Here is a 57,671-nt window from a genome sequence, read left to right as displayed (position 1 = left end):
AGCAGGCGCATGCCGGTTCCGGCATTGCCGCAATCCAGAAACTTGCTGGAAGCCTTGAGGCCATCGACGCCCACACCATGCACGATCCTCTGCGAGGCCGACGGGGTTTCGATACGCACACCAAGCTGGCTGAAAATTGCAGCCGTGGCACGGGTGTCTTCGCCCTCCAAAAATCCATCAATCGTGGACACACCATCGGCTAACGCAGCAAACATCACCGAGCGATGCGACACCGATTTATCGCCAGGGATCGCCAATGTCCCTTGCAGCGATGCACGCGCTTTGGTGGCGCACCAATCCATCGAACTCATGCCCGTCCCTTCTCCAGAATCTCATCCAGCGCTGCCAGCAGGCGCGTATTTTCTGTTTCTGTTCCCACCGTGATGCGCAGACACTCACCCAAACCGTAGCCGCCCATCGGCCGCAGGATCACCCCGCGCGCCACCAGTGCTGCCTCAATTGCAGCGGTGCGCGCACCAAACTCAACCAGTAGAAAATTGGTTTGCGATGGAGAAACCGTCAAGCCGCGCGCGCGCAGCGCACTTGCCAAGACCTGTCGCTGTACCGCATTGGCCGCCACCGTCTGCGCGAGATAGGCCGTATCACCTAGCGCTGCTTCGGCAGCAGCCAGCCCAAGCGCGTTGACATTAAAGCTCTCGCGCACCCGCTCCATCACCGCGATGCACTCTGCATGCGCGATGGCATACCCCACCCGCAGGCCAGCGAGGGCATAGGCTTTGCTGAAGGTGTGGGTAACAATTAGATTGGGGTACTGCGACAGCAGGCCGAGCGCGCTGGCATAGTCCGGCGCATCCACAAATTCAGCATAGGCCTCGTCCACCACCACCAAAACATGGCTGGGTACTTGTGCAAGGAACGCCGCAAACGCCTCGCGACCATACCAAGTACCGGTGGGATTATTCGGGTTAGCCAGATACAGCAATTTGGTATGCGGCGTGATTGCCGCGAGCAGCGCGTCCAGATCATGCCCACGCGGCATCGCGTGATCTTTGGGCAATGCGGGCGCAAGTCGCAGTGTTGCACCCGCCGCCTGCGCGGCCAGTGCATAGACCGCAAACCCGTATTGCGACGCCACCACTTCATCGCCCGCACCCGCAAACACTTGCGCAAACTGCATCAGCAGTTCGTGCGAACCATTGCCCAGCAGAATCTGCGCTGTGTGCACACCATGCTGCTGCGCCAAGGCCCGTTTGAGGTCACCGCCCAACGGATCGGGATAGATATGGATACCGTCAAGCACAGCCGCAATGGCCTGCTTGGCCTTGGGGCTGGCCCCATACGGACTTTCGTTAGAGCCCAGCTCTACCAAGCCCCCCGGTGGCGCCATACGCCGCAGCGCCACCAGATCGTGGCCGGGGTCATACGCACGCAAGCCGCGAATGCCTACGCTGGCAAGTGCAACAAAATCGATCATGCAATCGCCACCGGGTAGGAGCCCAGCACGCGTACTTCGTCGCCCAGCCCGCCAATTTCTTCCAGCGCGTCTTTCAGGGGCGATTCGTCACAATGACCGGCCACGTCGATAAAGAAAGCGTACTGCCATTTGTGGCCGTGCTCGGGGCGCGACTCGATGCGGTTCATACTAATCCCACGCCGCGCTAGCGGCTCCAGCACACCGTACAGTGCGCCGGGACGGTCACGGATGAATACCAGCAGCGAAGTGCGGTCGTTACCCGACGGCGGGAACGGCTGTCGGCCAATTACAAGGAAGCGCGTGGTGTTATCGCTGCGGTCCTCGATCGGCCCAGCGACACGCTTAAGCCCATACACCAAGCCCGCCGCTTCACCGGCAATGGCGGCCGCGTCGTCAGAATTGCGCGCACGGCGCGCACCTTCGGCATTACTCGACACCGGAATTTTTTCAACACGCGGAAGATTGGTGCGCAGCCAGCCAGCCGTCTGTGCCAGCGACTGCGGATGGCCGAAGATGCGCTCCACGTCTTCCAAATGCCCACTGCGCGAAAGCAAGTATTGGTGCACACGCAACTCTACTTCACCGCAAATACGCAGCGGCGAGGTAAGGAACATATCCAAGGTCACTTGAATGGTGCCCTGCCCAGAATTTTCCACCGGCACCACACCAAAATCGGCGTTGCCACAGGCTACTTCTTGGAACACTTCTTCGATACTTGCCAGTGGAAGGCCGTGCGCCGAATGGCCGAAATGCTTGTGTACAGCCTGCTGACTAAAGGTGCCTTCCGGCCCTAAGAAGCCAATTTTCAGCGGTTCTTGCTGCGCTAAACAGGCCGACATCACCTCGCGAAACAGGCGCACCAGCACTTCATCGGCCAGCGGGCCGTCGTTGCGATCCACCACCCGACGCAGCACCTGCGCCTCGCGCTCGGGGCGGTAATAATCCACGGCTGCGGCCAGCTTGCCCTTGGCCTTGCCCACCTGATGCGCCCAGCGAGCACGCTCGGCGATCAGGTTCTGAATTTGTTGATCGATGCCGTCGATCTGCTCGCGCACTGCACTTAAATCAGGCTTTGCTGGCTCATGTGCCGCAGGCTTCGACACGGCCTTGGCCGCTGCTTTTTTGCTGGTTTCGTTTTTCTTAGCCATGGGCTTTTTGGAACTCCTGCATGAATGTCGTCAGCGTTTGCACACCCGCTTCCGGCATTGCGTTGTAAATAGAAACGCGCATTCCACCAAGTACGCGGTGGCCTTTTAATGCCACCAAACCGGCTTCTTTGGCTTCGCTTAAGAACAGGGCATCAAGTGCGGGGTCATGTAAAAAGAACGGCACGTTCATACGCGAACGTGTGCCCACCGCCACTTCATTGCGATAGAACCCGCCTGAATTGTCGATGGCGGAATACAGCAGCTTTGCCTTGGCCGCATTGCGCCGCGCAAATTCTTCCACCCCGCCTTCGTCCAACATCCACTTGACCGTCAGGCCCAGCACATACCAGTTCCAGCTTGGCGGAGTATTGAGCATCGACCCAGCGGCGGCGTGCGCGCGGTAGTCGAAAATTGGCGCGCGCGGCTGCCCTGCACGCTCAAGTAGATCGCGGCGCACGATGACAACGGTGATACCCACCGGTCCAAGGTTCTTCTGCGCCCCGGCATACACAATACCGAACTTCGAAATATCCAGTGGCTCGGAGGCAATCGACGAGCTAAAGTCGGCCACTAGCGGGGCGTTGCCTGCCTCGGGAATCGGCTGCCATTCCACACCGTGAATGGTTTCGTTCGCCGTCACGTGCACATACGCCGCATCGTTGGAAAGCTGCCACGTTTCGCGCGCTGGCACATCGCGAAAACCACCTGCTTCAGAGCTTGCCACCGTGCGCGCATCCACGCAGTGCGCCGCTTGTTTGATTGCGGTTTTGCCCCAGTGCCCGCTCACCACATAGTCGCAGGCCTGCCCCGGCGCGGCGAAATTCAGAGGCAACAGCGCCTGCACCGTGGTGGCGCCGCCCGAAGTGAACAGCACCGCGTAGTCATCGGGAATGCTCAGCAGCGTGCGCAGGTCGGCCTCGGCACGCTGGGCGACGGCGATAAAATCCGCACCCCGATGGCTGATCTCCAGAATCGATGCGCCTGTATTGCCGTACTCCAGCATCTCGGCCTGCGCGCGGCGCAGTACCGCTTCCGGCAATGTGGCGGGGCCGGGGCTAAAGTTGAAGGCGCGCGACATCGGGCAAACTCCAAGGAATGAATCCTCTCAGTATGCCGCAGCGCAGCAAGTTTGGAACGCCTGTTGCCAAAGAAACTTTCCATAACGCTTTGGCATTAGGAAAAAATCAAAGAACGCGCCTTAGAACTTCTCTTTCAGCACACGCTTGATCTCGGCTTCAATCGGGTCCTTGAACATCGCGGCAAGAAAACCCAATTTGGCGGACACGTGCAGGTCTTTTTCACCCAGCTCAATATGCCCGTCGATACCAGAACGCGAAAAATTCAATATATCACCGCTCCAGCCATAATCCATTTCGAATTTAGTCTTAAGCTTTTGCGCCACCTCTTCAATCGCACTGCGTGCATCAGCTTTCGAAAGAGTGTGCGGGTGACGGATGTCAATGCGAGACATGGGCAGGTGGCCAAAATGAAGTCTTGCGCATTTTGCCGCGTGAAAAGCATTACGACCAGTCTGGAATCTTTGCCGCAACGTGCTAGATTGCCCTGCAATGAGTGACCTGCGTCTGCATTTCCATAACCCTCAACAGCCCGATCTGCCGCTGGCCCTTGGCATGCTTTCGCTTGGCAGCCAAGCCGGTGCGTTGGTGCCTGTTGAAGCGGGCGCCCCGTGGCTAATTCAATTCTGCAATGACCGCCGTGGCGTCTGGATGGCCGTGGCCGAAGGCGTTGGCGTGCACGTCAATGGCAGGCCGGTGCAAAAGCTCGTCATGCTGCGCGCTGGCGATAATCTGCATATTGGCAGCCATCATGTGCTGCTTTATTCACCCACCGACAACCGTGCGCCTAACGGCGAACTTGCCCCCCCGTTTGCCGGTGTCTGCCCACGCCTTATTTTGCGCGGCGTCAGCGGCCCATACCACGGCCGCAGTTTTTGCCTACAGCGCCCCTGTGTCGTTGGAAGCGCGGCAGAAGCAACGCTGCGTATTGAAGGCGAGGCTATTGCACCGCGTCACGCCACAATCTCAATCCACAACGGGCAAGCACTCCTGCATAGCACCGCTGGCGGCGTGCAGCTCAATGGCCGCCCAGTGCGCGAAGCCATCTTGCACCCCGGCGACCAGTTGGTATTTTCACGTCTTCACCGGTTTGTATTAGAAGGCTCGTTGCCAAGCGCGGTACAAACGCCCCCCATATCGCCCGAAGCGGCCGCACAGTCCACAGCAAAAACAGCCGTAACGGCCAAGCAAACCGGCGCGCAGCGTGCTTCGTGGCTTTTGGCCACCGCCCTCTTGCTCGCCTCTGCCCTAGCCCTGCTGCTGGTATTTGGCGCGCATTAAGCGCCACTCTCCACAGCGCGCGCTGGTGTGAATGCTCTAGCGCAAACCACGATGCTTCCCCCACCGACCAAGGAGGGCGTCCACCTGACGCGAGAAGCGCACGCATGGCTAAGTTGAAAAAAACCAACAACAAGTCCATCACCGAAGCGGCGCAGCAGATTTGGCTCTCCAGCCTTGGGGCGTTTAGTCGCGCGCAGGCTGAGGGCAGCAAATTATTTGAGAAATTGGTGCGCGACGGGCGTTCGCTGAAACCCACCAGACGTAAAAAAGCCAAGCCCCCGGCCAAACCTGCAGGTGAATAATTTTCTGTGCCCCTCATCTCAATTTCAGCGCAAAGCGGTATGATTGCGCCTCGCATTCAGCGTTTTGAGATGTATGAGCCTGTCCTTAATCGCCTTCGTTATTTTCGCCCTTACCGGCATCGGTTTATCCGTTTGGTTGCGCCAAAAAGCAAGCACTGAGCTGGCTCCACAAGTGCCCCAGCGCAATGCCGAACAACTTGGCAAACTGCACTGGCGTGAATTTGCCAAACTGCTGTTGCAGGCGATGCACGCGCGTGGCTATAAGCCGGTGAACGAAGACGGCTTGCCCGCCGATGGCATCCCTACCGACGGCAGCGACATGCTGCTGGAGCGCCACGACGAACGCACCTTGCTTTCGTGCAAATACGGCACATTAGCCGTGGTGGATTCGTCGGCGCTATTGGTTCTTCCGCAGTCGGCCAAACTGCGTGGGGCCGAGCACATCCTTGTTGTAACACCCGGCCGCTTTGAAGATAGCGCTGTAAAGTTTGCGCGCGAGCAAAACATCGAGCTGATCGACGGTGAAACGCTGTGGCCGGAAGTGCGCCCCTATGTGCCGCAGCCCGACGCCCCCATCCCGCCACCGGTTGCACAAACGCCAGCCGTTCCCCATAAATCACTGGCTGTTGCCTGGCTGGGCGCAGCCGTTGCTGGCCTACTTGTATGGGGCATTGGCATGATGGGTACGCCCGCAGACTCAACCCCCAATGACATGCCACCGCCCGCACCCCAGGTTGCTCAGCAGCAGGTTGCTCAGAAGCAGGCTGCACAAAAGGTAGAAGTCGCTGCAGCCGCAGCCGCAGTCCCTAGCGACGCGGCTGAACTTGAGACCCGCCGCCGCGAAACGGCCAACGCAATTTCCACCTTGTTTGGTGTCAGCCGCGCGCTGTGGTCCACCCAGTCCACCTTGTTGGTGTACCTGTCTTCTGAGACCACAGACCCCATCAGCGATATCTGCCCGCTCTTGGAACGTTATCCAGAGCTTGCCTCTTCACGCATTCAACTGCAGCCCCCGGCAGGTAGCCAGAAGCCGGTGCGCTTTAAGCAGTGCCGCACTTACTAAGTCATCAGTCGATATAAGCGCGTGTTAACGTATTAAGGTGCACGCGCTCGGCGTCGCGTAGAAAGGGCGCCACCGACATCATCACCTGCACAATCCCCGCACGAATAGACACCTGCTCGTCTTTATCTCCGCGGGCCGCGGCATAGTTCATCCAAAATGTGGCGATCACCAGCACATTGGTTGCTGCGGCGTGCACTTCATCTGCCGAAGCGCGCATGATGCCCGCTTGCACAAGGCCGCGCATAACCGTATGCGCTCGCTCATCGGCACGCTTCAAGATACGCGCAAATCGCAGCCGAATACGGCGGTTTCGGCTCAAGATATTGACCAGATCGCGATATAAGAAGCGGTAGTCCCAGATGCATTCAAATACTTGATGCAACTGCAACCAAATATCTTCAAGCCCCGGCAAACGCCCCTCTGGGGCAGTGAGCGCAACATCCATCCGCGCCTCGTAGCCTGCAAATAGCTGCTCTATGATGTCGTCTTTATTGCGAAAGTGGTAATACAGATTGCCCGGGCTGATCTCCAGCTCATCGGCAATATGATTCGTTGTGACGTTCGGCTCGCCTTGGGCATTGAACATCACCAGTGATGCTTCCAATATCCGCTGCCGAGTTTGTCTTGCCATGCGTTAGCTCACTCAGGCCGTAAGTTTCTTAACAAGGTCGATCATCTTTAGTCCATCATCTCATCACGCTGCTGTCCGCGGGTCAATACGCTCACGTATTGTTTGCGCAATCGGAGCTAGCCCTATGCCGTGCGACCTTCGGCGGCAGGGATGCCGCCGAGGAGCCTACATGGATGTATTTACGGCGTGTCGCATGGCATAGGGCTAGCTTCGATATGCCCCCACAAACTCATCTTTTCTCTGCAGCTTTAGCCCGCTCCGCCATATCCTGCTGGTACGCCGCGATATACGGCAAATCACGTAGCACCTTGGAATGCGGGTCAAGCGTAAAGCTCTCGTTCGCTGCTATCGCCACTTGCCCCTGTCCGCCGCTCATGGGCACATCCACAACACGCTGACCAACACGTACCTGTACCGGCATGGGGAACGGTTTATTGCCTTCGGTGTTCCAGCGCAACTGCAACGTATTCCCACTGCGCGTTGCCTCAAGTGCTGGCAGCTTGATCGAGCGCAGATACACGTCAAAAAACCAGCGGTAGTCTTTTCCCGTGATCCGGTTCAATAGCGTGATAAAGTCATTGGTGGAAGCGTAGCGCGGCTTAAAATGCCCCGGCAATGGCTTATCTGTGCCATACACCAGCTCACGCGTTGTTTGAAAAAACGCGGCATCGCCCACTAAGCCACGCAGCGTATGCAGCATGAGCGCGCCTTTGTAATACACGTCGTTACCCGGCCCGCGCGACGCATCGGAGACGTCCTTTTCTACCATGCTATGCCCCGTTACGATGGGGTGGCGCAGCATCAGCACTTGGCGCATCTTCATTAGCGCCGCCATGTATTCCATATCACCGCGCAGCCACTGCAGATACAGCGGCTGCATATAGGTGCCAAACCCTTCATGCAGCCAGAAATCGTCCCAATCCACATTGGTGAGCTGGTTGCCAAACCATTCGTGGGCAAACTCATGCTGCAGCAGCCAGTCGTAGCCGGTTTCGGCTTTCTTGTAGCCATTTCCGTAGGCATTGATGGTCTGATGTTCCATGCCTAGATGCGGTGTTTCGACTACGCCCATTTTTTCGTCGGCAAACGGATAGGGGCCGATGACTTCCTCGAAGAAATCCAACATGGGCGAAAACTCAGCAAAGAGCCCCTCCGCCTTCTCTTTATTCCCCTGCAAATACCAAAACCGCAGTGGAATGGTATTGCCGTAGCGGCTTTTATAGTCGCCCTTCAAGACCTCGTACGGGCCGATATTCAGTGCAATGGCGTAGGTGTCGGGTTGCTTCGCACGCCAGCTGTAGGTACGCCAGCCATCTTTTTCCTGCACGCCCAACTCCACCCCATTACTAGCCGCCACTAATGGCGCTGGCACGGTGATGTGCTGCACCACTTCTAGCGGCTTACCCATTGGGTGATCGATGCAGGGCCACAGCAGATCGCAGCCTTCGCCCTGCACGGCCGTGGCGACCCATGGCAGGCGATCAGGCGTGTTTGCCCAGACTATGCCGCCATCCCAAGGCGCTTTTTTAGCCACATGCGGATGCCCCGCGTAGCGAATACGCAATATGGCCTGCGCGCCTGCGGGGAGCGGCTGTTTTAATGCGACACGCATGCGCCCTTCGGGGTTTTCCCAAGCAGCAGGCTGGCCATCAACGGTGACAGCTTCAATGGTGTAGTTGCGATCTAAATCAACCACCAGTGCGGCTACAGGCTGACTAAAGCGCAGCTTCAGCGTGGCATCACCCTGTAAACGCTGCACAGATGGGTCCACTTTGAACGACAAATCAGCCAGCGTGATGGTGGTTGCCAATTGCTCCGGGGCGCGCGGCAGGCCTGTGGCGGCGGTGGTTGCAGTAAGCTCTGGCTGCTCCGCGTAAGCGGCGCAGCTCAGCACCGCAAGCCCGGTTGCAAGTAGCGTTTTGCGAAAAAACATGGTGGCTCCTCAAATATCGGCAGCAGCTTTGCTAAGGTTGGCGTGAAGATTAACGCACGCACTTACCAATGACGCAGCCTTTTTTGCACATACTGTTTAGCCTCTTACTTTTCGCAGTTTCGGCTAGCGCTTCTGCGCAAACGTCTGCAGTGGGCCAACCCGTGCTTCCGCTCATCCCAATGCCGTCCCAGGTGCACTTAGAAACGGGGACGTTTGCCACCTCGCCGAAGACGCCGGTGATCTATCAAGATCAAGCCGCGCGATGGGCCGCCGACTACTTCACGGCCCTGCTGCAGCGCTCAAGCGGGATATCACTGCACACAACGGCCTTGCCTTCAGCAGCGCCGGCTATCCAGTTCAACCTTCTTTCCGCCGACTCTACGCTTCCAGCTGAAGGCTATCGCATTCACATCAGCAGCGACCGTGTTGAGGTGAGCGCCAGTCACGTACAGGGCTTGTTCTACGGTGCGGTATCGCTCTGGCAACTGGCTGCTGCGGGGCCGCGCCAAGGTTCCGTTATGCACCTCCCGCAACTGCAGATTGAAGATGCACCACGCTTTCGCTGGCGCGGCTACATGCTGGATTCGGCACGCAACTTTCAATCGGTAAGCGACATTAAGCGTCTGCTGGATGCGATGGCCATTCACAAGCTCAACGTCTTCCACTGGCACCTCACCGACGACCAAGGCTGGCGCGTCCAGATCCGTAAATACCCAAAACTCACCGCCGTTGGTGGCCTAGGCATGTTCTACAGCCAAGCGCAGATTCGCGAGATCGTGCACTACGCCGCGCAGCGAAACATTATGGTGGTTCCTGAGATCGACCTTCCCGGACACGCCACAGCGGCGATTGCCGCCTATCCTCAGTTAGGCATCGAAGGGCGCGCTATTCCGGTATCGAACCAGCGCGGCATTCACAATAATTTGTTCAATATTGAAGACAGCACATTTGCATTCCTAGCCGATGTCCTCACTGAAGTTGCCGAACTTTTCCCGGCGCCGTATATCCACATCGGTGGCGATGAGGCGGTGAAAACACAGTGGAAGGCATCGCCGCGCATACAGGCACAAATGCGCACACTTGGCATTCAAAACGAAGCGCAACTACAAAGCTGGTTTATCAAACGCCTTGAGACGATGCTTGAGCAGCACGGTAAACGTCTGATCGGTTGGGACGAAATTCTTGAAGGCGGCCTGCCTGCCAGCGCAACGGTTATGTCTTGGCGCGGCACCGAAGGCGGGTTTGAAGCCGCGCGGCAAGGCCACGACGTCATTATGTCGCCCACCTCGGCCATGTATCTGGACTACCTGCAAACCGCATCGCCTAATGAACCTGCTGGACGCCCGAAACTTGTCCCATTGGCTAGCGTTTACGCATTCGAACCTGTTCCAGAAGCGCTGGACACCTCTTTGCGCGGACATATCCTTGGCCTGCAGGCCAATATGTGGACGGGCGATACGCGCACGTTTGCAGGGGTCGAGCACAACAGCTTTCCACGACTTGCCGCAGTGGCTGAAGTGGGCTGGACACCGGCTTCTAATAAAAATTACGACGGTTTTCTACAGCGGCTGCCAACGCTGCTGCAACGCTATCGTGAGCTAGGCATTGGCTATGCCAAAACGCCGTTTGAAGTATTGACAGAAACCACGTTACTGCCGCAACAACGCGTACTTGTTACGTTACAAAACCCAACAGGCTATCCGGTTTACTACCGCGAAGGCCGCAGCAACGCATGGACAGCGTATCAATCACCATTAGACCTGCACTACCCCGCTGCACTTGAACTGGCGACGTTTGCCAACGGAACACCGCTCACCTCCCCACAAGTTCTTGAATTAACCCAAGCCTCCCTGCTTACACGCAGCAATGCACAGCTCTCGGTATGCAATGCGGAAGGCCCGGTTCTGCGTATGGAAGACGATGGCCCGCCGCAAGGCGCGCGCGCACTGTTTAATGTCGCTATTTTTGAGCCCTGCTGGCTTTGGAAACTCGCGCCGCTGCAGGGCATTACTTCAATCCAAGTGCGTGCTGGCCGTTTGCCTTATTTATTTCAGTTGGGAGATGAAGAAAGCAAGCGCGTGTTTCTGCCTGCAAAAACCGCATATGGTGAGCTGGATATTCGGCTAGATAGCTGCAGCGGCCCCATTCTCGCAACGGCCCCACTGCCAGCCGCAGCGGATGCCGATGGGTTTATCACTGTTAGCGCGCCGCTGACGCAAACACCGAGCCAAACAAGTGATTTGTGTATCCGGTTTAGCGGCGACACCCGGCCTGCTATGTGGGTTTTGGATCGAATTAGCCTGCATCCACACACACCGCCCGCACCAGAAAACTGAACAAATGCCAGCAACCGTCGCCCATACCCGATAATCTCAGCAACGATTCATTGACAAAGCGGCTTACTGCATACACGGGGCGCGAATGGGTTGCGCCACTTGGAGAGCAACGATGAACGGTTTTCCTGTCGTCCATACGCTGAGCACCGCTGTTTTCAGCGGCCTCGTGGCATTGAGCCTCGCGCTTCCCGCCGCGGCATCCCCCAGCCCTGCCCGCGGCGCAGAGCCACAAGATCAAGAGCTTCAGCAATTACGCGCAGAACGCCGTCGCAATAATGCTTCGGAAGAGCGCCCGCGGGTAGCCGCTGAGCGGCCATCCATCCGCGAACGCGAGCCGCGCAGCAGCGACGATCAACGCCGAGAAAACTGGGGCGAAATGGCGCGTCGCCAGCTCGACCGTCAACAGTCAGAAGAGCCGCGCCGTAATCCCGGCCAGTTCTCCAGCCAGAGGCCCTGGCAGCAGCCCGCATCGCCGCAGCCGCCCAGTGAGCAGCGTCACAATGACAACCGCCGCCCGGGTGCAACGGCCCCCAACCCGCCCCCCAGCAGTGCGGTGGGCAGCGTGATCTCGCAGGTTAGAGAACGGGAAGCGCAGCAGCACTGGCCCAATAGTCGCCCAGACCGCCCCAACTATCAGCGCCCAGATAATCAGCGCCCCGGCAACCAGCGCCCAGACCGTCCTGACAACCAACGCCCTGACCGACCACGCCCCGGCCAGCATGAAGACTGGCGCCCACAACAGCCCGGCGACCGAATTTCACAGCGTGACCAGCAGCGCCGCATCGATCAACAGCGCCACCAACACAACCAGTGGCAGCGTGATGAGTCGCGGCGTCATAACGATTGGAACCGCTATCAGCATCACGTTGAACAAGCACGTCGCCACGCGCAACACCGCTACCAGCAAGACTACTGGCGGCGTTGGCTTGCTTCGCAGCAGCGCTGGAATGCCTATCGCTACGACTACTACAACGATCCGTTCTTCTACACCCCGTACAACTACCGTTATAGCTACGGCGGGCGTTGGTATTCAACCAACAGCTACGGCGCACAAATGCTGCAGCAAGCCATTCAAGATGGTTATCGCGAAGGTTGGTACGCCGGGCGCGCCGACCGCGATGACCGCTGGCGCTTCGACTACCGCGGCAACTATGGTTACATCGACGGCACCTACGGGTACCCAGGCTATTACGTCAGCATGAGCGACTATCAGTACTACTTCCGTCAAGGCTTTGAACGCGGTTACCGTGATGGTTATTTTGGGCGCACACAGTACGGTCGCTATGATCGCGATGGTGCAGTGATCTTGCCCGCCATCGTCAGCATGATTTTGGCATTCACCATTCTGTAAAAAGGAGTTTCGCCATGCGTCGCTTGCTTGCTTCAGTACTCGCTCTGGCTTTTTCCACCAGCGCGTTCGCCGCAATTAAACCAGGCACGCCAGCACCCGCTTTCACAGCTCCGGCGTATTTGGCGGGTGAACCATTCACCTTTGACCTGCACGCGGCGCTGAAGCAAGGCCCGGTGGTGCTGTATTTCTTCCCTGCCGCCTTTACTCCCGGCTGCAATGCCGAGGCGGCTGCGTTTTCGCAGGCCATCGACCGTTTCAAAGCCAAAGGCGCGAGTGTGGTTGGCATCACCGCCGGCAATATCGACCGCCTCGCGGAGTTTTCTAAAGATACGGAAAAATGCGCCGGAAAGTTCCCGGTTGCCGCCGACCAAGGAGCCAAGATTGCGAAAACCTACGACGCTACGATGGCGCTGAAATCCGATCTCGCCAGCCGCACTTCGTTCGTGATCGGTCAAGACGGAAAAGTCTTGTTTGTATTCGACTCAATGGTTCCGTACCAACACGTCAAACAAACGCTGGATGCACTGCCTGAGCGCAGCAAAAAATAAAACGTACCGCCTTCCCCCAGTGCATGGAGGAAGGCGGCTCGTCTCGTATTACCAAATCCGCACGCGCTGTTCTGGTGCGATATACATCGCTTCACCCGGCTGTACATTGAAGGCTTTGTACCAAGCATCGTTATTGCGTAGAGGGCCGTTGGCACGGTACATCGCTGGGGAATGCGGGTCGGTTTTGATCAGACGCAGCAGGGCTTCATCGCGGTACTTGCCCTTCCACACCTGCGCCCATGAGAGGAAGAAGCGCTGATCGCCGGTATAGCCGTCGAGCACCGGCGCGGGCTTGCCGTTCAAGCTGAGCTGATAGGCGGTATAAGCCATCGACACGCCACCAAGATCGCCGATGTTCTCGCCCATGGTCAGCCCGCCATTGACGCACTGCCCCGGCAGCGGGCAATAGCTGTTGTACTGCGCGCCAAGCGCCTTGGTGAGCGCATCAAAGCGGGTACGGTCTTCGTCGGTCCACCAATTACGCTGGATGCCGTCGGCGTCGGATTTGCTGCCTTGGTCGTCAAAACCGTGGCCCATTTCGTGGCCGATCACCGCACCGATACCACCATAGTTCACCGCTGCGTCGGCATTCACGTCGAAGAACGGCGGCTGCAGGATCGCCGCCGGGAACACGATTTCGTTGAACGCCGAGTTGTAATAGGCATTCACCGTCTGCGGGGTCATCCCCCACTCTTCGCGGTCGGTCTTTTGGCCCACGCGGCGGTTTTGGTCGTCGCGGTTGTACTGACGCATCGCCACCACATTGCCCAGTAGATTATCGGCCGACACCGTGACGCTGGAGTAGTCTTTCCACTTCGACGGATAGCCGATCTTCGGGCGGAAGGTAGAGAGTTTACGGAAGGCTTCGGCCTTGGTGGCATCGCCCATCCAGCTGATACCTTCAATATTTTTACGCAGCGCGCTGCGCAGGTTTTCCACCAACTGATCCATTGCCGCCTTAGCTTCTGGCTTGAAGTAGCGCGCCACATACAGCTCGCCGAGTGCCTCGCCAAGCCCGGAGCGGCCACCCACTAGGGCCATCGCGCGCTTCCAATCTTCACGCTGAGCCTTCTGCCCGCCCAACACCTTGCCATTGAACTCAAACGAAGCCGCGTCAATTTCACTGCTCAGCAGATCGGCGTTGCCTTCAACAGTATGGAAGGTGAGGTAGTCGCGCCACGTTGCCAGCGATGTGGCATTGATGATCGCCACCACCGGCGCGATCACGTCAGGCGTGCTGATATTGAGCTTGTCCGGCTGCGGCATGCCTTGCGCTTTGAGCTGCGCGGCCCAGTCGTATCCCGGAAACTGCTTTTGCAAATCGGCGAAGGTGTAGACGTTATAGGTCTTATCGCGATCGCGCAGTTTTACGCGTTCCCACTGCGGCTTGGCGAGTTTCGTTTCCAGTGCCAACACAGCCTCGGCGCGCGCCTTGGCATCGGCGCCATTTACTCCAGCAAAGCCCAGCATGCGCTGGATATGCGCCACATAGGCTTCGCGAATTTTGGCAAAACGCGCATCGGTATTGAGATAGTAATCGCGATCCGGCAAGCCTAGACCGCCCACGCCCAGTACCACTTGATACTGATTCGGGTCCTTACGGTCGGTGCCCACATAGAGCCCAAACGGGGTATTGCTGCTGTCAATCCCGGCATTACCAAACGCGGCAACGAGCTTGTCTTTGGAATCGATCGCAGCAATGCGGCTAAGCACCGGCTGCAACGGCTTGATCCCGGCAGCATCGCGCGTGGCGCGGTCCATATAGCTGGTGTAGAAGTCGCGCAATTTGCGGCTATTGCTGCCTGCGGCCAGATTCTTCTGGGTCAATAACTCTTCCATCAGAGCATGAGTTTGCTCTTCGGCGCGGTCACGCAGTTGGTTGAACGAGCCGTAATTGGTTTCGTAATCCTTCAATACATAGGTGTCGATCCAATGACCATTGGCATAGCGGTTGAAATCATCACCCGGCTTCACCGCCGTATCACGCGCGGTGAGGTCCACGCCGAAGCTGCCCAACTGGGGCTTTGCGGAAGGCGTTGCCGCCATCGAAGAAGAAACCGCCAGCACGCTGGCAATACCAAAACCCAATAAAGAACGCTTCATAAGAAAACCGACGGTCCATGAATAATCGTTCAAGGTAGCGCCCCGCCGCCCCATTTGCCTGTGCCGTTGGTTGGTCCCAGCTTTCGGCACTGGCTTGCGTCGTTGCTGCGTTTTACTGTGCAAGCTTTCCCCTACTCCGTATTTTTCATGCGCCAGACATTTCTTGCCCTGACGATTGCCGCCCTTATCGCCGGTTGCTCCGGCCAAAAAGCGCCGGAAGCTGCGACCACCGCACCCGCCACTGCGGCAGCCAGCGCCGCCGACACCCAGTTTGCCGACCTCTCCAAGCGCGCCTTGGATACTTGGTTTCAGCTTTCTCCCGTCAGTGCCACCCAAACCGGCGACCATCGTTTTGATGGCCAGCTAGATGACCTCAGCGCCACCGGCCGCGCCAAGGCGCTTGATGCCACCAAGCAGCTCTTGACCTCGCTGGATGCCATCGACGTCAGCAAACTCTCGCGCGAAAACCAAGTGGACGCGGCCATTTTGCGCACCCAGCTGCAGTCCTCCATTTGGGATGCAGAAGTCATGCAAAGCTGGGCTTGGGACCCGCAGGTGTACGGTGGGCTGGCCGGCAGCGCGATTTACGGCCTGATGGCGCGTGAATTTGCTCCACTGCCCGAGCGCATCGCATCGGCCACCGAGCGCATGGAAAAAATCCCGGCGCTATTTGCCCAAGGGCGCGAAAACCTCGACCCGGCGCGCGTGCCCAAAATTCACGCCGAAACCGTGGCCAAGCAAAACAAGGGCATTCTTTCCATCGTCGATACATTCATCACCCCGCACTTGGGTGAGCTGACCAAGGAACAGGCGGCACGCACCACCGCGGCCATCGAAGGCCTGAAGAAAGCCGTTGCCGAACAACAGGAATGGCTGGATAAAACATTAGTGCCGAACGCCAAAGGCGATTTCCGCATCGGTGCCGAAAAGTACGACCAGAAACTGAAATTTGCGCTGTCCTCATCGCTGTCGCGCGCCGAGATCAAGCAGCGTGCAGAAAGTGAAATGCAGCGTGTGCGCGGCGTGATGTACGGCATTGCGCAGAACGTACTGAAAGACAAACCGGGCGCCCCAGAAATGCCGGAGAAGCCCACACCGGAGCAGCAACAAGCCGCGATTGAAGCTGCGCTGGAACTGGCCTATGCCGACCACCCGGCACGCGATAAGGTAGTGGAAGACGCCAAGGCTTCGCTCAAGGTTGCTACCGATTTTGTGCGTGAAAAAGACCTCGTCACCCTGGCCGACTCTCCGGTGGACGTGATCTTGATGCCGGAATTTCAGCGCGGTGTGGCGGTGGCCTACTGCGACTCCCCCGGCCCGCTCGATAAAAATCTGAAAACCTTCTACGCAATCTCGCCGATCCCAGATGACTGGAGCAAGGCCCAGGCGGAATCATTCTTGCGCGAATACAACAGCAAGATGATCCACCTGCTGTCGATTCACGAAGGCATCCCCGGCCATTATCTGGAAGGCTGGCACTCGGCCAAATACCCCTCGGTGCTGCGCGGTGTGCTGCGCTCGGGCCTGTTTGCAGAAGGCTGGGCGGTGTACACCGAACGCATGATGCAAGAAGCCGGGTATTTGGATAATGACCCGCTATTCCATCTGGTGCAGCTAAAGTTCTACCTGCGCACCATTGCCAACGCCCTGCTTGATCAAGGCGTGCACGTGGACAACTGGACGCGTGAACAGGGCATGCACCTGATGACCCACGACGCCTTCCAGCAGGAAAGCGAAGCCGCTGGGAAGTGGGTGCGTGCACAGCTCTCTTCGGCCCAGCTCCCCACCTACTTCGTGGGTGCGCAGGAGCAGTTTGATATGCGCGACGCCGTGCATAAGAAATTGGGTGAGAAATTCAACCTAAAGGCTTATCACGACCAAGTGCTGTCCTACGGCGCACCGCCCACCCGTTTCGTGCGTGAGCTGATGCTGGACGAACCGATCAAATAATCACCTTGAGAACGCTTTAACCAACGGGTGCTTTCGGGCACCCGTTGCTTTATGAGCGATGCTCCAGTGCGTAATCCAAGCCTGCTACAACCGCCACAGCCTGTGCTTCATTGCACTGCTTCACTGTGGCACGTGGGCTATCAGGATAGACCTCGGTGGTGGTGGTGTAGCGTGCCCCGGTAATCCCTGCGCATAGGCCAAGCTTGACCAGCGGGTAGCGAATCACCCCTTCGGCAACTACGGGCGAACCGATGATCGTGGCATCCATATCCGACATGGCGATATGCGTAACCTTGGCTACAGCCAAGATGATGGCATCTTGGAATGCAGGCTGCGGGTTTTCGGTGTCATCCACCAAATAAAACCCGTCTGGAATGGTGCCAGGCTCGAACGGCTGGCCGTCGCGCGCAGCCAGTGATGGGCGGAATTCTGACTCATCACTATCGGTGGTTTCGTGCAGGTCGATATGCATCAGGAACTGGCCGCGCAGTGGCTGCACAAGATTCCATAGTGCCGCCGACTCTTGCGCAGGGCTATCGGCATAAAACGAGCGATTTGGGTCAAGCGCAAACGGGTTCCAGCGGTGAATGCGCTCATAGCCCCAAGGCGAGACGCAGGGTGCCACGATCAGGTTGACCTTGCCCGCATAACGCTCGGCATAGGTTTCAAGAAACAGCAGCGCACCGTGTACACCGCTTGTTTCGTAACCGTGCACGCCCCCAGTCACCAGCGCCGTGGGCAACGCGCCATCCCAATTCTTGCTGAGTAGCGCAAACAGCGGGTAGCGGCCGTCTTCGGCATAGTCCAGCTCGCCATATTGGGTGACATGGAAACGCTCACGCAGTGCGTCGACCTTGCTCACCACTTCATCGGTATAGCTGCGCTTTTTATGCTGCAAGACGCGCCACTGTTTTTTTTCGGCATCACCCCACGGGGTGCCTGGGGTACCAATGTTCTGAAACGATTGTGCGGACATGGAAAACCTGCGGGGGAAAATCAGTCCGTCACTTTACCACCACGCGCATCTTTCCCGCGTCGTTTAACCGCTGCATTCACCGCAACAATTAGAAGCGAGCTGCTCCACATCTTTCGGCGGGTAACCTGCAGCGGTTAACACACCTGTTAGCTCTAGCGCGCTCATCCACACCGTGGCGCGCAGGCTGCCATCGTGCTGATCCAAATCCACGAATGCGGCGGGGTCTGCGTCTTGTAGCGCATCGGTGACCACCGCCATATCGGGTGTATCTGTCGCTAATTTGATACGAAATTCCATACGATTCACCACGTTAAAACACGCGCCATGCGACGCGTGTTTAATCCTGCGCCTAGATGTGTAAACGCAATCTGACTTATGTCAACTTTTACTGCGATTTACAACATGCGTTTTAAGGTGTCGTCATGGCGGCCGTAGTGGTGCCAGAACGCTGCAACGATATGCAGACCAATGACCCAATAGAACACGCTACCGATAGTTTTATGGATGTCTTCGAGGTTTTCTGCAAGATCCTTATTTACAGGCAGCAGGGCAGGAAGCGCGATATCGGTAAGCGGCAGCATGACCTGCTTGCCATCCGTCCATACCGTCAGCATGCCAAGGATCGGCATGACGATAAAAAATGCGTACAACGCGAGGTGGGTGAGCTTTGCCAAAACGGCACTGAACTGATCCAGTGCTGGGGTAATGGGTGGAGCACCACTGCGGAAGCGGCTTCCGAGCCGCCACCAAGCCAGCACAAAAATGCTGATCCCCATCCAGTAGTGCCCTTGCACCATCATGGCGCGCTCCGCTGATCCGCGCTGAAACAAGCCGCGTTGTTCAATCAGCACATAAGCCAGAAGAATCAGCACTGCCATCAGCCAGTGTAGGCGGCGCAGCGTTGGGGCATAGCGAGGGCGTTGCGTTGTGTTCATTCCAAAGTCTCCGAATGTGTACCCGATAACGCCCAAGCCATGTTAGGCGCGCATAGATTTCAGCCTTGCCTGCATTCCCATTGACTGCCAGACCTCGCCCGCTGCATTGGCGGTGAGAAGATCCACCGCCAAATGATGTTTACTCCATTCGACCGCAGCAGAGCCCCCCTGCACCATCAGCGCGCTGCCCCAACCGTTGACTGCCTCCACATTGCGTGCAAACAGCGTTACGCCGTGTACGCCCTGCGTTGGCCAGCCCGTCTTCGGGTTCAATACATGGTGCATCCGGCGGCCATCGTGCATGAAGCTGCGCTCATAGTCGCCGGAAGACGCCACAACGCCATAACCTTCCACCTCAATAACGCCTAGCATCTGCTCTGGTTGACGCGGATCGCGCACACCCACGCGCCACGGACGCCCAGCGAGGCGCCCCATTGCTAATACGTCACCACCACCATTGATTAGGGCATTACCCACGCCTTCTTGTTTCAAAACACGCAGGCCCGCATCCAAAATCGGCAGTTTGGCAATACCGCCCAAATCAAGCGCCATCGCAGGCTTCGCGAGGAAGGCGGTTCTGGTGCGGGCATCTAGCTGTAGATGCTGCCCGCCAACATGGCGCAGCTCTGCTTGAATTTCTGCCGCCGTGGGCATGCGCTGTGCGCCCGGCTCAAACTGCCAACCAGAGAGCGCACCAACGGTTGGATCAAACGCACCAGCGCTTTCCTTGAACACCCGTTGCGCGTTTTGCAAAACGGCGAACATCTCGGCAGGTACGACCACCGGGGCTTGGCCTGCGGCCGCACCAATGCGCTGCACAACGCTACCGGTTTGATACCGGCTCATCATTGCTTCTAACCGCTGCATTTCTGCAAATGCTTTATGCATCGCGGCTTGTAACAGTCGGACATCGCCACCGTCGGTGACGATGTCCACTTGGGTGCCCATGAGTGTGCGGCTTGCACGCTGAGGGCCGGAGCTGGAATTTCCTCCACGCACCACCCACGGCAAAGTGCCAAACAAAGGCAGCGCCATTGCAAAGCGTCGCCGCGTCCATTGCCCTAGCTGCATTTCACTGCTCATGACACCCTCGCTACAACTTATTTCGATTGCGCAACCATAAAGTCGGCAGCCGCCTTCACTTCATCATCCGACAGCGACATATTGCCGCCCTTGGCGGGCATCACACCGGCTTGGCCAGTGAAGCCTTCAATGGCGTGCTTATGAATGGTTTCTTCACCCTGTGCGATGCGTGGGCCCCAATCGGCCTTATCACCCGGCTTCGGCGCACCGGCTAGGCCGCTGGCGTGGCAGAGCGCGCAGGTGGCGCCATAAATTTTCTTGCCATCTACAGCGCCCGCTTCAGCGGTGGCTTCTGGGGCTGCATCTGCAGCCGGTGCAGCTTCGGCCGCTGGGGCTGCCGGAGCTTCTGCAGCCGGCGCTTCAGCCGCGGGAGCGTCTGCTGCAGGTGCGGCATCGGCCGGGGCCTCACTTTTACCGCAAGCCACCAGCAGCATGGCCGAAACAGCCAGTGTTGCAGTCAATGGAATCAGTTTCATCGTTTTATTTCCTTCAATTTAAGAGCTAAGTAAAAAAAACCGTATCAATTTCAACGCGGCCAGTTTAATGAGCAATTCCCCGTGAAGATTTGACTCTAATCAAATCAGGCACCTAATTTGTAGTCCACTATGCCGCCCAATTACAGACCGATTTCTAAAACAACCCCCGAAAGAGGCCTACCATGAGCGACAAAAAGGAAGACCCGAGCAACAGCAATGCCGGCATGAGCCGCCGCCGTTTTATTGGCACCACGGCCCTTGCAGGCCTAACCTTGGGCGTTGCTGCGTGCAACGACAAAGACGCCCCCGCCGCTGGTGACAAAGCCGCAACAGGTGCTGGTGCTGGCCACGCAAGCGGCACTGAAATTAAGCCCGGCGAACTCGACACCTATTACGGCCTGTGGAGCGGCGGCCATAACGGTGACATGCGCGTACTCGGCCTGCCTTCGGGCCGCGAAATTCATCGCATCCCCTGCTTCGTGCCAGACGCACTGGTGGGCTGGGGAATCACCAATGAATCGAAGGAAATCATGGGCACCAAGCCCGATGGTTCGCTGCGCTATACCGTGGCCGACACCCACCACACCCACGCTTCGTACAAAGATGGCAACTACGACGGCCGCTACGCCTGGATCAACGACAAGATCAACAGCCGTATCGCGCGTATCCGTTTGGATTACTTCACCTGCGACAAGATTACCGACCTGCCGAACGTGCAGGGCTTCCACGGTATCTTCCCGGATAAGGCAGACCCGGTGGATCCGGCGATCAACTACACCACCCGCGTGTTCTGCGGTGGTGAGTTCGCCATTCCGCTGCCGAACGATGGCACCGACGTCAACGCTCCGGAAAAGTACCGTTCGCTGTTCTCCTGCGTAGATGCGGAAACCATGGAAGTGCGCTGGCAGGCGTTGATCGACGGCAACTGCGATCTCGTCGCCACTTCGTATGACGGCAAGCTTGCTGCGACCAATCAGTACAACACCGAAAACGGCATTCATTACGAAGACATGATGTCGGCTGAACGCGATGCCTGCGCGTTCTTCCACATTGCACGTATTGAAGAAGCGGTGAAGGCGGGCAAGTTCAAGACCTACGGCGACTCCAAGGTGCCGGTGGTTGATGCAACGCATGAATCCAACAAGGACCCGAAGACCGCGCTGGTGGGCTATGTTTCAGTGCCAAAGAACCCCCACGGCGTGAATGCTTCTCCCGATGGCAAGTATTTCATCTGCGCAGGCAAGCTCTCGCCCACCACCACCACCATTGAACTGAGCAAGGTGCTGGACTGGTTCGATGGCAAGATGGAAAAGCTCGACGACGCCATCGTGGCCGAAGTGGAAGTGGGCCTGGGCCCGCTGCACACCGCATTCGACGGCCGTGGCAATGCTTACACCACCTTGTTCCTCGACAGCCAAGTGGTGAAGTGGAATGTGGAAAAGGCGATTGCCTTCCACAAGGGTGATAAGAAAGCGCAGTACGTGGTGGACCGCATCGACGTGCATTATCAGCCGGGCCACATCAATGCCTCGCAGTCGGAAACCAAGGCGGCAGACGGCAAGTACCTCGCCGTGGGCTGTAAGTTCTCCAAGGACCGCTTCCTGCCGGTTGGCCCGCTACACCCGGAAAACGAGCAGCTGATCGATATTTCTGGCGAAAAGATGGTGTTGATGGCCGATCACCCGGTGCGTGGCGAACCCCATGACTTCATCATCTTCAAGCGCGATATTGTCAAGCCGAAGCAAGTGTATAGCCTCGACGAATCTCCGCTGGCAGTGAAAGATGCGAAGGAATCAGGCGTATTCCGCGACGGCAATAAGGTCACGGTGAAGCTAACTTCGCAGGCTCCGGCCTTCTCCATGCGCGAGTTCACGGTGAAGAAGGGCGACATCGTCACCCTGATCTTGACCAACCTCGACAAGGTAGAAGATCTGACCCACGGCTTCGCGCTGCCGAAGTACAACGTCCAGTTCGTCATCAACCCGCTGGAAACCAAGTCGGTGACCTTTGTGGCCGACAAGCCGGGCGTGTTCTGGGCCTACTGCTCCACCTTCTGCCATGCGCTGCACTTGGAAATGCGCACCCGCATGATCGTTGAAGGTTAATGCCCCACCCTGCAGGTGCTGCGTTCGCGCAGCACCTGCTTCGCCATACCGGATAGTAGCGATGCCCCCACTCGCCAAACGACTCCTCACCCTTTGGGTGGTTTTATTTTTTTCTGTCGCGCTGTCGTTTAGTACACGCGCTACGGCCCCAACCAGTGCTGGCGCTACCGCCTATGAAGCCGAGCTTCCTGCGGAACTTGCCACTGCACCTGATATGTGTGCCTTGGTTCCGTGTAAGGACGCATTTCCCGGCGCCACTTATTTCTCTCATCGTAAAGGCCAACCGCCTTACGTTGAAGCCTATGACAACAATAGCCCGCAAAAGAAACTGCTGGGCTATGTGATGCTGTCCACCGATATCACCGACACGCCTGCCTACTCGGGCAAGCCGGTCATCACCCTTATTGGCATGGACACCCAAGGCCGCTTTGTGGGCGTGAAGGTGCTCAAGCACTCCGAGCCTATCTTGCTGCTCGGCATTCCCGAATCGGCGCTGGTCAATTTTAATAACCAATACCTCGGCAAATCGGTTAAAGATTTAATTGAAGTGGGCCCGTCGCGCCCGGATGAAAACGTCATTGGTGTGGACGCGATTTCTGGCGCCACGGTGACGGTGGTTGCGCAAAACCAAGTCATCATGATGTCGGGCGCTGCGGTGGCGCGCCAAACCGGAATTATCGAGCCAACGGTTCGCAATCAAGCCAAATATATCGCTGCAGACACCAAGTACAGCTGGGCTGAGCTGGTGAAGCAAAAGCTCGTGCAACGGCTGTTGGTGAAGCCTGAAGAAGTGGGCCTGCCGCGCAGCAGCACGCCGTTTATCGAACTCTGGTTTGGCGATCTTAACCAACCGGATGTTGGCCGCAGCCTACTTGGCAACAACGCCTACGAGCGCCTGCACGACAGCATGCAAGAAGGCGAAAACGCGATTTTCGTCATCCGCACCGCTGGCGAAGAATCGTTCAAAGGCTCTGGTTTTGTGCGTGGTGGCATTTATGACCGCGTGCAGGTCAAACAAGGCGCGGATTCGTTTACCTTCCGTGACCTAGACGCCGTAAATCTGTATGGAATTGATGCAGAAGGCGCCCCCCGTTATACCGAAGCAGCGATCTTTATCATTCGCTCGCATGCGTTCTCCGCCGCCTATCCGTGGAAGCTCGCCTTCCTCGGCAACCGCGTCGATCGCGCCACCGGACACCGCAGCTTTGCTGTCTTCGAAGCAAAATACTGGCTTCCGGCCAACTTGCTCGAAGGTGGGCGACCGAAGGTAGAAGAAAATGCGGCGCCGTGGGTGCGCATTTGGAAATCGCAGCCGATCAAAATTGCGCTGTTCGCACTGCTGCTGATTGCCGTGGCCGTGGTGTATGCCTATCGCGAAAAACTCACGCGCCTATCCACGCATAAGAACAAGTGGCCGGTGAATGGCTTCAAGTACACGTTCTGGACGATCAGCGTGTTCTTCATCGGCTTTGGCCTCATGGCGCAGCCGTCGATCACGCAAGTTCTGACGTGGTTCCATTCCATTTTGTTCCAGTGGTCGTGGCCGCTCTTCCTCACCGATCCTTTCATCTTTCTGTTCTGGATCTTCATCATCGTCACCGTGTTTCTATTCGGACGCGGGCTGTTCTGCGGCTGGATGTGCCCGTTCGGCTCGATCCAAGAAACCATTTACAAAGTGGCACGCTTCGTGGGCCTTGGCCGCTATCAGACCAAGCTTCCACAGAAATGGCATGACCGTCTGAAGTGGTTGAAGTATGCGATCTTCTTCTTCCTGCTCAGTGTTTCCTTGTTCTCGATGGGGCTTGCCGAGAAGTTGGCGGAAGTAGAACCGTTTAAGACCACCTTCCTTGTGGGCGTAATGAACCGCGCTTGGCCATATGGCCTGTTTGTGGCGGCCATCTTGGGCGTGTCGATTTTTATTGAACGCCCTTACTGCAAATACATCTGCCCATTGGGCGCGTCGCTGGCCATTCCCAGCACCTTCCGCTGGTTTGGCCTAAAGCGCAAACAAGACTGCAACACATGTAAGGCCTGCGCCGTAGGCTGCGGTGCACAGGCGATTGATAGCGATGGCCGTATCGACCACCGCGAATGCTTGCACTGCCTTGACTGCATGATCCTTTACACAGACACCAAGGGCTGCCCGCCGCTGGCGGTAGAGCGTAAGCGCCGCGAGAAGGCCTCTATTCCGCTGACGCTGATTGCCGATAACGGTTATTTTGAACCCGTTGCGCCGCTGACCTACGCCGACCAAATTCTGCCGAAAGCGCGCGGCGGCGTGGACCCGCGCATGCCCACCGATCCCACTCTGCCTGCGCATAAACACGACGTCGGTGTGTTTGAGTGGATCTGGCTGGAACTACGCGACCATTTGTGGCCGTGGAGCCGTGAAGGTTGGCATAGCAAGCGTGCGCTACAGGTCACCGGCCTTGCGGCGGCTGCCGCTGTCACTATGGCGTGGATACTCACCGCGCTCGGGCATCTGTCTTCCGGCGCGATCATCGGCTGGTGGTTTGGCTGGAGCTTGTATGAAGTGCTCATTCGCCTATCTGGCCGTCGCTATGTGAAAGATGGCCCCTGGTGGCGCGATAATTACCGCATCGCCGGAGTCTTCGACATGATTAGCTACGTCAGCTTCAAAAACCTAATGATTGGTGCTGCCTTGTTCCTTGCCTTCAAATCAATGGGCTGGCTGATCACATGACATCTGCTTTGTTCCGGCTGGTGCTCGCTGCGGGTCTATCTTTTACAGGTTTATCCTTGAGCAGCACCAGCTGGGCCGCCACCCACACTGTTCGCCCCGGTGACGATCTCGCCGCCATTGTAAAAACGGCACAAAGCGGAGACGTGGTTGAAATTCAGCGTGGCCGCTATACCGCAAACCTGCTCATCGACAAGCCGCTGACCCTGCGCGGGCTAAACCGCCCTACCCTTAGTGGTGGCAAGCAAGGTGACACCATTCGCATCACCGCACCGGATGTAGTGATTGAAGGGTTGATCGTGCGCGATTCAGGCGATGATCTAAAAGCGCAGAACGCTGGCATTTATATCTACCCAGGCGCGCACCGAGCGATCGTGCGCAATAGCGATCTAACCTACAACCTGTTTGGCCTGTGGATTGAAAAAGCCGATGACGTGCTGATCGAGCACAACATCATCACCGGCCTGCGCGACTACGACTCGCCTCGGCGCGGCAACGGCATTCAGCTCTACAACACCAAGGGCGCGAAGATCCTCAACAACAACATCAGCTTCGTGCGCGATGCGCTGTATGTGGACGTGTCACACCACGCACTATTCAAAGGTAATAAGCTGCACCACAGCCGCTACGGCACCCACTACATGAACTCCTACTACAACCTGTGGGAAGACAACGACACTTACTACAACCGTGGTGGGCTGGCGCTGATGGAAGTGCGTAACCAAGTGGTGCGCAATAACCGCGCTTGGGGCAATTCCGACCATGGTATTATGCTGCGCACCCTGCAAGACTCGGTGATCGAAGGCAATGTGGTGGCAGGTAATGACCGTGGGTTTTTCATCTACGACGTGGAATATGTCACCTTAAAAAACAATCTCGTGGTGGATAACCGCGTGGGTGTGCATATTTCGGCGGGCTCGATCAATAACCCTGTTAACGACAACGACTTTATCTCCAACCGCGAACAAATCCGCTACGTGGCCTCTAAAGATGTGTTGTGGGGCGAACAAAGCGGCAACTATTGGAGCAACTACCTCGGCTGGGATCGCAATGGCGACAGCAAAGGCGATGTCCCTTATGAAGCCAACGACATGGTGGATCGCCTGAACTGGCGTTACCCCAGCTTAAAGCTACTGCTCTCTAGTCCTGCCATCCATGCACTGCGCGTGGTAGGCCGACAATTCCCTATCTTGCGCGCCCCCTCGATTGTAGACCCCAATCCGCGCATGGAACCTACGCACCAAGATTGGAGCCAATGGCGTGACAAGCACTTCCCCGGCCACTGACGGCATGGCGATCCGCCTGCACAACGTGCACAAACACTTTGGCGCGCTACGCGCTGTTGATGGCGTGAATCTCGACATCCCTCAAGGTGAGATTTTCGGCCTCATCGGGCATAACGGCGCCGGCAAAAGTACTCTGTTCAAAATGATGCTTGGGCTGGAAACCGCCACATCCGGTGACATCGTGATCAATGGTGCCGCCGTGCAAGGCAAGCACTTCCGCGCAGCGCGCCGACACATGGGCTACCTGCCCGAGAACGTGGTGCTGTATGACAACCTCAGCGGCTTAGAAACCCTGCATTTTTTTGCACGCCTGAAAGCCGCGCCGCTGGAGCAATGCCAGCCACTGCTCGAACGCGTTGGCCTTGCCCATGCAGGCAAACGCCCCGTGCGTGAGTATTCCAAAGGCATGCGTCAACGCCTTGGGTTTGCGCAGGCACTGCTTGGCAGCCCGCGCGTCTTATTTTTGGACGAGCCCACGAACGGCCTTGATCCACAAGCTATTCGAGATTTCTACGAAATTTTGCGCGGCCTGCAACAAACCGGCGTCACGATCATCATTACCTCGCATATCTTGGCTGAACTGCAAGAACGCGTGGATCGCCTCGCGATTTTGGTCTCCGGAAAAGTGGAAGCGGAAGGCAGCGTGCAGGCGCTGCGCGAGCACACTGGGCTTCCGATCACTATTGAATTAGATCTCCCCGCAGACGTGCAAGCCGCCGCACGCCAAGCCATTGCACCCTTCGTACAGCAAGAGGCAGAAACCATCGCCACCGGGTTACGCCTGCAGTGCGCACGTGAGCACAAGATGGCGCTCTTAGCCGCACTTTCACCGCTGCAGGGCCAGATTCAAGACCTGCGTCTGTTGGAACCTTCGCTTGAAGATATGTTCTTCGGCATTTCTCACTGAGCACGTTACGCCTATGGAATTCACGCCTATTTTTACCGTTGCCGCGAAAGAGTTTCGCGACCGCATGCGTAACCGCTGGGTACTGGCCATCGCGCTGGTCTTTACCCTGTTCTCGCTTGTGATCGCCTATTTCGGCGGCGCGCAGCAAGGGCAAATTGGGTTTCGTTCAATCGAATTCACCATCGCAAGCTTGGTAAGCCTAGTCATCTATTTAATCCCTCTAATCGCCCTGCTGCTTGGCTTTGATGCCATTGTGGGTGAGCGTGAACGCGGCTCATTGGGGCTGCTGCTGGCGCTTCCCATCACCCGCTTTGAGCTATTGCTGGGTAAATACTTAGGCCTTGCACTGGCGCTCGCACTCTCCACCGTTGCAGGCTTTGGCGTAGTGGCGCTGCTGCTATGGAAGCATATGGATGCCAACGCGCTATTCCATTTTGGCGGCTTCGTGTTTAGCTCGGTGCTCTTGGGTCTGGCCTTTCTGAGTATTGCGGTGCTGCTGTCTGTTGTTGCGCGTGAGCGCACGCGTGCATCGGGCCTCGCCATCGGCGCATGGTTTTTCTTCGTATTGGTGTTTGACCTGCTGCTGCTCGGTGCGTTGGTCACCACCGGCGACAAATTCAGCGGCGACGTGTTTGCATGGCTGCTGTTCTTGAACCCCGCCGACGTGTTCCGCATTCTCAACGTATTTTCACTCGAAGATGTGCGCAGCATGTACGGCCTCGCCAGCGTAATTCCTGAGTCGTTGGGCAGCCCGATCACACTGGGCGGCATCATGCTGGCGTGGATCATTGCCCCCTTGCTACTTGCAAATTGGAGATTCAAACCATGACCGAACTCGGCTTCCCCCGCCGTCGTTTTTTCGGCCTAACGCTGGCACTTTCTGCGGCACTTCTTGCCAGTTGCGCCGATCAAACGAGCGCCCAAAAAACCTATGAGCCGGTTGAAATTACCACCGGCACCTCCTGCGATTTAGACGGCATGCTGCTGGCCGACTATCCCGGCCCCAAGGCGCAGATTCACTACGCCGATCAAGAACGGCCGATGTTCTTCTGTGACACCGTTGAGCTGTTCAATACACTGCTGGCGGCTGAGCAGGTGCGCGCTGTGCGCGCCATCTATGTGCAAGACATGGGCAAAGCCAACTGGGATGAACCTAAGGGCCATTGGGTGGACGCAAAAACTGCGACGTTCGTTATTGGCAGCAAACGCGAAGGCTCGATGGGCCCCACCATTGCCAGCTTCGCCCAAGCCGCTGATGCAGAAAAATTTGTAGCTGAATACGGCGGAAAAGCGCTGAAATTTGCCGATGTGACCTTAGACATGGTGGACTTGCGCGGCGGCGCGCTGCACGATAGCTCCATGTAAGCTTTAGCGATCCGGCTCCGTTCGTGGTTACCTCGTCGTTCCACGAACGGAGCCGGATGCAGTTCAATGTTCGCTCAAAAGCTCACTGAGCTGGGCGTCTTTTTCCTGCCAAAGTGCGTTCATCCAGTGCTGAAACTGCACCCGAAACGCGCGATCATTTTGGTAGTCGCCCTGCGCGATATCGGCCGGGATGGCGCGTTGCCGCACCGTCACACGCACCTCCGGCACGCGGTCACTCAACAGATCAACCAGCGACGGCCGCCCGGCCGGGTAGGCAATACTGATATCTAAAATGCCGTGTAGCCCCTGTCCCATCGCGTCCAGCACAAACGCCACGCCGCCCGATTTCGGCTTAAGTAAATGCTGATAGGGTGAACTTTGCTTCTGGTGCTTTTCCGGGGTAAAGCGTGTGCCTTCTACAAAATTCATAATCGCCACCGGAATGGCTTTGAACTTTTCGCAGGCACGCCGTGTGGCGGCAATATCACGCCCGGCCAGCGCCGGATTCTTCGCAATTTGCTTGGCGGTGTAGCGCCCCATAAACGGAAAATCCAGCGCCCACCACGCCAGCCCCAGCAGCGGCACCCAAAACAGCTGGCGCTTTAAGAAGAAGCGCAGCAGCGGGATGCGCCGGTTGAATACTTTTTGCAGCACCAAGATATCCACCCAGCTTTGGTGGTTGGCCAGCACCAGATAGTGGCCATCGCGCTGCAGCCCTTCATCCCCACGCACCGTCAACTGTGTGTTGGTAAATGTGCCCCACAGCCAGTTATTGAAGCCCACCCAGCTTTCCGCAGCCCCCGTAAGTAAAGGGTTACAGGCCCGCTTCAAACCTGCAAAAGGCAATACCAACTTGAGTACGGCAATCAGCAGCAACGGCACGACGTGCAGGCAGGTGCTCAACACGATCAGAGCAAAGATGAAGGTCAGGCGTATTTGCAGCATCGTGATCCGTGGCCAGAAGACTGGCCCCTATTGTGGCGAAAAAATCCGCGAAAATCAGTCATGCCGCTATCATAATCAGATGACACGCTATCACGGCCCACTACTGACGCTGCCCCTAGCCTCCGCACTCTTGCGCGCGCGCGACGCTGGGCAAACGCTTTGGCAGAATTCGTTCAACCTTGGTCAAAGCACTGACCAGGCCCAGCTCTTTCCCGATCACTGGCGCTATCAGGGCGTAGATTACCCCTACCCGGGCAAGCTCAAAGAACGCACGCTGTATTACTGGGAGGGGGACGCGTTTGTGCCGGTTTCGCGTTATGCGGGCAAGCTCATCAAGCTTGTGCCTACCGAATGGAGCGTGCCGACGTTTGAAATCGACGGCATCAAAATGCTGCCCACTTCCAAAGAATCACCGCTGGATGATGCACGGCGCAAAGTGGCGCTGGTGCAGCCTGCAGGCAAGGCGGTGCTCGACACCTGCGGCGGGCTGGGCTATTTCGCTCATTGCTGTTTAGACGCCGATGTAGCGCGTCTAAGCTCCTTCGAGAAAAATGAAGATGTGCTTTGGCTGCGCAGCATCAACCCGTGGTCACCCGATGTCAAAGCCCATCAAGACCGCTTCACTTTGACTCATGCCGATGTATCAGAGGCTATTCACCAACTTTCCGACGCACAGTTTGATGCAGTTCTGCACGACCCACCGCGCTTTGGTATTGCCGGTGAGTTGTATTCGCTGGCGTTTTATCAGCAGCTTGCACGCGTGCTGCGCAAGGGCGGCCGTTTGTTTCATTACACAGGCAGCCCGAACAAACTCACCTCTGGGCGTGACGTGCCAGCCGAGGTAGCCCGCCGCTTAGAAACAGCGGGCTTTAAGGCGGAAAAAGCGCTGGACGGTGTTTTGGCCGTCAAGCGCTAACCGCTTAACGCCGCACGACGCGGATCACCTGTGGGTCATCGGCGTGCTCTAACAAAAGGCGGCGCACGCGGTCTTGCCATACTTGGCCAAACGCTTTGCGAATTTCCGCTGTTGCATCTGGGGCCATCGCTTGCCCCATCAGCAGGCGCATATTGGGCGCGGGCGGAATGCTGGACAGATCCATCGACACGTCCACTTTTGCACCGGTGTCCATACGCTTGAAGCTGGCAATGCAGCTTTGGTTGCCACTGCCGTAGTGCAGCAAACCGTTGCGCACGAAACGGCCACCAATGCCGTGAAAGCCATTCTGTGCAGCCGCGCCGGTGAGTAAGGTAAACACTTGCGCGATCACCCCGGTAGTTCCTTCGCCTTCGGCACCACTCATGCTGATTTCAATCGCACCGCGTTCTGGCACTTCTTCCCCATACAGTGCGCGCAGCGCAGCGCGCACCATCAAATATGACCCGGCCACGGTGGGGCAAGAATGCCCCGCCAAGCGCACGGCGTCGGCATAGCCGTATTCCATCAGCCCGCCATCTGCCGCACCCAAAAATTCGGACAGAGGGTCACGCAGTTGGATACGCGGCACTTGAGAAAAGAATTCGGCTAGCGCCATGGCTTATTCCTCCGGTAAACCGGTAATACCGAAGTCGATCACTACGCCGCCCTGATCGCGCTGCACATAGGTCACAGTGAGGTAGTCACCGAAACGTTGCTGCAGCTGGCCAAGCAATGGAATGGGGTCGTGATCGTTGATAAAGCGCATGGTTTCGCCATTACGCAGCGCCCCTAGGGCACCAAAAATAGCGGAGTGGCGAAAACGGCGGGCAATGCCGCGCGCGTCAAAAACGTGAACATTGGGTTCTGGGTCGAGCTGAAAGGCCATTGGAATGACTCCTGTTTGCGTTAAACGCGAGTCATCCTACGCCGCCGCCACGGCATCACCCTGACCCATGTCAAGGCGATGCCTCATCGCGGTGATTTTAACTGCGCCAGTAATTATTGGCGGCAGCAATCGTCTGGAAATTGGTTGCCACAACCTGCGAGGAAGCAATTAGCGCGTTGGCGTCTTCGGCATACACCGGGCGCAGCTTGTCGCGTGCTTCGGCCGAGGGCTGGGTGTACTTCACGCCCATACGCGCTAATTTGATGGCCAGTTCAAAACCGGCCTGCGGGTTGTCGGTGGTTAGGCTGGTCAGCCACGTTTCCATTATGCGTACTCCATCACTTAAGGAAATCGCATGTTGGCCCATCCCCTCACCTATTGGCAAATCAAGCTTGCGCGAGGTGCGCCGCCTGCAATGCCAAGCGCCCCATTTTCAGCAGGCCTTGCTCGCGTTCTGCTGCAGGCATGTGCTCATCGCGTTCAAGGTGATCGCTCACCGTCAACACCGCCAAGGCTTGGAAATTCTCGCGCATCGCCAGCCCATAAAGCCCTGCGGTTTCCATCTCGATACCGGTAATGCGGTGACGACGCAAATGCGCAAGCAGCTGCGGGTCGCCATCGTAGAAACAGTCGGTGCTAAACACATGCGCCATCTGCACAGGCATGTTGTGCGCGGCCGCAGCGTCTGCCGCTTGGCGTAGCAGCGTAAAGTCTGCGCACACGGAAAGATCATGCCCACCAAAGTGCATTCGATTAAAGCGCGAATCCGTGCTTCCCGACTGCGCCAGCAAAACATCACCGATGCCAACATTCCCCACGCCGCCACAGGTGCCCACACGGATGATTTTGCGTACGCCGTAGTGACGCACCAACTCGGTGACGTAAATAGCGGTGGAAGGAATCCCCATCCCGCCGCCCATCACCGTGACACGTTGCCCCTGCCATGTGCCGGTGTACCCCAACATATTGCGACGTGCGTTGATTTGCTGCGGTGCTTCCAGCAGTTCGTTCGCCAAAAAACGTGCCCGTAGTGGGTCACCGGGAAGTAGTACGGTATCGGCAATCGCGCCGATGTCAGCTTCGATATGGGGTGAGCTCATGAGTTAACCAGTCAAAAAACAACGACCTTCTGCCAACGCAGGTAGGCCAAGATGGGTGGCAATACCCTGCCCAAGGTCGGCAAAGCTGGCACGTAAACCAAGCGGCCGCGGGTCTAGATTGGGGCCATAAGCCAACAGCGGTACGCGCTCGCGGGTGTGATCACTACCTGGGAATGTAGGGTCGCATCCGTGATCGGCACTTAACACCACGATGTCATTGGGGCGCAACATCTGCAGTAGCTGGGCAAGCCGCGTATCAAAATGTTCTAGCGCCGCGCCATAACCTAATGCGTCTCGGCGGTGGCCGAAGACGCTATCGAAATCGACGAAATTGGTGGCGATCAAAGCGCCGTCACCGGCCTGTTCCATCGCCGCTAAGGTGGCATCAAATAGCGCGTCGTGGCCGCTAGCCAGCAGTTTATGGGTTACGCCCTGCGCGGCGAAGATATCGCTAATTTTTCCTACCGCAAACACTTCTTTGCCCGCCTTGCATACTGAATCCAACAAGGTAGGACGCGGCGGCGGTAGTGCGTAGTCGTGGCGGTTGCCGGTACGCTTGAACTCTGCAGACGATCTGCCAATAAACGGCCGTGCGATGACCCGCCCAATGTTATAGGGCGCAAGCAGCTCGCGCGCGGCAAGACACACCGCATAGAGCCGTTCAAGGCCAAAATGGTCTTCGTGTGCAGCGATCTGAAACACCGAATCAGCCGAGGTATAGACAATAGGCTTGCCGCTGGCGATATGTTCTTCACCTAGACGGGCAATGATCTCGGTGCCAGAGGCGTGGCAATTCCCAAGCACGCCGGGCAACCGCATGGTTTCGATAAGCGTATCCAACAGGGGTTGCGGGAAGCTGTCATGCTCTGCTTCAAACAAACCAAACGGTTGGTCAAGCGTTACGCCTGCGCTTTCCCAATGGCCTGAAGGGGTGTCTTTGCCGCAGGCGCGCTCGTTCATTGCGCCCCATAGCGCTTCAGGTGGTGGCGCGTGCTCAAACCCCGCCGCAGCGCCTCCGGTGGAAAGCGCGTGCGCGGCCGGGAGCCCTAATCGGGTAAGTGTTGGCAAATGCAGCGCGCCGCGGGGTGCGGCCGCGCAAACCGCGGCGATATGCCCGAAGGTATCGGCCCCGGCATCACCATAAGCGGCCGCGTCTTGGGCATTACCAATACCCAGTGAATCCAGCACTAGCCAAATGGCGCGCGCCATCACTCGGCCCCTAGTTCTGCCACGATGGCGTCAAACAACGCGCTTGCGCCAATGCGGAAGCGTTCGGGTGTGGCCCAGCCTGCGCCAAGCTTGCCCTCTGCAAGTTCGATATAGGCGCGTGCATCGGCCAAGCTGCGAATGCCGCCTGCCGCCTTGAAGCCGCAGCGCCCGCCGCGTTCGGCAATCACGGTGAGCATGATATCGGCGGCCTCAAGCGTGGCATTGACCGACACTTTACCGGTGGATGTTTTGAGGAAATCGACCCCGGCATCGAGGCCCAATTCGCTCGCTTGGCGAATCAACTCCGGCGTAGCCAACTCACCTGTTTCCAGAATGAGCTTGAGTGCAATCTCGGGGCCACAGACCGCGCGACAAGCGTCCACGCCCGCACGCGCCGTTGCCGCATCACCGGCTTTGAGCGCACGCCAGGCCAACACCATGTCGATCTCGTCGGCACCTGCCGCAATGGCGCGTCGGGTTTCGCGCTCTACGCGTGCTGGGTCGTCTGCGCCTTCGGGGAAATTGACTACCGTCGCTACTTTTACGCCGCTACCGCCCAGCGCCTGCCGCGCGGTTGTAATGTGTTCGGGATACACGCACACCGCAGCGGGGCTGCCGTGCCGCCCCATCGCAGCGGCACACAGGGTACGAATACGCGCGGGGGTATCCGCTTCGCCGAGGCTCGTTAAATCAAGGAGCGACAGCACACGGGATGCAAAATCTCGGTTCATTACTGACATTACCTGTTCTCTATCTTATGGGCGTAGTGTAGGCCGTTGTTAGCGGGCAAATCTTGATCTACAGCAAGCCAACAGACGCTTTGCCAACCGCTGCACTATTCAAAAAAACTGTCTTTTATCAATACTTTGTGCTATAAAATGGGTATCTGCGACGGATTGCACACCCTTTTCGTTCACTGCAGCGGCACCTGCACTAGGTAAGCAGCCATGCCTGTTTCTAACATCAACGCCAGTACAACGCCGTGGGTGCAACTGCGCCCGCCCGCGCAAGGCGTGGTGGCCGTGACGCAGAGCGCGCCCGATGTACAAACGGTGAGCCAAACCACTCGCCCGGCATTGCCGCCTACGCAGTCGTATCCCAACTCAGATTCTCTGTTCGCTCGTCAGCGCGAACACGAGCAGTTGGCGCGTTCAAATGAAAGCAAGGCCGATGAAACCGCAAAGGGCCAAGATGGAGCCCACGCAAGCGCCGCACGCAAACCGCAGCAGCAAGCCATCGGCGCGCTCACGGCAGATCAATTGGTGCTTGTAAACCAACTCAAGGCGCGCGACACAGAAGTGCGCCAGCACGAAGCGGCGCACCAAGCCGCCGGTGGTTCTTATACGGGCGCCGCCAGCTTCTCGTTCACCCACGGCCCGGATGGCAAGAACTACGCGATTGGCGGCGAAGTGTCGGTGGACAAATCGCCTATTCCGGGGCGGCCAGAAGAAACCATTGCGAAGATGCGGGTGATCCAGCAGGCGGCGCTCGCCCCTGCTGATCCATCCCCCCAAGACCGCCGCGTGGCTGCCGATGCGGCACGCATGATGCTGCAGGCGCAAAGCGAACTGTTGCAGCAGCAAGAAGAAGCACGCACGCGCGCCGCCGAAACGCGCGACCTTGATCACCAACAACGCCAACTCAACGCGGCCAATACTTATTTCAAAGTGGCGATGGCCGATACGCCGCAAGAACCGCATAGCGGCGCCCTGTTCGCACTTAGCGCTTAGGCTTGAAACACCGACTCCAGAAGACGGAACCGCCCGGCATCGGCATCCATCTCCGCCACACCGCCTACGGGCACGATAAATTGCTCACGAATATGGCCAATCATCGCGCCGCGATACGCCGGGATATTCAGCGGCTTGATGTAGTCATCTAGTATTTGTTCTAGGGTGAGTGAGCCGTAACCTTCACCGGGGTTGCAGTCGGTACATTCGCCAAAAATAAACCCACTGAGCTTATCCAACGCCCCCATCAGCTTCAGCGTGCTGAGCATGCGATCCACACGGTACGGCGCTTCGGAAACTTCTTCTAAAAATAAAATTTTTCCACTGAAGTCTGGCATATACGGCGTGCCCGCCAGCGCAGTGAGCACGGTCAAATTACCGCCTATCAAAGCACCGCGCGCCTTTCCTTTGCTAATGGTGACCGTGCGGTTGCGCTTTTGCACAAGCTCATCACCCGCGTCTTCGCTATTGCGATACTCCACAAGCTTGCGCTCTAAAAATACGCGTTTGAACTGATCGACATTGAAGCGATTCCAGCTACTGGTGCCCATAGGCCCGTGGAAGGTTACTAAGCCTGTTTTGGTCTGCAGCGCGCAGTGCAGCGCGGTAATGTCGGAAAAGCCAAGCAGCACTTTTGGATTTTTGCGAATCATCGCGTAATCGAGCAGCGGCAGAATCCGCGCTGCGCCCGAACCACCGCGCGCGCAAATCACCGCTTTGACATCCTTATCGGCAAACATGCCGTTGAGATCGGCCGCGCGATCGGCATCACTTCCGGCCAAATAACCACGTCGATCCGCCACGTGCGCGCCCATTTTGACCTTGAAGCCCAACGCTTCTAATACCTCTTTAGCCAGTTGATAGTTGAAGCTGTCATCTGAAGCTGCGGAAGGGCTCACCAAGCCCACCGTATCGCCTACGCGCAGGGATGGCGGCAATAGACGCTGCGTCGGTGCGGTGGCTGCGTTTGAAGTATTTGAACCCAATGCCATCACCGCCGTTGCCAGTACGCTATTCCCTAGAAAATGACGCCGATTCATGACCAAAGCCACTCCATCTACGAAGGCCATCAGCCTACGCTACGAAATTATCATGCCGCATGGCCCATTCGTCCCATGTTCTCGATGCCCTCTATGCCAACACTTCGCCTCCGCCCTACCCTTATTGCGACTGCACTGTTCACACTCAGCGCATCGGCTTTGGCCAGCCAAGGCTATTACCGGTTTCCTGCCGTAAGTGGCGAAACGCTGGCGTTTACTGCCGAAGGGGATCTGTGGATTGCATCCACGCAAGGCGGACAAGCGCACCGGCTCACCACCGATGCAGGCCAAGAAACGCAGGCATCGTTCTCGCCGGACGGCACGCGCATCGCGTTTATCGGCCAATACGATGGTGCGGGCGATGTGTATGTGGTGTCGGCGCGCGGCGGCCCGGCCAAGCGGCTCAGCTTTGACGGTGGGCGCGTGGATGTACTCGGCTGGTCGCCGCAGGGCGAAGTGGCCTATAGCAGCGAAGACGTGTCGGCGCCCACGCTGCGCCGGATTATTCGTTTGGTTAATCCCGATACGCTGGCCACACGCGAACTACCGCTTGATGACGCCAACCAAGTGGCGTTTGATGATAACGGCCGCGTGCTGTTTACCCGCTTCGGCGCCCACGTTAACGGTGATAATGCCAAGCACTACCGTGGCGGTGCGATGGCTCAGCTCTGGTTATATGACCCTGCAACAGGAAATGAAGCCCAACGCTTAGGCAGTGATGGCGGTGGTGCAATGTCCAACCCACTGTGGCTCAACGGGCGCTGGTATTTCACCAGTAACCGCGACGGCAACGATAATCTTTGGTCGATGGCTGCAGATGGCAGCGACATGCAACAGCACACGCAGCACGCACCGTGGGACGTGCGCGGCGCGCGCAGCGACGGCAAGCACATTAGTTTTCAAGTAGGCGCCGACGTTTGGTTGTTTGATGCAAACAGCAAGCAAGAACGCAAGCTCTCACTCGACCTACTCACCGATAGCGACCGCAGCCGTCAACGCTGGCTAGAACGCCCACTAAAATTTCTTGAAACCACCGATTTCTCACCCCAAGGTGACCAGCTTGCGCTGACGGCGCGTGGGCATATCACCCTAGTAAGTACAGGCCAGAAGCGCCGCGTTGAAATCGCCACGCCTAATAACAGCCGCGCCCGCGCTGCTATTTTGTCTCACGATGGCCGCTGGGTGTATGCCATCTCCGATGCCAGTGGCCGTGATGAACTCTGGCGTTATCCCGCCGATGGGTCGAATGCCGCCAAGCAGCTCACCCAAGATGGAAGTCAGCGCCGTTGGCAGCTCTACCTTTCCCCCAACGGAAAGCAGCTTGCGCATACCGATAAAACTGGCTCGCTGTATGTGCTTGACCTCGACAGCGGGCGCAACACTCGCATCGATCGCGCCCAATGGGGTGGCGGCAACCCGTATGACGCCATTGTCTGGTCACCCGACGGGAAAGCACTGATCGCTGTACGCCCCGACAGCAAAGCAAGCCGCCCACAGCTCATGCTGTACCGCTTCGATACCGCCACTTGGCAAGCGTTGACCAGCGACCGCTATGAATCCTATGCACCGAGTTTCTCGCCGGATGGACGCTGGCTGTATTTCCTGTCCGACCGTCAATTCAATGCCTCACCTTCGGCCCCTTGGGGAGATCGCAATATGGGGCCAGGCTTCAACCGTCGCACGAAGGTATATGCACTCGCTCTTCAAGCTGGAAACCGTTTTCCATTCGCGCCCGTTGATGAGCTCAACCCCAGCAAAAAATCTTCCGCTGATAAAAATAACGACAATCAGGCCGCGCTACCGTTGATTGAAACTACAGGGCTTGCAGAACGCCTGTTTGAAGTACCGGTGGATGCAGGCAATTACTCCGCACTCGGCTCAGACCGTGAACGGTTGTATTTGCTTGACCAAAATAACGACGAGCGCCAACTCAAGACACTCGCCATTGGCAACGAGGGTAAGTCACCCGAAGTGTTCGCCTCCGACGTACGCGACTTCCAACTTAGCGCCAACCGTAAACAACTTGCGATCACCCAAGGCAAGCGCAACGCTGATCCAAGCTTCCTCATTGTTGATGCGGGTGCAAAGCTACCTAGCGATCTTGGTAATGCTCGTGTTCGCACCGGTGACTGGCGCCTGCAAATTGAACCTACGCGTGAATGGCAGCAAATCCTCAACGACGCTTGGCGCATGCACCGCGAATTTAGCTTCGATAGCAAAATGCGTGGGCTCGACTGGGATGGTATTCGCGAGCGCAGTGTTGCACTTCTGCCACGCGTGAGCGACCGCGCAGAATTAGACGACCTGCTTGCGCAGATGATTAGCCCGCTAGGTATTTTGCATTCGCAAGTACGCGGTGCCGACCTTCCAGAAGATCGAGAAGCGGCCAAGCCCGCCATGCTGGGTGCGGCGCTACAGCAAACGAATGAAGGCCTAAAGATCACGCAGATCTATCGCACCGACCGCGAGCTTCCCAGCGAACGCGCCCCCCTTGCGCAGCCAGGTGTTGATGCACGTAACGGCGATATTATCGAACAGGTCAATGGCCACAGTATTCAAACCGAAGCCGATCTTTCCGCCGCACTCGACCATCAAGCCGGGCAGCAAATTCTGCTCACCCTGCGCCGCAATGGTCAGCGCATCAATACCGTCGCCGTTGCCACCAACCCTATGCGTAATACGCAGCTGCGCTATAGCGATTGGGTGCAAGGGCGCAAAGACGCGGTGGAACGCAGCGGCCAAGGGCGTATCGGCTATTTGCACCTGCGCGCAATGGGGCCAGACGACATCGCCAGCTTCGTGCGCGACTTCTACGCCAACTACGACCGCGATGGTTTGATTATCGACGTGCGCCGCAACCGTGGCGGCAATATCGATTCGTGGATCATCGAAAAATTGCTGCGCCGCACTTGGGCCTTCTGGAAACAAGACGGCCAAGTACCCAACTGGAATATGCAGCAAACCTTCCGCGGGCATCTTGTTGTATTGACCGACGCGCTCACGTATTCCGATGGCGAAACATTTGCAGCAGGCGTCAAATCGCTTGGGCTTGGCCCGGTGATCGGCACCCGCACCTCTGGCGCAGGTATTTGGCTCTCCGACCGCAACCGGCTGAGCGATGGCGGCATTGCCCGCATTGCCGAAACAGGGCAATTCGCCCCCGATGGTAGCTGGCTGATCGAAGGCCGTGGCGTAAGCCCGGATATCGAAGTAGATAACCTGCCACACGAGTCCTACCTAGGCCGCGACCGCCAGCTAGAAACCGCACTGCAGTGGCTGCAGAAAACACTGCAAACATCACCCGTACAACCTCCGAATGCCCAGCCGATTCCGGCCCCCAACCAACCGGCGGCTGATGCCAAACGGCTTCCACAAGCAAAATAATTTAGCCTAACTAGCGCTGGCCGCTGCCCCCTCTACTTGCCGTTGATCCACAAGGAACTTTCTTCTTTGTGGATCACGGCATGGCTAAGCTCGAACGTCCGCACTTTCCCATCATCTACGTGCGCGGTTACGCGATGACGAAAGATGAAATCGTGCAGACCACCTCAACCCCCTATATGGGCTTTGAAGCGGGGTCGACGAAGATCCGTCAGGCGCAAGACGGCAGCATCGTAAAATTTGTATTTGAATCGCCGCTAGTGCGGCTGATGAAAGATTACAGCTACCGCGATATTTACGCTGAAGGGGCCGAACAAGCCAGCAAATTACCGGCGCGCAGCCTCGTCATTCACCGCTATTACGACGAAGCCGATCCAGCCTTTGGGGGGCATAAAGCCCCATCCATTCCTGCGGCAGCGGCTGCACTCGCTGCGCGCATCCTCGCCCTGCGCGACAGCATTTGCGGCGATGACGCGCAAGCACGCAAAGACTTTCGCGTGTATCTCGTTGCCCATTCAATGGGCGGCCTGATCTGCCGCTGTCTTCTGCAAAACCCGGCAATCACCACGCCCGAAGTGCGCGCCATGGTGGACAAAGTGTTCACCTACGCCACGCCACATAACGGCATTGAGCTTGGCGGCTTCAACGTACCCAGTTTTTTATCGATGAACGACATGAATAATTTCAGCCGCCCGGTGATGGCGGATTATTTGTGCGTCGATCAAAACAAAACCAACACACTCGGAAATTCCAACTTTCCACCCGAGCGCTTCTTCTGCCTAGTAGGCACGAATAGCCGCGACTACGCTGTAGCCCACGGCCTATCAGCGCTGGCGGTCGGGCAAATGAGCGACGGCCTTGTGCGCATTGAGAATGCTTACGTAAGTGGCTGCCCGCGCGCGTTCGTGTACCGCAGCCACAGCGGTTATTTTGGCATCGTCAATTCAGAAGATGGTTATCAAAACCTAGCGCGCTTTTTATTCGGTGATCTGCGTGCGTCGGCAAGCCTGCATTTTCAAGCGCTCCCATTTCCTCCCGATGTAGAAAAAGCCCGCAAAGCCGGCAAGCGCGTTGAAGCCTCGTACTATATCGAAACCACGATCGCGCCACGCGGTGCGTTCACCTACGCGCTCACCTCACGCACCCGCGCGCAAGAATGCGCCGTGCGCCGCCAGTACGATGAACTGTTTGACAGCAACGGCAATCTGCTAGCTGATGCGCGCTCCCCCACGCTGTTCTCGATCTTTTTAGACAGCAGCAAAATTACCAGTGGCAAAGAAATGGCGTTTTCTATCGAGCTTGCGGTGTCTTGTGCGGGTTATGAAATCGACGGCGTGCTGTTTCTCAAACAGCATATCCCCGGTGAATACCTTTTCCGCAACACGCTGGTGTTGTTTGCCAAACGCGGTGACGACGGCCAGTGGGCCTTACGCGGTGTATGGGCTGACGATAGCTGGGCAACAGTTAAACCCACCCGCGCCGCGCTTGATGCAATGGGCGCATCCGCCACGCCCATCAAACGTGCGGCAGATAACAGCTTCAGCATTCCACTCACGTCCAGCAAGGGGTTTCAGGCGCAGCTAGAGGTTTCGCTAAGTGCGTGGGCCTAGGCCGCATAGTTAAGCCGCTTCATCTTCCAACATACGCACTTGGCAAGCCTGCCAGCTACCTGCCAGCATCACCAGCGCACATAGCCCCAAGAAGGAAAACGGCAATACCCAATCACCGCGAAGGTCGTGCAACAAGCCAAATACAACCGGCCCCGCGCAGCTCAAGGTATAACCCATACCCTGCATAAAGCCCGACAGCGTGGCCGAGCCGGAGGGCGTCCGCGTGCGCAGATTGATCAATGTCAGCGCCAATGGGAACGTGCTTGGGCCAATCCCAAGTAACACCACCCAAAGTACAGGCGCCATCATGGGTGCAAATAGCAGCCCCGGAAAAGCCACCGCGTACGCCAACGCCGACGCCACCACCAACAGAAACGGGTTACGTATCCGCACCGCCAGCGCGGGCATGGTCAGTGCGCTAACAAGCCCAAGCGCGGCAAACAAAGCCACCATGCTGCCACCAAACGCAGGGCTGGCTCCGGCTTCGGTCATCAGCTTGGGCAGCCAGGTAAACATGGCATAGCTAATCAATGAGGTCATGCCGAACATCAAGGTCATGCCCCAAGCCAACGGCGAACGCCACGGACGCAGGCGCACGCTGGAAACAGCAAGCTCCGGCGCGGCATCGCCCCCGCGTACCGCTTGATCGTGGGTTGCTGTTAATGGTGAGTCTTTCTGCCGCTCCTTGTGCAATACAACCAGCCAAACGCCAGCGGCCACCAAGGCGGGCAGCGTCCACACCCCCATCGACCAGCGCCAGCCCGCTGCATCGGCCAGCGGTACCGCGGTCAAGGCCGGGATAATGGTGCCCATCTGCAGCAGCGTCAGATAGGCGGCACTAACCGTCCCTACGCGCTGCGGGAAATAGCGCTTCACCAGCGGCGGCAACACCACATTGCCCATCCCCATGCCTGCCAGCGCAATGATGCAGCCCAGCGCAATGCCAAGCACGCCACCCGCCAGTGGGCGCACCAGCAGCCCCAGCGCGGCCAGCAGCATCGACAGCAGCGCCGCCTGCTCTAGCCCAATGCGATGCGCAATTTTGGGCGTGGCCACACCAAACACGGCAAACGCCGCCGTGGGCAACATGCCAAATAGCCCGAACACGGTCGGGCCAAAGCCAAAGCGCAAACTGAGTAAATCGAGCAATGGCGTGAGCGAGGTCACCGCCGTACGTAGATTGATTGCAGACAGCAAAATGCCCGCAAGAACCAGCACGCGACCGGCCCAAGGAGAGGATGAGGAATACATCCGGCTATTATCGCAAAGCCGAACAAAACGCAGCTTATATCAAGCGCATCGGCTTAAATATCGGCGCTTTCTACATTGAGTGTCACGTCCATCACGGCAGGGTCATCGGCATCAACAACCACGCTAAACCCGAGCTGGCGGCACATCTTCAGCATGGTGGCGTTTTCCCGCAGCACTTGCCCTTCCACCGTTTTCAGGCCCACGCTGCGGGCGTATTCCACCATCATGCGCATCAATTGCCAGCCGATCCCATAGCCCTTTAAATCAGACCGCACCAAGATGCTGTACTCGCCTGCTTCAAAGTTGGCGTCGGCCAACAGATGCACCACGCCCAGCAGCTCACCGCTATCGGTGCCAATCGCCACCAACGCAATCGCACGCGCGTAGTCAAGCTGGGTCAAACGCGCAATAAATTCATGGTTGAAATGACGCACGGTGGCAAAGAAGCGCAGGCGCAGGTCTTCATCACTAATGTGGTTGAAGAAGGCACGGAACAATTCTTCATCCTCCGGCCGCACCGGGCGCACGAACATGCGTTCGTCGCGGGCCAGCTCCACCATGCGCTCCCATTCGCCCGGATAGGGGCGAATCACTAAGCGCGAATGCCACGGCCCTTTATTTACGGGCACCTCTTGCGGCGCAATGGTTACTCGCGCATCCACCGCAATCACGCCATCGCGATCGGTGAGGAGCGGATTGATGTCGATCTCACGCACCTGCGGAATATCCGCCGCTAGCTGTGCCAGCTTCACCAGCACCAGCGCCACCGCGCGTTCGTCGGCCGCAGGCACATCACGGTAGGCTTTAAGAATACGCGACACGCGGGTGCGGCCAATCAGCTCATGCGCCAGACGCAGGTCTAGTGGTGGCAGCGCAAGCGCTTTGTCGTCGATCACCTCCACCGCCGTACCGCCGCGGCCAAACACCACCACCGGGCCAAAGGTGGGGTCATCGGCCAAGCCCGCGATTAGCTCACGCGACTTGGGCTTGATGACCATTGGATGCACGGTTAAGCCGTCGATCCTAGCCTTAGGCCGAAGTGCACGGGCGCGCATGAGAATGCCATCGGCCGCTTCGCGCACTGCGGCTTCACTCAGCAAATTCAAGCGCACGCCATCCACATCCGATTTATGTGGAATATCTGCCGACAAAATTTTGAGCGCCACCGGCGTACCCTGCGCCAACAGTGGCGCGGCAGCGGCCACCGCAGCCTCAACATCAGGCGCTAGCGTCACTGGTGTCACCGGAATGCCATAAGCCCCTAAGAGTGCATTCACCTCCAGCGGATCCAACCAATGACGCCCCGCCGCCAGTGCGCCATGCACCACTGATCGTGCTGTGTTGGCATCCACCACAAAATCTTCGGGCAGGCTCGGCGGGGTTTCCATCAACGCTTGCTGTGCTTCGCGGTGACGCACCAAATACATAAAGCCGCGCACCGCAGCGGCCTCGGTGGCATAGGTCGGTACACCGGCTGCATCTAGCCGCGCCAGCGCCTGCGCGTCGGCCCCCACCCAAACGCCCAGCACCGGTTTGCTGCGTGACCCGCGTGGCCACTTCTGCAGCAGACTTGCTACCGCCTCTGCCGACTGCAGCGAAGACGACAGCGCAGTAGGCACGTTCATCGCTAGCACTGCATCGTTCTCTGGGCTTTCCAATAGCGCCGCCAGTGCATCCGTATAACGCTGTGCATCGGCATCGCCCACAATATCAACTGGATTACTACGCGACCACAGCGGGGGCAGTACAGAATCCAAACGCGCCAATGTGGTGGTATCGAACGTGGCAAGGCTGCCACCCAGATCCATCAACCGATCTACCGCCAGCACGCCAATACCGCCACCATTGGTGAGAATGGCCAGCCGCCGCCCTGGTGCACTACGCAGATGGCCAAGTGTTTCTGCCGCTTCAAACAGCTCGTCCAGTGCCATCACCCGCAGCAAACCGGCACGCCGAAACGCCGCGTCGTACACCGCATCAGAACCTGCCAGTGCACCGGTATGCGTGGCCGCAGCGCGTGCACCTTGTGCGTGCCTACCCGACTTCACCACCACCACGGGCTTGGCACGTGCCGCCGCGCGCGCCGCCGACATAAACTTACGCGCATCGCGAATGGATTCGATATACAAAAGAATCGCGCGCGTTTTAGGGTCTTGTGCGAACCAATCGAGCAGGTCACCAAAGTCCACATCCACTGCATCACCCAGCGACACTACCGCGCTAAACCCCACCGAACGCGCGCGCCCCCACTCCACCAGCCCGGACGCAATGGCTCCCGACTGCGATAGCAAGGCAAGGTCGCCTGCCAGCGGTGCTCCGGCAGAAAAACTAGCGTTGAGTTTGGCATGCGGCGCCATCACCCCAAGGCAATTGGGGCCAAGCAAACGCAGCCCGTGTGCTTTTGCTACCGCTTCGGCCTGCTCTAGCAGTGAGCCTGGCCCGCTTCCCAGCCCCGCACTTACGATAATCGCTGCACGCGCGCCCGCTGCTGCCGCATGCCGCAGTACCGACGGCACACGCCGTGCGGGTGTCGAAATGACCACAAGCTCCGGCGCAAACGGCAGCGCACGCAGATGCGCCACCGTGGCCACCCCTTCAATCTCAGGATATTTCGCGTTCACCACTGCCAGCGGCCCAGCAAAACCGGCCTGCTTCAGATTGTGCAAAATCGCACGCCCCACCGAACGCTCGCGCGGGCTACCCCCCACCAAAGCCAGCGAACGCGGGCGAAACACCGCCTCCAATGCGTAGGTACTCATGCAATTACATTACTTCAAATCCGGTTCCGGATGATAGGCAACCCCCAGTGCATCTAACTGCGGAAGCAGTGCCCCCATCCGCTGGGTAAATCCGGCATAGCTACGCTGCGACGCAGGGCTCCACGCCACTTCCGCCACCGCCGCCATACGCGGCCACAGACGGTTATCGGCATCGGCATTGGTATGCACCAGCTCGCTCCACAGTGCACCTTCAACCCCTACGGCCGTTGGAAACTTTGCAGGATCAAATGCATAGACGCGCGCTAACGGCACACCTTCTTTTCGGCACCAGTCATAAGTATTCGGCTGGCCCGCGTAGTTGCCGTGATCGATATAAAAATACGAACAGGGCGAAAGAATCAGCCCATGCCCTTTTGCTACCGCCGGGGCGATGTTGTAGCCGTCATTCCAAAGCTGCAACAACATCTTCGGGTTTGTATCGGCCACCGAGCCTTCTTCCCAAGCAATCGGTGTGCGGCCCATCTTCTCCACCATGGCCGCCGTGCGTGCTACGAAATCGGCATACTTCGGGTGTTTGATCTCATCCCCGCCCACATGAATTTCTTTGGATGGGAAAACCGCCAATACTTCCTTCAGCACGTTCTCCACGAAGGGGTACACCACCTCAGGCTTATCAAGGCACAGCACACTAAAGCCCACCTCTTTCCCGTCATAGGTAGATAGGTTTTTTACCCCATCGCAGGCCAGTTCGTTATACGAGGCCAACGCCGCCTGCACATGGCCTGGCATGTCGATTTCCGGAACAATCGTCACCCCGCGCGTGCGTGCATACAGCACCAACTGGCGCAACTGCTGCTGCGTGTAATAGCCACTGCGCCCACCTTTCACGGCGCTTGCGCCACCAATCTCTATCAATTTTGGATAGCGCTTGATCTCGATCCGCCAGCCCTGATCATCGGTTAGGTGCAGGTGCAAACGATTGAGTTTGAACAACGCCATGCGGTCGATGGTTTGCTCAAGATAAGACACCGGCAAGAAGCTGCGCGCCACATCGAGGGATAACCCACGCCACGCATAACGCGGGGCATCGGTAATGGTTAAACGCGGCAGACGGTATTGAGCCTGCGCTACGGCTGGAAGAAGCTGTTGCAGACTAGCCACCGCATGCAGCAGCCCGTTATCAGTTTGCGCTTGCAGGGTGATCCCTTGGCCAATCGTGAGCCGATAACCTTCCTCCCCCAACGCCTTGTCATCCACAATTTGCAGCTGCACCTGCGCAGGCGCAGCGGCGCTATGGGTAATGTTCAAGCGCTTCATCAACTGGCGCATGGCTTCCAGTGCAAAAGGCGCTTTCACCACATCGGCCTGTACCCACACCGTATCAGGAAGTACCCATTCACCACCGCGCATATCTACGGTCTGCGGCACGGGCACCAGTGCTGGCGCTTGTGGCGTAGCAAGTTCATGATGCGGCGTATCCACATGCACGCAGCCCAGCAACGCCAACGAAAGCGCACCCGCCGCCAACACTTGTAGCTTCATGCCATCCTCTTGCATAACGTCAACGATGCCCAAAGCCTAACCTACCCTTTAGGACGCCGCCATGACTCGTACACGTTCATTCGCCTGCGCCGCCGCACTTTTCTTTCTATCTGGGCTTTCAACAGCAGCGGATTGGAGCGATACCGCTATTGGTTGGCGTACCGGCACACAGTTTCGCGAACCACAAAACCCCAATGCCATTGGCAAAAACATCATCAACATTACCCACGCCAGTGGCTACCGTTACGGCAATCAATTTTTGAATCTCGACCTGCTGAAGTCCAACTCCAAAGACCCCTCCTCACCGGGTGGAAGCCGTGGCGCATTCGAGGCCTACCTTACCTATCGGCATACGTTGGATTTCGCCAAAATCAGCGGACGTAGTTTCGCCGCTGGCCCCATCCGCAACCTTGGGCTAACAACAGGCATCGACCTCAACAGCAAAGACGATGCGGGCTATAACTCACGCAAACGCATGTTTGTGTTGGGCCCGCAGATCATGTGGAATGTTCCCGGCCGCTTCAATAGCGCCATTTTGATGGCTTGGGAAAGCAATGCGCCACACGGCCCGTTTGCGCCCATTTCTGGCGTGCGTGGCCGCTACCACTACAAAGCCCACCCGATGCTGGCACTTGATTGGGGCATCCCTTTAAGCGAGCGTGTAACGTTTGAAGGCTTCGCCAATTTCATTACCGCCAAAGGCCGCGACGAAGTGGGCCGCAGCACCGGCCCAGAAACCAATATCGATATGCGTGTTATGTACGACGCCGGGGCCGCAATGGGCATCCGCAAGCGCGCACTCCTTGTGGGTTTGGAATACCAGTACTGGCACAACAAATTCGGCAACACCGACGCCACCACCCGCAACCGAGGCAACACCGCCAACACCCCGATGCTGCGGGTGGAGCATCATTTTTAAGCGCTATCAAGCCTCAACATGACGTAACGCTTTTGCCGGAACGAAGCAGTTTCTACAGTCAGGTTGCCAGCCGCAATGGCACGAAACGAGCTGCATGTGCGAAATCATTATCAGCTGTGAGTAGCGCAAGATCATGCTCTATACACAGCTGCGCAATGAGCGCGTCAACGGTGCCAAGTTGTACGCCATTACGTCTGCACGTATTGCGAAGCATTGCTGCTTGGATATGTGTCTCGCGGGTTGGATTGAGAAGAGGTAGAACTTGTAGCCGCTCAATGATGCGTGTCTGATCCTTCGCGCCATTGAAACCCTGCAAGAGCTCCTGAATCACAAATCCTGTTGTGACGATGGTATCTCCGTCCAGCAACGCTCTACGTAGAATAGGAACTACAGCGTGGTCTGCCTGCGTGTCACGGCGAAACGCAAGTGACCAAGCGCTAGTATCTACGAACAGGCTCACTTACGGCTGCGCTCGGCCTTGTGGTCGAAACTTTCGTCCCATTCAAGCTGCCCAAGAAGTTCGGCGATACGCCGCTGTTCGCGGCGGGCGATGAACTCTTTAAGCGCAAGGGTAACAGCCGCTTTTTTCGACGGCTCGCCGCTGACTTCAACAGCACGCTCAATGAGACTTGGGTCTAGTGCGAGATTAGTAGCCATAAGGCACCTCCACACATCATGCTACACACGCATGCGAAAGTGTGCAATTGGCCCCGCCTTACAACTTCTGGCCGATACAACCTTCTTACATTTGTCATTTTTCTTGCGCCCAAGAAAGCCGTATATTCTGGCGTCTTGGGGGGCAACCTGCCCTGCTACCGAAACATGGAGATGTGCTATGGGTCTTATTCAAGCGGTGAAGGGTGCGGTAACCGGGATGCTGGCCGACCAGTGGAAAGATTTCTTCACCATCCCAAGCGGCTTAGCGCCCACGGCGGCGCTGTTTGCTGCGGTTCCCCAAGGCACCAATGCAGGGCGCGGGTCAAACACCAAGGCGTCTTCCAACATCATCAGCAACGGCTCGAAGATCATCGTGCCGGAAGGCTACGGCCTGCTGCTGATGCAAGACGGCAAAATCACCGGCTTTGCGGCTGAGGCAGGCGGGTATGAATGGCGTTCGGATGACATCAACTCGAAGTCGATCTTCGCGGGCGATAGCCTTGTTGACACGCTCATCATGCAAAGCTGGGAGCGCTTCAAGTTTGGCGGCCAGCCGGGCGCACAGCAGCTTGCGTTTTTTGTTTCGCTAAAAGAACTGCCCGACAACCGTTTCGGCACGCAGTCGGAAATCTACTGGGACGATGGCTTCTTAAATACCCAAGTCGGGGCGATGACGCGCGGTTCGTACACGATGAAAATCGTGGACCCTATTTTGTTCGTCAAAAATTTCGTACCGGCTACTTATCTGCAGCCCGGCCAAGTGTTTGACTTCACCGATATCGACAACGCGGCCGCCAGCCAGCTGTTCAACGAAGTGGTGGGTTCACTCGCCCCTGCGTTTAGCCTGTACACCAACGACCCCAGCAAGGGCAACCGCATCACCAAGATCCAGCAAGACTCCATTGGCTTTGCCAAGAGCCTGTCGGACGCGGTGGAGAACGCTTATCAGTGGAAGTCCGACCGCGGCCTTGTCATCGCCAAAACCGCGATTGTCTCTATTGAATACGATGCCAACACCAAAGAGCTGCTCAAAACCGTGCAGCGCGCCGACGCGCTATCTGGCGCACGCGGCAACTCCAACCTGCAAGCCAGCGTGGCCGCAGGCATGCAAGCTGCGGGCGAAAACGGCGGCGCGGCGGGCATGATGGGGATTGGCATGGCCTCGGGCATGATGGGCGGCATTGGTGGCTTGCAGCAGCCTGTGGCACCGCCTGCACCCGCTGCGGATGACCCAATTGCCAAGCTGAAGAAAGCCAAAGAAATGCTCGACCTTGGCCTAATTACCCAAGCCGATTACGACGCGCTCAAGTCCAAAGCGCTAGGCCTATAACCAAACATCAGGCGCTCTATGTCAAACGCGACGCCCCCGCCGCCCCCGCCCTACACAGGGCCGGGGTCACCGCACGATGTTCCGCCAGCGCCGGGCAGCTTTCCGATTGATCCGGAAACGCTGCCCAAGCCCATTCGCGACGAACTTCTAGCCCCCGACCCGGTGGCGATCGACACCGCCTCGGCCGAGCTCAAAGACGGCCAGAACCACTGCCCGAAATGCGGCGCCACTGACATCAAGCAGCGCCCAGGCACCGATCAGTTGATCTGCCTGTACTGCCGCAACGAATGGACCGCGGCACGCGTTGAAGAAGCCTTCGGCTTGGGCGAAGGAATTGATGATCTTGAAGGTACCGTGGTTGCATCCGGCGCTGGGGATATTTCCGCCGATGCATCCAGCCTGATGACATTCAAGTGCACCGGCTGCGGCGCCGAGGTAACGGTTAATACCGAAAACGCCATGACGGCGCGCTGCCACTGGTGCCGCCACGTATTCGGGGTGAACGAGCAAATTGCAAACGGCGCTGTGCCCGATGCGGTGCTGCCCTTTCACATCAAAAAAGACGATGCGGTGGCGCGCATCCGCCAGTTTGTGGACAAGCGCCAGATGTTTGCGCTCAAAGCCTTCAAAGAGCAATTCACGCCTGAAAATGTCGTGGGTGTGTACATGCCGTACATGATCGTGGACAGCAAAGCCAGCGCCGACATCGTGGGTGAAGGCGAAATTGAAACGCGCTGCTACACCAAAGGTTCGGGTGATAAAAAGAAAACCTACTACGACGCCGATATCTACCAAATAGAGCGCCATGTAGATTTCACTGTCGATGATTTGCCGATGGAATCCTCGGCAAACCGTAGTGATTTCAACACGCGCGCCAACACCAACAACATCATCAATACTATTTTGCCGTTCGACACCAAAAACGCGATCAAGTGGAATGCGTCGTACCTCTCTGGCTTCAGCTCAGAAAAGCGCGATCTTGATGTAGCGCAATTGATGCCGCGCCTTGAAGACCAACTCCTCTCGATTGCACGCTCACAGGTGCATTCCTCGGTGAATGCCTACGACCGCGGCGTGCGCTGGGAAGAAGAAGGTGTTGAGATCCACGGCTCGCGCTGGGTGGCGATGTATCTACCCGTTTGGCTGTATTCCTATCATCAGCCCGGAAGCAACGGCGGCATGCTGCACTACATCGCAGTGAACGGGCGCACCGGCGAAACCATGGGCAGCGTACCTATTCAGCAGTGGAAGCTGCTGCTTGCCGCGCTCACTGTGGGCACCATTCTTGAATTCATTGCGCTTTGGATTTTGTGAGAACACCATGAGCGACGACAGCAGTCTTTTATTGCTACTTCTTGGCCCAGCGGGTGGTGCTGGCCTGTATTGGATGCTCTACCGCTACTACCGCAACACCGATAAGTCACACGCTTTTGAACACGAAACCGCGATTGAAGCAAAACCTGTGACGGGTTCTGATCAAAAAATCGGCGAGAACAACGGCACCCAAGAAACCCGCATCGACGGTGACAATGTGCGCGAGTACCGCAAACGCGTGCAGCGTTTGCATTATAAGAAACGAGATAACAGCGGCTAAGGAAGTTCGCCTTCTGCGCCTTGCGCTGAAAAAATACACACGCCCAATGATCTGCTCTTGGCCTGATACATGGCGGCGTCTGCAGCGCGCAGGTAATCATCAATAGTCGCAAGACCAGATTCACTGTTGACCAAGCCAATGCTCGCACCACCGGCCACCGTATGCCCTTCGATCTCGTAGGGGACTTTTAGGGCGTTAGCGATCTGCTTAGCGCGAGCGGCAGCTTCCGTGGGGTCGATGGATTCAAGCAATACATTGAATTCATCACCACTCATGCGGGCAACCAGATCCCCCGTTCGCACGCAAGCTTCCAGCCGCCGTGCCACCTTCTGCAGCAATAGGTCGCCCACATGATGCCCATGCGTGTCATTCACCGCTTTGAACCGGTTAAGGTCCAGCAGCAGTACGGCAAATGTCGTGGTTCTCGCTGCAATAGCATGCATGAGCCGAGCACGAAACAACGGTCGGCCAGGTAAGTTGGTCAGCGCGTCGTAAGAACTGCCGCGCTCTGCCAAATCACTCAACGAACCGGCCATGCGCACGGCTACGCCATTTTCGAACTGAGCAACGCCACGCCAATTAACCCATACCAACTGACCATCACCATGAGAGGCACGAAAATCTACTGAGAAGTTCGAACTAGTTCCATTCAGGTGAGCGCGGTAGGCCGCCTGCACACGCTCGCGGTCGTCGGAGTCGATGATCTGTTCAAGAAAACGCCAACCATCCTCATGCACTTGGCTGGTGAGACTCCCCAACCCGATGATTTCGTGAAAGCGCTCAGATACGTGCAGGACATTCGTGCGCAGATCCCAGTCCCAGATACCGTCGTTGGAACCGCGCGTAGCAAGCGAATAACGGTTATCTGACCGAATCAACTCAAGCTCTGTGTTCTTCTGCTGAGTCACGTCGATCATCAGCCCAATCATGCGATTCGGCCGCCCCTCCTCAACCACCACCCGGCACAGGTCACGCACCCACACAACCTCACCAGATTTGACCGTTAGCCGATAGCTCATCTCATACGCGTAGCTGTGCGTCGCGTTGTACGCGGCTTCGTCGATGACTAGCGCCTCGGCCAAATCGTCTGGGTGTACATGTGCCCGCCAGAACCCAGGATCAGCGCGCCATTCTTCCACGCTGTAGCCAAACAGCCGCTCGACCTGAGGGCTCAGGAAGGTATTGCCCACCCCACGCTCGGCCTCCCAAACCACACCGTCGATGGTTTCAAGCAGGCGCAAGAAACGCTGGCGAACCTCCACCAGCACCTGCTCGGTGACCTCGGTGATCTCAAGCAGCACCCCTTGGCGGCTGATCACCCGATCGGCTGCATCCGTTTCGGGGTGAAGCAGCAAGCGCACCCAACGGTAGCTTGTGTCAGCAAACTGCAGCCGAAATACCGGCATGCCCGAACGCAGGGTGCCTTTGTCATCAGGATGGACGAATTCAAGCAGCGACCGGCCAAGCGCGCGTGCCACCGAATGCCCAGTGAGCTTGTGCCAAGCGGGGTTCAGATACGTAATTTCCCATAGCGCATCCGTCTGCACCACCGCCTCCGGCAGCAGTTCCAGTAGATGTTCAAACGGCATGAGAGAGCTGCCTGCATGCGGCACGATAATCACCGAGACGAAACTGTTACGCTTTCTTCGCCAGCGCCACCGCAGATTGCAGCGCGCCGATATACGCCTTACGCGTCCACTCAGCCTCTTTGGCCGCCGCCTCTAGGCCATGAATGTAGGCGGCTTTCAGGTCGTCTGCATTGTATTGCGGAGCTAGCTCGTTAATGGAGCTAGCCACGGTGTCGCGCAGGTGCCAATCGACATTGACACCGGCCTCCGCCTGCTTGGCAAGGTCGATAACCCGAAACACATGGGGCGTAACAAGACCAACGATGGTAGCTTTCATGGTTCCGCCCTAACCCATTCCGAATCAGGAAGATAACGCACCTAACCACTGAAAATGAAGCGCAGCCAGTATGAACTGGATCACATATTCCGCCGGTACTCACCGCCCACTTCATACAGCGCGTGGCTGATCTGGCCCAACGAATGGGTTTTGACTGCTTCAACCAGTTGCTCAAAGATATTCTGCCGCGCGCGGGCAACCCCTTGCAGCGGTTTCAGCCCTTCGCCAGCAAAGGCGTTGCGGTGCTGTTGCCAGTTCGCCACGTTATCAATTTGCTGCTGTTTTTCTTCTTCGGTTGAACGAATCAGCTCAATTTCGGTGGAGACATCCGAGCTACCATCCTTACCCAAGAATGTATTGACGCCCACCAGCGGCAGACTGCCATCGTGTTTTTTGTGCTCGTAATACATCGACTCTTCTTGGATCTTGCCGCGCTGATACATGGTATCCATTGCGCCCAGCACACCACCGCGTTCACTGATCGCCTCAAACTCGCGATACACCGCCTCTTCCACAAGGTCGGTGAGATATTCCACCGCAAAACTGCCCTGCCACGGGTTTTCGCAGAAGTTCAGCCCCAGCTCTTTGTTGATGATCATCTGGATGGCCACGGCGCGGCGCACGGACTCTTCCGTGGGCGTGGTGATGGCTTCATCGTAGGCGTTGGTGTGCAGGCTATTGCAGTTGTCGAACAGTGCATACAGCGCCTGCAGCGTGGTGCGAATGTCGTTGAACTGAATTTCTTGCGCGTGCAGGCTGCGACCCGAAGTTTGGATGTGGTACTTCATCATCTGGCTGCGTTCGTTGGCACCGTAACGCTCACGCATCGCCCGCGCCCAGATCCGCCGCGCCACACGGCCAATGGCCGTGTATTCCGGGTCCATGCCGTTACTGAAGAAGAACGACAAATTGGGCGCAAAGTCGTCGATCTTCATCCCACGTGCAAGGTAATACTCGACGATGGTGAAGCCGTTACTCAAGGTGAAAGCAAGCTGCGAAATTGGGTTCGCCCCGGCCTCGGCGATGTGGTAGCCAGAAATCGACACCGAATAGAAATTGCGCACGCCCTTATCAACAAAATACTGTTGAATATCACCCATCATTCGCAGCGCGAATTCAGTGGAGAAGATGCAGGTGTTTTGCGCTTGATCTTCTTTGAGAATGTCGGCCTGCACCGTGCCGCGCACGGTTTTAAGCGTATGTGCCTTGATTTGTGCATACGTCTCGGCATCCAACAACTGATCGCCCGACATGCCAAGAAAAGCCAAGCCCAAACCATTATTGGTGGCGGGTAGCTCGCCGTGGTAGCGCGGACGCTGACGCCCGGCAAAGAACGCCTCGATCTTTTTCTCGGCCTCGGCCCAGCGCGCCGGGTCGGCCTTCAGGTACAACTCCACCTGTTGGTCGATGGCGGTGTTCATGAACATCGCCAAGATAATGGGTGCGGGGCCATTGATGGTCATCGACACGCTGGTGGTGGGCGCGCATAGATCGAAGCCGGAGTACAGCTTCTTCATGTCGTCCAGCGTGGGGATATTTACCCCTGAATTGCCGATCTTGCCGTAGATATCCGGACGCGGCGCGGGGTCTTCACCGTACAGCGTTACGCTATCGAACGCGGTGGAAAGGCGCGCTGCGGGCAAGCCTTGGCTCAGATAGTGGAAGCGGCGATTGGTGCGCTCTGGCGTGCCTTCACCAGCAAACATACGGATGGGGTCTTCGCCCGTACGACGGTACGGGTACACGCCACCGGTGTATGGATACGCGCCCGGCAGGTTCTCTTTTTGCAGGAAGGTGAGCTGTTCGCCCCAACTTTTATAACGCGGTGCGGCGATCTTTGGCACCTTCTGGTGCGAAAGCGATTCGCGGTAATTTTCAACGCGGATGGTTTTCCCGCGCACCTGATATTCACTCACTTCATCGGTAATGGAAGCCAACCGCTCCGGCCACTCACGCAGCAGCTGCAGGGCTTCAGCATCCAGCGAATGCACCGCATCGTTATAGCGCTGACGCAGGGTCAACAAGCTGCGGTCGCCGTCATCGGTCAATTTTTCTGAAGCATAGAAATCCAGCGCGGCGGGTAGCGCGGCATCGCCCAATTCTTTCAGTGCTTCCCAGAGCGATTGCGCACGGTCGGCGATCTCCGCCTGCGATTCCACGCGTGTGTTGATCGCCCTGCCCTGTTCGGCAATCTCTGCTAGATAGCGCACACGCGCGCCCGGAATAAGCACAGTGGCGCGTGGTTCTTTGATGCTGGTATCAAGCGCAGGCGTCCACTTTGCGTCGGTAAGTGCGAGTTTTTCACGCAGCAGGCGGCACAGATTGGTGAACATCCAGTTCAAACCCGGGTCGTTGAACTGGCTGGCGATGGTGGGATACACCGGCACATCTTCGTCTTTGGTCTGGAACGCCACACGGTTGCGCTTCCACTGCTTGCGAATATCGCGCAGCGCGTCTTCTGCGCCGCGCTTATCGTATTTATTCAGCACAATAAGCTCAGCAAAATCGAGCATGTCGATTTTTTCCAGCTGGCTGGGCGCACCGAAATCGGAAGTCATCACGTACATGGGGAAATCCACCAGATCGACGATTTCCGAATCTGATTGGCCAATGCCTGCGGTTTCCACAATCACGAGGTCATAGCCCAACGACTTCAAGAACGCGATGCAGTCTTTCAGCACCGCATTGGTGGCCATGTGCTGGCGGCGGGTGGCCATCGAACGCATAAATACGCGCTTGCTGCGTAGCGAGTTCATCCGGATGCGGTCACCCAGCAGCGCGCCACCGGTGCGGCGGCGGGTGGGGTCCACCGAAATGACAGCAATGTGCATTTCGGGGAAGCTCGCCAGAAAGCGGTTTAGCAGCTCATCGGTGACCGACGACTTGCCCGCACCACCGGTACCGGTGATGCCCACCACAGGGGTCTTGCCACCCGCCAGCATCCATTCTTTGCGCAGATGGGAAAGCGTGGCTTCGTCCAGCACCTGCTCTTCCAGCGCACTGAGCATATGGCCAATACTGATCTCGTCTTCAAACGCCACCTGATGCGGTGTGGTCGCCGGCTGCCGCGCCTGCTTGGCGCGCGTCACCACGTCTTCGATCATCGGCACAAGCCCCATGTGCATACCGTCATTGGGGTGGTAAATGCGCTCTACGCCATAGGCCTGCAGTTCGCGAATTTCTTCCGGCGTAATGGTGCCACCGCCGCCGCCAAACACACGGATATGGCTGGCGTTGCGCTCTTTCAGCATATCCACCATGTACTTGAAGTATTCAACGTGGCCGCCCTGATAGCTGGACAGCGCAATGGCGTCGGCATCTTCTTGCAGCGCCGCGCGTACCACGTCTTCCACACTGCGGTTGTGGCCCAAATGAATCACTTCCGCGCCCTGCGCCTGAATCAGGCGGCGCATGATATTGATCGCCGCGTCGTGGCCGTCGAACAAACTGGCCGCGGTTACAAAGCGCAGCGGGGTGGTTTCAGCCTGTTGGGCGGGCAGTTGCGAAGCCGGAACGTTCATGCCGTATCACTCGTGTATGGTTCTTGTTAGCCCGGCATTGTATCGTGCTAGTCCTCAATCTTCCGAACGCTAGCGTATCTCGCCACTATGTCTATTCGTCCCTTGCCACTTGCTCTGCTGCTGACCGCCACGCTCACCGCCTGCCAACACGCACCGGTGGCCACCGCTTCCACCGCATCGCCTGAAGTCTTGTTAATGGGTGAAGTGCACGACAACGCAGAAGGCCACGCTGCGCGCGCCAAGCTGCTGCGCGAAAAGATTGAAGCGGGCTGGCGCCCCACCATTGCGATGGAGCAGTTCGACACCGACCACCAAGCCGATCTTGATAGCGCCATGCAAACCTGCGCCGACGCCGCCTGCGTGATCGCCAAGGCTTCGCCCGGTAAATCCAGCTGGACGTGGGACTATTACAAGCCCGTCATTG

The 57,671-nt window shown here is 57.5% G+C and carries 51 protein-coding genes (1 of these 51 running past the window's edge); 22 read left to right on the top strand and 29 right to left on the bottom strand.

Annotated elements, in window-relative coordinates:
• From aroA to KUL77_RS01205, 5 genes are all read right to left on the bottom strand, one after another.
• A protein-coding gene (gene aroA / locus KUL77_RS01225; protein WP_297142521.1) for a 3-phosphoshikimate 1-carboxyvinyltransferase crosses the window boundary here: on the bottom strand, positions 1 to 311 show its beginning. It extends 1,000 nt beyond the left edge of the window; only the first 311 of its 1,311 coding nucleotides appear in the window; its start codon is at positions 309 to 311; its stop codon lies beyond the left edge, outside the window.
• Entirely contained in the window at positions 308 to 1,435 is a 1,128-nt protein-coding gene (gene hisC, locus KUL77_RS01220; RefSeq protein ID WP_297142518.1) for a histidinol-phosphate transaminase, read from the bottom strand. Before hisC ends, aroA begins: the two co-directional genes overlap by 4 nt.
• On the bottom strand, positions 1,432 to 2,583 hold the full coding sequence (pheA, locus tag KUL77_RS01215; RefSeq protein ID WP_297142516.1) for a prephenate dehydratase: 1,152 nt from the start codon (positions 2,581 to 2,583) through the stop codon (positions 1,432 to 1,434). Before pheA ends, hisC begins: the two co-directional genes overlap by 4 nt.
• Positions 2,576 to 3,661, bottom strand: a complete 1,086-nt coding sequence (serC, locus tag KUL77_RS01210; protein WP_297142513.1) for a 3-phosphoserine/phosphohydroxythreonine transaminase — start codon at positions 3,659 to 3,661, stop codon at positions 2,576 to 2,578. Before serC ends, pheA begins: the two co-directional genes overlap by 8 nt.
• A 120-nt stretch (positions 3,662 to 3,781) precedes the next feature.
• Positions 3,782 to 4,054 carry a polyhydroxyalkanoic acid system family protein gene (locus KUL77_RS01205; protein ID WP_297142510.1) on the bottom strand — a complete coding sequence of 91 codons (273 nt, stop codon included), beginning with the start codon at positions 4,052 to 4,054 and terminating at the stop codon, positions 3,782 to 3,784.
• 97 nt (positions 4,055 to 4,151) lie between these two features.
• On the opposite strand from KUL77_RS01205, the gene KUL77_RS01200 reads away from it, so the two are divergent.
• From KUL77_RS01200 to KUL77_RS01190, 3 genes are all read left to right on the top strand, one after another.
• Positions 4,152 to 4,940 (top strand): FHA domain-containing protein, encoded by a 789-nt coding sequence (locus KUL77_RS01200; protein ID WP_297142508.1) that lies wholly within the window; start codon positions 4,152 to 4,154, stop codon positions 4,938 to 4,940.
• Between the two features lie 104 nt (positions 4,941 to 5,044).
• Entirely contained in the window at positions 5,045 to 5,242 is a 198-nt protein-coding gene (locus KUL77_RS01195; protein ID WP_297142505.1) for a phasin family protein, read from the top strand.
• Positions 5,243 to 5,315: 73 nt separating this feature from the next.
• Positions 5,316 to 6,305, top strand: coding sequence for a restriction endonuclease (locus tag KUL77_RS01190; RefSeq protein ID WP_297142503.1), 990 nt, complete (start codon positions 5,316 to 5,318; stop codon positions 6,303 to 6,305).
• Positions 6,306 to 6,309: 4 nt separating this feature from the next.
• Here KUL77_RS01190 and KUL77_RS01185 read toward each other — a convergent pair whose 3' ends face one another.
• Positions 6,310 to 6,936 carry a TetR/AcrR family transcriptional regulator gene (locus tag KUL77_RS01185; RefSeq protein ID WP_297142500.1) on the bottom strand — a complete coding sequence of 209 codons (627 nt, stop codon included), beginning with the start codon at positions 6,934 to 6,936 and terminating at the stop codon, positions 6,310 to 6,312.
• 229 nt (positions 6,937 to 7,165) lie between these two features.
• Positions 7,166 to 8,869, bottom strand: a complete 1,704-nt coding sequence (locus KUL77_RS01180; protein WP_297142497.1) for a M1 family metallopeptidase — start codon at positions 8,867 to 8,869, stop codon at positions 7,166 to 7,168.
• A 179-nt stretch (positions 8,870 to 9,048) separates the two neighbouring features.
• Here KUL77_RS01180 and KUL77_RS01175 point away from each other — a divergent pair, with 179 nt between their 5' ends.
• The 3 genes from KUL77_RS01175 (at position 9,049) to KUL77_RS01165 (ending at position 13,104) form a co-directional block, all read left to right on the top strand.
• The gene (locus KUL77_RS01175) at positions 9,049 to 11,205 is read left to right on the top strand and encodes a beta-N-acetylhexosaminidase (RefSeq protein ID WP_297142495.1); all 2,157 of its coding nucleotides are present in this window, start codon (positions 9,049 to 9,051) and stop codon (positions 11,203 to 11,205) included.
• Between the two features lie 112 nt (positions 11,206 to 11,317).
• Complete coding sequence (locus KUL77_RS01170) at positions 11,318 to 12,556, top strand: hypothetical protein (protein ID WP_297142493.1); 1,239 nt, start codon at positions 11,318 to 11,320, stop codon at positions 12,554 to 12,556.
• Between the two features lie 14 nt (positions 12,557 to 12,570).
• Entirely contained in the window at positions 12,571 to 13,104 is a 534-nt protein-coding gene (locus KUL77_RS01165) for a peroxiredoxin (protein ID WP_297142492.1), read from the top strand.
• A 48-nt stretch (positions 13,105 to 13,152) separates the two neighbouring features.
• Here KUL77_RS01165 and KUL77_RS01160 read toward each other — a convergent pair whose 3' ends face one another.
• Complete coding sequence (locus KUL77_RS01160; protein ID WP_297142489.1) at positions 13,153 to 15,207, bottom strand: M13 family metallopeptidase; 2,055 nt, start codon at positions 15,205 to 15,207, stop codon at positions 13,153 to 13,155.
• 147 nt (positions 15,208 to 15,354) lie between these two features.
• Between KUL77_RS01160 and KUL77_RS01155 the strand changes: the two genes are divergently transcribed.
• Positions 15,355 to 17,157 (top strand): DUF885 domain-containing protein, encoded by a 1,803-nt coding sequence (locus tag KUL77_RS01155; RefSeq protein WP_297142487.1) that lies wholly within the window; start codon positions 15,355 to 15,357, stop codon positions 17,155 to 17,157.
• A 49-nt stretch (positions 17,158 to 17,206) separates the two neighbouring features.
• On the opposite strand, the gene KUL77_RS01150 is transcribed toward KUL77_RS01155, so the two are convergent.
• The 5 genes from KUL77_RS01150 to KUL77_RS01130 form a co-directional block, all read right to left on the bottom strand.
• Positions 17,207 to 18,133 (bottom strand): M14 family metallocarboxypeptidase, encoded by a 927-nt coding sequence (locus tag KUL77_RS01150; RefSeq protein ID WP_297142484.1) that lies wholly within the window; start codon positions 18,131 to 18,133, stop codon positions 17,207 to 17,209.
• A gap of 63 nt (positions 18,134 to 18,196) precedes the next feature.
• Positions 18,197 to 18,430 carry a hypothetical protein gene (locus KUL77_RS01145; protein WP_297142481.1) on the bottom strand — a complete coding sequence of 78 codons (234 nt, stop codon included), beginning with the start codon at positions 18,428 to 18,430 and terminating at the stop codon, positions 18,197 to 18,199.
• A 98-nt stretch (positions 18,431 to 18,528) separates the two neighbouring features.
• A complete protein-coding gene (locus tag KUL77_RS01140) occupies positions 18,529 to 19,068 on the bottom strand; it encodes a cytochrome b (RefSeq protein WP_297142478.1) in 540 nt (179 codons plus the stop codon).
• Positions 19,069 to 19,110: 42 nt separating this feature from the next.
• On the bottom strand, positions 19,111 to 20,151 hold the full coding sequence (locus KUL77_RS01135; RefSeq protein ID WP_297142475.1) for an FAD:protein FMN transferase: 1,041 nt from the start codon (positions 20,149 to 20,151) through the stop codon (positions 19,111 to 19,113).
• A gap of 17 nt (positions 20,152 to 20,168) precedes the next feature.
• Positions 20,169 to 20,627: a c-type cytochrome gene (locus KUL77_RS01130; protein WP_297142472.1), complete on the bottom strand. Its 459-nt coding sequence runs from the start codon at positions 20,625 to 20,627 to the stop codon at positions 20,169 to 20,171.
• A gap of 182 nt (positions 20,628 to 20,809) precedes the next feature.
• Between KUL77_RS01130 and nosZ the strand changes: the two genes are divergently transcribed.
• The 6 genes from nosZ (at position 20,810) to KUL77_RS01100 (ending at position 28,991) form a co-directional block, all read left to right on the top strand.
• The gene (nosZ, locus tag KUL77_RS01125) at positions 20,810 to 22,732 is read left to right on the top strand and encodes a TAT-dependent nitrous-oxide reductase (protein WP_297142469.1); all 1,923 of its coding nucleotides are present in this window, start codon (positions 20,810 to 20,812) and stop codon (positions 22,730 to 22,732) included.
• A gap of 61 nt (positions 22,733 to 22,793) precedes the next feature.
• Positions 22,794 to 25,436, top strand: coding sequence for a NosR/NirI family protein (locus tag KUL77_RS01120; protein ID WP_297142466.1), 2,643 nt, complete (start codon positions 22,794 to 22,796; stop codon positions 25,434 to 25,436).
• 56 nt (positions 25,437 to 25,492) lie between these two features.
• Positions 25,493 to 26,719 (top strand): nitrous oxide reductase family maturation protein NosD, encoded by a 1,227-nt coding sequence (locus KUL77_RS01115; RefSeq protein ID WP_297142464.1) that lies wholly within the window; start codon positions 25,493 to 25,495, stop codon positions 26,717 to 26,719.
• On the top strand, positions 26,694 to 27,626 hold the full coding sequence (locus tag KUL77_RS01110; RefSeq protein WP_297142460.1) for an ABC transporter ATP-binding protein: 933 nt from the start codon (positions 26,694 to 26,696) through the stop codon (positions 27,624 to 27,626). The genes KUL77_RS01115 and KUL77_RS01110 overlap by 26 nt, the downstream gene beginning before the upstream one ends.
• A 13-nt stretch (positions 27,627 to 27,639) precedes the next feature.
• The gene (locus KUL77_RS01105) at positions 27,640 to 28,455 is read left to right on the top strand and encodes an ABC transporter permease subunit (RefSeq protein WP_297142456.1); all 816 of its coding nucleotides are present in this window, start codon (positions 27,640 to 27,642) and stop codon (positions 28,453 to 28,455) included.
• Entirely contained in the window at positions 28,452 to 28,991 is a 540-nt protein-coding gene (locus KUL77_RS01100; protein WP_297142453.1) for a nitrous oxide reductase accessory protein NosL, read from the top strand. The genes KUL77_RS01105 and KUL77_RS01100 overlap by 4 nt, the downstream gene beginning before the upstream one ends.
• Before the next feature lie 63 nt (positions 28,992 to 29,054).
• Here KUL77_RS01100 and KUL77_RS01095 read toward each other — a convergent pair whose 3' ends face one another.
• On the bottom strand, positions 29,055 to 29,936 hold the full coding sequence (locus KUL77_RS01095; protein ID WP_297142451.1) for an acyltransferase: 882 nt from the start codon (positions 29,934 to 29,936) through the stop codon (positions 29,055 to 29,057).
• A gap of 79 nt (positions 29,937 to 30,015) precedes the next feature.
• Between KUL77_RS01095 and KUL77_RS01090 the strand changes: the two genes are divergently transcribed.
• Entirely contained in the window at positions 30,016 to 30,852 is an 837-nt protein-coding gene (locus KUL77_RS01090) for an MnmC family methyltransferase (protein WP_297142445.1), read from the top strand.
• Between the two features lie 4 nt (positions 30,853 to 30,856).
• Here KUL77_RS01090 and KUL77_RS01085 read toward each other — a convergent pair whose 3' ends face one another.
• From KUL77_RS01085 to deoC, 6 genes are all read right to left on the bottom strand, one after another.
• The gene (locus tag KUL77_RS01085; protein WP_297142442.1) at positions 30,857 to 31,468 is read right to left on the bottom strand and encodes a hypothetical protein; all 612 of its coding nucleotides are present in this window, start codon (positions 31,466 to 31,468) and stop codon (positions 30,857 to 30,859) included.
• Between the two features lie 3 nt (positions 31,469 to 31,471).
• Positions 31,472 to 31,738, bottom strand: coding sequence for a DUF2249 domain-containing protein (locus KUL77_RS01080; RefSeq protein WP_297142439.1), 267 nt, complete (start codon positions 31,736 to 31,738; stop codon positions 31,472 to 31,474).
• Between the two features lie 97 nt (positions 31,739 to 31,835).
• On the bottom strand, positions 31,836 to 32,063 hold the full coding sequence (locus tag KUL77_RS01075; RefSeq protein ID WP_297142436.1) for a hexameric tyrosine-coordinated heme protein: 228 nt from the start codon (positions 32,061 to 32,063) through the stop codon (positions 31,836 to 31,838).
• A gap of 61 nt (positions 32,064 to 32,124) precedes the next feature.
• Positions 32,125 to 32,838: a purine-nucleoside phosphorylase gene (gene deoD, locus KUL77_RS01070; protein WP_297142434.1), complete on the bottom strand. Its 714-nt coding sequence runs from the start codon at positions 32,836 to 32,838 to the stop codon at positions 32,125 to 32,127.
• A 3-nt stretch (positions 32,839 to 32,841) separates the two neighbouring features.
• Complete coding sequence (locus KUL77_RS01065) at positions 32,842 to 34,047, bottom strand: phosphopentomutase (protein ID WP_297142431.1); 1,206 nt, start codon at positions 34,045 to 34,047, stop codon at positions 32,842 to 32,844.
• Positions 34,047 to 34,778 carry a deoxyribose-phosphate aldolase gene (deoC, locus tag KUL77_RS01060; RefSeq protein WP_297142428.1) on the bottom strand — a complete coding sequence of 244 codons (732 nt, stop codon included), beginning with the start codon at positions 34,776 to 34,778 and terminating at the stop codon, positions 34,047 to 34,049. The genes KUL77_RS01065 and deoC overlap by 1 nt, the downstream gene beginning before the upstream one ends.
• Positions 34,779 to 34,994: 216 nt before the next feature.
• Here deoC and KUL77_RS01055 point away from each other — a divergent pair, with 216 nt between their 5' ends.
• Positions 34,995 to 35,777, top strand: coding sequence for a putative metalloprotease CJM1_0395 family protein (locus KUL77_RS01055; RefSeq protein ID WP_297142426.1), 783 nt, complete (start codon positions 34,995 to 34,997; stop codon positions 35,775 to 35,777).
• Here KUL77_RS01055 and KUL77_RS01050 read toward each other — a convergent pair.
• Positions 35,774 to 36,817, bottom strand: a complete 1,044-nt coding sequence (locus KUL77_RS01050; RefSeq protein WP_297142423.1) for an LD-carboxypeptidase — start codon at positions 36,815 to 36,817, stop codon at positions 35,774 to 35,776. The genes KUL77_RS01055 and KUL77_RS01050 overlap by 4 nt on opposite strands.
• Positions 36,818 to 36,910: 93 nt before the next feature.
• Between KUL77_RS01050 and KUL77_RS01045 the strand changes: the two genes are divergently transcribed.
• Both KUL77_RS01045 and KUL77_RS01040 read left to right on the top strand, forming a co-directional pair.
• Positions 36,911 to 40,201: a S41 family peptidase gene (locus KUL77_RS01045; RefSeq protein WP_297142422.1), complete on the top strand. Its 3,291-nt coding sequence runs from the start codon at positions 36,911 to 36,913 to the stop codon at positions 40,199 to 40,201.
• Between the two features lie 80 nt (positions 40,202 to 40,281).
• Complete coding sequence (locus KUL77_RS01040) at positions 40,282 to 41,808, top strand: hypothetical protein (protein ID WP_297142420.1); 1,527 nt, start codon at positions 40,282 to 40,284, stop codon at positions 41,806 to 41,808.
• Positions 41,809 to 41,817: 9 nt separating this feature from the next.
• Here the strand turns inward: KUL77_RS01040 and KUL77_RS01035 are convergent, their stop codons facing one another.
• The 3 genes from KUL77_RS01035 to KUL77_RS01025 are packed head-to-tail and all read right to left on the bottom strand — an operon-like array spanning position 41,818 to position 47,321.
• The gene (locus KUL77_RS01035; RefSeq protein ID WP_297142418.1) at positions 41,818 to 43,059 is read right to left on the bottom strand and encodes an MFS transporter; all 1,242 of its coding nucleotides are present in this window, start codon (positions 43,057 to 43,059) and stop codon (positions 41,818 to 41,820) included.
• 53 nt (positions 43,060 to 43,112) lie between these two features.
• The gene (locus tag KUL77_RS01030) at positions 43,113 to 45,818 is read right to left on the bottom strand and encodes a bifunctional acetate--CoA ligase family protein/GNAT family N-acetyltransferase (RefSeq protein WP_297142415.1); all 2,706 of its coding nucleotides are present in this window, start codon (positions 45,816 to 45,818) and stop codon (positions 43,113 to 43,115) included.
• Positions 45,819 to 45,827: 9 nt separating this feature from the next.
• Entirely contained in the window at positions 45,828 to 47,321 is a 1,494-nt protein-coding gene (locus tag KUL77_RS01025; RefSeq protein ID WP_297142412.1) for a beta-N-acetylhexosaminidase, read from the bottom strand.
• A 61-nt stretch (positions 47,322 to 47,382) separates the two neighbouring features.
• Between KUL77_RS01025 and KUL77_RS01020 the strand changes: the two genes are divergently transcribed.
• Positions 47,383 to 48,240: a hypothetical protein gene (locus KUL77_RS01020; protein ID WP_297142409.1), complete on the top strand. Its 858-nt coding sequence runs from the start codon at positions 47,383 to 47,385 to the stop codon at positions 48,238 to 48,240.
• 58 nt (positions 48,241 to 48,298) lie between these two features.
• On the opposite strand, the gene KUL77_RS01015 is transcribed toward KUL77_RS01020, so the two are convergent.
• Positions 48,299 to 48,700, bottom strand: a complete 402-nt coding sequence (locus KUL77_RS01015; protein WP_297142406.1) for a PIN domain-containing protein — start codon at positions 48,698 to 48,700, stop codon at positions 48,299 to 48,301.
• Positions 48,697 to 48,897: a type II toxin-antitoxin system VapB family antitoxin gene (locus KUL77_RS01010; RefSeq protein WP_297142404.1), complete on the bottom strand. Its 201-nt coding sequence runs from the start codon at positions 48,895 to 48,897 to the stop codon at positions 48,697 to 48,699. Before KUL77_RS01010 ends, KUL77_RS01015 begins: the two co-directional genes overlap by 4 nt.
• Before the next feature lie 178 nt (positions 48,898 to 49,075).
• Between KUL77_RS01010 and KUL77_RS01005 the strand changes: the two genes are divergently transcribed.
• From KUL77_RS01005 to KUL77_RS00995, 3 genes are read left to right on the top strand one after another with little or no spacing between them, the layout of a single operon-like run.
• Entirely contained in the window at positions 49,076 to 50,227 is a 1,152-nt protein-coding gene (locus KUL77_RS01005) for an SPFH domain-containing protein (protein WP_297142402.1), read from the top strand.
• 18 nt (positions 50,228 to 50,245) lie between these two features.
• Positions 50,246 to 51,541 (top strand): TFIIB-type zinc ribbon-containing protein, encoded by a 1,296-nt coding sequence (locus tag KUL77_RS01000; protein ID WP_297142399.1) that lies wholly within the window; start codon positions 50,246 to 50,248, stop codon positions 51,539 to 51,541.
• A gap of 7 nt (positions 51,542 to 51,548) precedes the next feature.
• On the top strand, positions 51,549 to 51,821 hold the full coding sequence (locus tag KUL77_RS00995) for a hypothetical protein (RefSeq protein WP_297142397.1): 273 nt from the start codon (positions 51,549 to 51,551) through the stop codon (positions 51,819 to 51,821).
• Here KUL77_RS00995 and KUL77_RS00990 read toward each other — a convergent pair.
• The 3 genes from KUL77_RS00990 to KUL77_RS00980 form a co-directional block, all read right to left on the bottom strand.
• Entirely contained in the window at positions 51,818 to 53,410 is a 1,593-nt protein-coding gene (locus KUL77_RS00990; RefSeq protein ID WP_297142394.1) for a sensor domain-containing diguanylate cyclase, read from the bottom strand. The two genes, KUL77_RS00995 and KUL77_RS00990, sit on opposite strands and share 4 nt — an antisense overlap.
• Before the next feature lie 46 nt (positions 53,411 to 53,456).
• Positions 53,457 to 53,726 carry a hypothetical protein gene (locus KUL77_RS00985; RefSeq protein ID WP_297142391.1) on the bottom strand — a complete coding sequence of 90 codons (270 nt, stop codon included), beginning with the start codon at positions 53,724 to 53,726 and terminating at the stop codon, positions 53,457 to 53,459.
• Positions 53,727 to 53,806: 80 nt separating this feature from the next.
• Positions 53,807 to 57,247, bottom strand: a complete 3,441-nt coding sequence (locus tag KUL77_RS00980; RefSeq protein WP_297142389.1) for a methylmalonyl-CoA mutase family protein — start codon at positions 57,245 to 57,247, stop codon at positions 53,807 to 53,809.
• An 87-nt stretch (positions 57,248 to 57,334) separates the two neighbouring features.
• Here KUL77_RS00980 and KUL77_RS00975 point away from each other — a divergent pair.
• On the top strand, positions 57,335 to 57,671 hold a 337-nt coding region (locus KUL77_RS00975), incomplete at its 3' end, for a ChaN family lipoprotein (RefSeq protein WP_297142386.1).

Origin of the sequence: Thermomonas sp., assembly GCF_019104945.1 — a bacterium.
Lineage (GTDB): Bacteria > Pseudomonadota > Gammaproteobacteria > Xanthomonadales > Xanthomonadaceae > Thermomonas.
Note: the sequence above shows the minus strand (reverse complement) of the source record. Positions and strands in the feature narration are given on the sequence as shown.

Bases quoted from the DNA above. Each gene is read 5' to 3' on its own strand.
- KUL77_RS01180 (WP_297142497.1), bottom strand. From the start codon at position 8,869: ATGTTTTTTCGCAAAACGCTACTTGCAACCGGGCTTGCGGTGCTGAGC.
- KUL77_RS01205 (WP_297142510.1), bottom strand. From the start codon at position 4,054: ATGTCTCGCATTGACATCCGTCACCCGCACACTCTTTCGAAAGCTGAT.
- KUL77_RS01005 (WP_297142402.1), top strand. From the start codon at position 49,076: ATGGGTCTTATTCAAGCGGTGAAGGGTGCGGTAACCGGGATGCTGGCC.
- KUL77_RS01090 (WP_297142445.1), top strand. From the start codon at position 30,016: ATGACACGCTATCACGGCCCACTACTGACGCTGCCCCTAGCCTCCGCA.
- KUL77_RS01045 (WP_297142422.1), top strand. From the start codon at position 36,911: ATGCCAACACTTCGCCTCCGCCCTACCCTTATTGCGACTGCACTGTTC.
- KUL77_RS01175 (WP_297142495.1), top strand. From the start codon at position 9,049: ATGCCGTCCCAGGTGCACTTAGAAACGGGGACGTTTGCCACCTCGCCG.
- KUL77_RS01050 (WP_297142423.1), bottom strand. From the start codon at position 36,817: ATGAATCGGCGTCATTTTCTAGGGAATAGCGTACTGGCAACGGCGGTG.
- KUL77_RS01000 (WP_297142399.1), top strand. From the start codon at position 50,246: ATGTCAAACGCGACGCCCCCGCCGCCCCCGCCCTACACAGGGCCGGGG.
- KUL77_RS01065 (WP_297142431.1), bottom strand. From the start codon at position 34,047: ATGGCGCGCGCCATTTGGCTAGTGCTGGATTCACTGGGTATTGGTAAT.
- KUL77_RS01135 (WP_297142475.1), bottom strand. From the start codon at position 20,151: ATGAGCAGTGAAATGCAGCTAGGGCAATGGACGCGGCGACGCTTTGCA.
- KUL77_RS01080 (WP_297142439.1), bottom strand. From the start codon at position 31,738: ATGGCCTTTCAGCTCGACCCAGAACCCAATGTTCACGTTTTTGACGCG.
- KUL77_RS01140 (WP_297142478.1), bottom strand. From the start codon at position 19,068: ATGAACACAACGCAACGCCCTCGCTATGCCCCAACGCTGCGCCGCCTA.
- deoD (WP_297142434.1), bottom strand. From the start codon at position 32,838: ATGAGCTCACCCCATATCGAAGCTGACATCGGCGCGATTGCCGATACC.
- KUL77_RS01105 (WP_297142456.1), top strand. From the start codon at position 27,640: ATGGAATTCACGCCTATTTTTACCGTTGCCGCGAAAGAGTTTCGCGAC.
- KUL77_RS01195 (WP_297142505.1), top strand. From the start codon at position 5,045: ATGGCTAAGTTGAAAAAAACCAACAACAAGTCCATCACCGAAGCGGCG.
- KUL77_RS01085 (WP_297142442.1), bottom strand. From the start codon at position 31,468: ATGGCGCTAGCCGAATTCTTTTCTCAAGTGCCGCGTATCCAACTGCGT.
- KUL77_RS01200 (WP_297142508.1), top strand. From the start codon at position 4,152: ATGAGTGACCTGCGTCTGCATTTCCATAACCCTCAACAGCCCGATCTG.
- KUL77_RS01160 (WP_297142489.1), bottom strand. From the start codon at position 15,207: ATGAAGCGTTCTTTATTGGGTTTTGGTATTGCCAGCGTGCTGGCGGTT.
- KUL77_RS01055 (WP_297142426.1), top strand. From the start codon at position 34,995: ATGCCTGTTTCTAACATCAACGCCAGTACAACGCCGTGGGTGCAACTG.
- KUL77_RS01190 (WP_297142503.1), top strand. From the start codon at position 5,316: ATGAGCCTGTCCTTAATCGCCTTCGTTATTTTCGCCCTTACCGGCATC.
- KUL77_RS01040 (WP_297142420.1), top strand. From the start codon at position 40,282: ATGGCTAAGCTCGAACGTCCGCACTTTCCCATCATCTACGTGCGCGGT.
- KUL77_RS01165 (WP_297142492.1), top strand. From the start codon at position 12,571: ATGCGTCGCTTGCTTGCTTCAGTACTCGCTCTGGCTTTTTCCACCAGC.
- hisC (WP_297142518.1), bottom strand. From the start codon at position 1,435: ATGATCGATTTTGTTGCACTTGCCAGCGTAGGCATTCGCGGCTTGCGT.
- KUL77_RS01025 (WP_297142412.1), bottom strand. From the start codon at position 47,321: ATGAAGCTACAAGTGTTGGCGGCGGGTGCGCTTTCGTTGGCGTTGCTG.
- KUL77_RS01185 (WP_297142500.1), bottom strand. From the start codon at position 6,936: ATGGCAAGACAAACTCGGCAGCGGATATTGGAAGCATCACTGGTGATG.
- KUL77_RS00995 (WP_297142397.1), top strand. From the start codon at position 51,549: ATGAGCGACGACAGCAGTCTTTTATTGCTACTTCTTGGCCCAGCGGGT.
- KUL77_RS01130 (WP_297142472.1), bottom strand. From the start codon at position 20,627: ATGAAACTGATTCCATTGACTGCAACACTGGCTGTTTCGGCCATGCTG.
- KUL77_RS01035 (WP_297142418.1), bottom strand. From the start codon at position 43,059: ATGTATTCCTCATCCTCTCCTTGGGCCGGTCGCGTGCTGGTTCTTGCG.
- KUL77_RS01010 (WP_297142404.1), bottom strand. From the start codon at position 48,897: ATGGCTACTAATCTCGCACTAGACCCAAGTCTCATTGAGCGTGCTGTT.
- nosZ (WP_297142469.1), top strand. From the start codon at position 20,810: ATGAGCGACAAAAAGGAAGACCCGAGCAACAGCAATGCCGGCATGAGC.
- KUL77_RS00985 (WP_297142391.1), bottom strand. From the start codon at position 53,726: ATGAAAGCTACCATCGTTGGTCTTGTTACGCCCCATGTGTTTCGGGTT.
- KUL77_RS01100 (WP_297142453.1), top strand. From the start codon at position 28,452: ATGACCGAACTCGGCTTCCCCCGCCGTCGTTTTTTCGGCCTAACGCTG.
- pheA (WP_297142516.1), bottom strand. From the start codon at position 2,583: ATGGCTAAGAAAAACGAAACCAGCAAAAAAGCAGCGGCCAAGGCCGTG.
- KUL77_RS01020 (WP_297142409.1), top strand. From the start codon at position 47,383: ATGACTCGTACACGTTCATTCGCCTGCGCCGCCGCACTTTTCTTTCTA.
- KUL77_RS01075 (WP_297142436.1), bottom strand. From the start codon at position 32,063: ATGGAAACGTGGCTGACCAGCCTAACCACCGACAACCCGCAGGCCGGT.
- deoC (WP_297142428.1), bottom strand. From the start codon at position 34,778: ATGAACCGAGATTTTGCATCCCGTGTGCTGTCGCTCCTTGATTTAACG.
- KUL77_RS01095 (WP_297142451.1), bottom strand. From the start codon at position 29,936: ATGCTGCAAATACGCCTGACCTTCATCTTTGCTCTGATCGTGTTGAGC.
- KUL77_RS01120 (WP_297142466.1), top strand. From the start codon at position 22,794: ATGCCCCCACTCGCCAAACGACTCCTCACCCTTTGGGTGGTTTTATTT.
- serC (WP_297142513.1), bottom strand. From the start codon at position 3,661: ATGTCGCGCGCCTTCAACTTTAGCCCCGGCCCCGCCACATTGCCGGAA.
- KUL77_RS01170 (WP_297142493.1), top strand. From the start codon at position 11,318: ATGAACGGTTTTCCTGTCGTCCATACGCTGAGCACCGCTGTTTTCAGC.
- KUL77_RS00990 (WP_297142394.1), bottom strand. From the start codon at position 53,410: ATGCCGTTTGAACATCTACTGGAACTGCTGCCGGAGGCGGTGGTGCAG.
- KUL77_RS00980 (WP_297142389.1), bottom strand. From the start codon at position 57,247: ATGAACGTTCCGGCTTCGCAACTGCCCGCCCAACAGGCTGAAACCACC.
- KUL77_RS01155 (WP_297142487.1), top strand. From the start codon at position 15,355: ATGCGCCAGACATTTCTTGCCCTGACGATTGCCGCCCTTATCGCCGGT.
- KUL77_RS01150 (WP_297142484.1), bottom strand. From the start codon at position 18,133: ATGTCCGCACAATCGTTTCAGAACATTGGTACCCCAGGCACCCCGTGG.
- KUL77_RS01145 (WP_297142481.1), bottom strand. From the start codon at position 18,430: ATGGAATTTCGTATCAAATTAGCGACAGATACACCCGATATGGCGGTG.
- KUL77_RS01030 (WP_297142415.1), bottom strand. From the start codon at position 45,818: ATGAGTACCTACGCATTGGAGGCGGTGTTTCGCCCGCGTTCGCTGGCT.